Annotated in this window: 54 protein-coding genes, 2 tRNA genes, 1 pseudogene and 1 riboswitch (2 of these 58 running past the window's edge); of the genes and pseudogenes, 23 read left to right on the top strand and 34 right to left on the bottom strand. The window is 50.0% G+C overall.

What is annotated here, in order from left to right; all coding sequences use genetic code 11:
* From coaBC to ACZ5TN_RS03305, 5 genes are all read right to left on the bottom strand, one after another.
* On the bottom strand, positions 1-166 hold the 5' portion of the coding sequence (gene coaBC, locus ACZ5TN_RS03325; protein ID WP_464917488.1) for a bifunctional phosphopantothenoylcysteine decarboxylase/phosphopantothenate--cysteine ligase CoaBC. It extends 1046 nt beyond the left edge of the window; only the first 166 of its 1212 coding nucleotides appear in the window; it begins with the start codon at positions 164-166; its stop codon lies beyond the left edge, outside the window.
* A 57-nt stretch (positions 167-223) separates the two neighbouring features.
* Positions 224-739 (bottom strand): hypothetical protein, encoded by a 516-nt coding sequence (locus ACZ5TN_RS03320; RefSeq protein ID WP_011249471.1) that lies wholly within the window; start codon positions 737-739, stop codon positions 224-226.
* Positions 740-829: 90 nt separating this feature from the next.
* Positions 830-1210 carry a DUF190 domain-containing protein gene (locus ACZ5TN_RS03315; RefSeq protein ID WP_011249470.1) on the bottom strand — a complete coding sequence of 127 codons (381 nt, stop codon included), beginning with the start codon at positions 1208-1210 and terminating at the stop codon, positions 830-832.
* A gap of 4 nt (positions 1211-1214) precedes the next feature.
* Positions 1215-1586, bottom strand: coding sequence for a fluoride efflux transporter CrcB (crcB, locus tag ACZ5TN_RS03310; protein WP_464917148.1), 372 nt, complete (start codon positions 1584-1586; stop codon positions 1215-1217).
* A gap of 66 nt (positions 1587-1652) precedes the next feature.
* Positions 1653-2519, bottom strand: coding sequence for a prenyltransferase/squalene oxidase repeat-containing protein (locus ACZ5TN_RS03305; protein ID WP_464917147.1), 867 nt, complete (start codon positions 2517-2519; stop codon positions 1653-1655).
* Between the two features lie 17 nt (positions 2520-2536).
* Positions 2537-2612, bottom strand: a riboswitch (Fluoride riboswitch).
* Positions 2613-2693: 81 nt separating this feature from the next.
* Here ACZ5TN_RS03305 and ACZ5TN_RS03300 point away from each other — a divergent pair.
* Positions 2694-3401, top strand: coding sequence for an archaemetzincin (locus ACZ5TN_RS03300; RefSeq protein ID WP_011249467.1), 708 nt, complete (start codon positions 2694-2696; stop codon positions 3399-3401).
* A gap of 37 nt (positions 3402-3438) precedes the next feature.
* Positions 3439-4875, top strand: coding sequence for a pyruvate kinase (gene pyk / locus ACZ5TN_RS03295; RefSeq protein WP_464917146.1), 1437 nt, complete (start codon positions 3439-3441; stop codon positions 4873-4875).
* A gap of 10 nt (positions 4876-4885) precedes the next feature.
* Here pyk and ACZ5TN_RS03290 read toward each other — a convergent pair whose 3' ends face one another.
* The gene (locus ACZ5TN_RS03290) at positions 4886-5686 is read right to left on the bottom strand and encodes a DNA integrity scanning protein DisA nucleotide-binding domain protein (RefSeq protein WP_011249465.1); all 801 of its coding nucleotides are present in this window, start codon (positions 5684-5686) and stop codon (positions 4886-4888) included.
* A 91-nt stretch (positions 5687-5777) separates the two neighbouring features.
* Between ACZ5TN_RS03290 and ACZ5TN_RS03285 the strand changes: the two genes are divergently transcribed.
* From ACZ5TN_RS03285 to cyaB, 3 genes are read left to right on the top strand one after another with little or no spacing between them, the layout of a single operon-like run.
* Positions 5778-6335 carry a UbiX family flavin prenyltransferase gene (locus ACZ5TN_RS03285; RefSeq protein ID WP_011249464.1) on the top strand — a complete coding sequence of 186 codons (558 nt, stop codon included), beginning with the start codon at positions 5778-5780 and terminating at the stop codon, positions 6333-6335.
* Positions 6313-6795: an Lrp/AsnC family transcriptional regulator gene (locus tag ACZ5TN_RS03280; protein WP_464917145.1), complete on the top strand. Its 483-nt coding sequence runs from the start codon at positions 6313-6315 to the stop codon at positions 6793-6795. The genes ACZ5TN_RS03285 and ACZ5TN_RS03280 overlap by 23 nt, the downstream gene beginning before the upstream one ends.
* The gene (cyaB, locus tag ACZ5TN_RS03275) at positions 6795-7319 is read left to right on the top strand and encodes a class IV adenylate cyclase (protein WP_464917144.1); all 525 of its coding nucleotides are present in this window, start codon (positions 6795-6797) and stop codon (positions 7317-7319) included. The genes ACZ5TN_RS03280 and cyaB overlap by 1 nt, the downstream gene beginning before the upstream one ends.
* Before the next feature lie 39 nt (positions 7320-7358).
* On the opposite strand, the gene ACZ5TN_RS03270 is transcribed toward cyaB, so the two are convergent.
* Positions 7359-8552: a redox-regulated ATPase YchF gene (locus ACZ5TN_RS03270; RefSeq protein ID WP_464917487.1), complete on the bottom strand. Its 1194-nt coding sequence runs from the start codon at positions 8550-8552 to the stop codon at positions 7359-7361.
* Positions 8553-8670: 118 nt separating this feature from the next.
* Here ACZ5TN_RS03270 and corA point away from each other — a divergent pair, with 118 nt between their 5' ends.
* Entirely contained in the window at positions 8671-9648 is a 978-nt protein-coding gene (gene corA / locus ACZ5TN_RS03265; RefSeq protein WP_464917143.1) for a magnesium/cobalt transporter CorA, read from the top strand.
* Here corA and cuyB read toward each other — a convergent pair.
* Both cuyB and ACZ5TN_RS03255 read right to left on the bottom strand, forming a co-directional pair.
* Complete coding sequence (cuyB, locus tag ACZ5TN_RS03260; RefSeq protein WP_464917142.1) at positions 9645-10343, bottom strand: cysteate racemase; 699 nt, start codon at positions 10341-10343, stop codon at positions 9645-9647. The two genes, corA and cuyB, sit on opposite strands and share 4 nt — an antisense overlap.
* 12 nt (positions 10344-10355) lie before the next feature.
* Positions 10356-10700 (bottom strand): cupin domain-containing protein, encoded by a 345-nt coding sequence (locus ACZ5TN_RS03255; protein ID WP_054839647.1) that lies wholly within the window; start codon positions 10698-10700, stop codon positions 10356-10358.
* A gap of 146 nt (positions 10701-10846) precedes the next feature.
* Here ACZ5TN_RS03255 and ACZ5TN_RS03250 point away from each other — a divergent pair, with 146 nt between their 5' ends.
* The 4 genes from ACZ5TN_RS03250 to ACZ5TN_RS03235 are packed head-to-tail and all read left to right on the top strand — an operon-like array spanning position 10847 to position 14032.
* Positions 10847-12214 (top strand): metallopeptidase TldD-related protein, encoded by a 1368-nt coding sequence (locus ACZ5TN_RS03250; protein ID WP_464917486.1) that lies wholly within the window; start codon positions 10847-10849, stop codon positions 12212-12214.
* Positions 12207-12479: a DUF4258 domain-containing protein gene (locus tag ACZ5TN_RS03245; RefSeq protein ID WP_054839646.1), complete on the top strand. Its 273-nt coding sequence runs from the start codon at positions 12207-12209 to the stop codon at positions 12477-12479. Before ACZ5TN_RS03250 ends, ACZ5TN_RS03245 begins: the two co-directional genes overlap by 8 nt.
* A complete protein-coding gene (locus ACZ5TN_RS03240) occupies positions 12476-12703 on the top strand; it encodes a DUF2283 domain-containing protein (protein WP_011249455.1) in 228 nt (75 codons plus the stop codon). Before ACZ5TN_RS03245 ends, ACZ5TN_RS03240 begins: the two co-directional genes overlap by 4 nt.
* A gap of 3 nt (positions 12704-12706) precedes the next feature.
* Positions 12707-14032 carry a TldD/PmbA family protein gene (locus ACZ5TN_RS03235; RefSeq protein ID WP_464917141.1) on the top strand — a complete coding sequence of 442 codons (1326 nt, stop codon included), beginning with the start codon at positions 12707-12709 and terminating at the stop codon, positions 14030-14032.
* On the opposite strand, the gene ACZ5TN_RS03230 is transcribed toward ACZ5TN_RS03235, so the two are convergent.
* From ACZ5TN_RS03230 to ACZ5TN_RS03220, 3 genes are read right to left on the bottom strand one after another with little or no spacing between them, the layout of a single operon-like run.
* A complete protein-coding gene (locus tag ACZ5TN_RS03230; RefSeq protein ID WP_464917140.1) occupies positions 14033-15298 on the bottom strand; it encodes an ATP-binding protein in 1266 nt (421 codons plus the stop codon). It lies immediately after the preceding gene.
* 56 nt (positions 15299-15354) lie between these two features.
* Positions 15355-16350, bottom strand: a complete 996-nt coding sequence (trm5b, locus tag ACZ5TN_RS03225) for a tRNA (guanine(37)-N1)-methyltransferase Trm5b (protein ID WP_464917139.1) — start codon at positions 16348-16350, stop codon at positions 15355-15357.
* Positions 16351-16384: 34 nt separating this feature from the next.
* Positions 16385-16546, bottom strand: coding sequence for a hypothetical protein (locus ACZ5TN_RS03220; RefSeq protein WP_464917138.1), 162 nt, complete (start codon positions 16544-16546; stop codon positions 16385-16387).
* 291 nt (positions 16547-16837) lie between these two features.
* On the opposite strand from ACZ5TN_RS03220, the pseudogene ACZ5TN_RS03215 reads away from it, so the two are divergent.
* Positions 16838-18135, top strand: a pseudogene (locus tag ACZ5TN_RS03215) (RNA-guided endonuclease InsQ/TnpB family protein).
* A 914-nt stretch (positions 18136-19049) separates the two neighbouring features.
* On the opposite strand, the gene ACZ5TN_RS03210 reads toward ACZ5TN_RS03215, so the two are convergent.
* Positions 19050-19127, bottom strand: a tRNA-Val gene (locus tag ACZ5TN_RS03210).
* A 10-nt stretch (positions 19128-19137) separates the two neighbouring features.
* Positions 19138-19215 (bottom strand) — tRNA-Ala (locus ACZ5TN_RS03205).
* Between the two features lie 115 nt (positions 19216-19330).
* Between ACZ5TN_RS03205 and ACZ5TN_RS03200 the strand changes: the two genes are divergently transcribed.
* Complete coding sequence (locus ACZ5TN_RS03200; protein WP_464917137.1) at positions 19331-20485, top strand: M20 metallopeptidase family protein; 1155 nt, start codon at positions 19331-19333, stop codon at positions 20483-20485.
* Positions 20486-20642: 157 nt separating this feature from the next.
* On the opposite strand, the gene ACZ5TN_RS03195 is transcribed toward ACZ5TN_RS03200, so the two are convergent.
* The 15 genes from ACZ5TN_RS03195 to hxlAB all read right to left on the bottom strand — a co-directional run bounded on the left by ACZ5TN_RS03195 (position 20643) and on the right by hxlAB (position 34639).
* A complete protein-coding gene (locus ACZ5TN_RS03195) occupies positions 20643-22736 on the bottom strand; it encodes a BatD family protein (protein WP_464917136.1) in 2094 nt (697 codons plus the stop codon).
* Between the two features lie 63 nt (positions 22737-22799).
* Positions 22800-24116 (bottom strand): aspartate--tRNA(Asn) ligase, encoded by a 1317-nt coding sequence (gene aspS / locus ACZ5TN_RS03190; RefSeq protein WP_464917135.1) that lies wholly within the window; start codon positions 24114-24116, stop codon positions 22800-22802.
* A gap of 71 nt (positions 24117-24187) precedes the next feature.
* Entirely contained in the window at positions 24188-25372 is a 1185-nt protein-coding gene (locus tag ACZ5TN_RS03185) for an NHL repeat-containing protein (RefSeq protein ID WP_464917134.1), read from the bottom strand.
* 61 nt (positions 25373-25433) lie between these two features.
* The gene (locus ACZ5TN_RS03180; protein ID WP_464917133.1) at positions 25434-26072 is read right to left on the bottom strand and encodes a hypothetical protein; all 639 of its coding nucleotides are present in this window, start codon (positions 26070-26072) and stop codon (positions 25434-25436) included.
* Between the two features lie 20 nt (positions 26073-26092).
* Entirely contained in the window at positions 26093-26698 is a 606-nt protein-coding gene (locus tag ACZ5TN_RS03175; RefSeq protein ID WP_464917132.1) for a hypothetical protein, read from the bottom strand.
* Between the two features lie 198 nt (positions 26699-26896).
* On the bottom strand, positions 26897-27517 hold the full coding sequence (locus ACZ5TN_RS03170) for a hypothetical protein (protein ID WP_011249443.1): 621 nt from the start codon (positions 27515-27517) through the stop codon (positions 26897-26899).
* A gap of 4 nt (positions 27518-27521) precedes the next feature.
* Positions 27522-28172, bottom strand: coding sequence for a hypothetical protein (locus tag ACZ5TN_RS03165; RefSeq protein WP_464917131.1), 651 nt, complete (start codon positions 28170-28172; stop codon positions 27522-27524).
* A gap of 10 nt (positions 28173-28182) precedes the next feature.
* Positions 28183-29598: a hypothetical protein gene (locus ACZ5TN_RS03160; protein ID WP_464917130.1), complete on the bottom strand. Its 1416-nt coding sequence runs from the start codon at positions 29596-29598 to the stop codon at positions 28183-28185.
* Positions 29599-29786: 188 nt separating this feature from the next.
* The gene (locus tag ACZ5TN_RS03155) at positions 29787-30299 is read right to left on the bottom strand and encodes a KH domain-containing protein (protein WP_464917129.1); all 513 of its coding nucleotides are present in this window, start codon (positions 30297-30299) and stop codon (positions 29787-29789) included.
* A 94-nt stretch (positions 30300-30393) separates the two neighbouring features.
* Positions 30394-31014 carry an HD domain-containing protein gene (locus ACZ5TN_RS03150; protein ID WP_464917128.1) on the bottom strand — a complete coding sequence of 207 codons (621 nt, stop codon included), beginning with the start codon at positions 31012-31014 and terminating at the stop codon, positions 30394-30396.
* Positions 31015-31827: a DUF4392 domain-containing protein gene (locus ACZ5TN_RS03145; RefSeq protein WP_464917127.1), complete on the bottom strand. Its 813-nt coding sequence runs from the start codon at positions 31825-31827 to the stop codon at positions 31015-31017. It lies immediately after the preceding gene.
* On the bottom strand, positions 31827-32015 hold the full coding sequence (locus tag ACZ5TN_RS03140) for a hypothetical protein (RefSeq protein ID WP_011249433.1): 189 nt from the start codon (positions 32013-32015) through the stop codon (positions 31827-31829). The genes ACZ5TN_RS03145 and ACZ5TN_RS03140 overlap by 1 nt, the downstream gene beginning before the upstream one ends.
* On the bottom strand, positions 32012-32665 hold the full coding sequence (locus ACZ5TN_RS03135) for an HAD family hydrolase (RefSeq protein WP_464917126.1): 654 nt from the start codon (positions 32663-32665) through the stop codon (positions 32012-32014). The genes ACZ5TN_RS03140 and ACZ5TN_RS03135 overlap by 4 nt, the downstream gene beginning before the upstream one ends.
* Position 32666: 1 nt before the next feature.
* Positions 32667-33410 (bottom strand): hypothetical protein, encoded by a 744-nt coding sequence (locus tag ACZ5TN_RS03130; RefSeq protein ID WP_464917485.1) that lies wholly within the window; start codon positions 33408-33410, stop codon positions 32667-32669.
* An 8-nt stretch (positions 33411-33418) separates the two neighbouring features.
* Positions 33419-34639 carry a bifunctional 3-hexulose-6-phosphate synthase/6-phospho-3-hexuloisomerase gene (hxlAB, locus tag ACZ5TN_RS03125; RefSeq protein ID WP_011249430.1) on the bottom strand — a complete coding sequence of 407 codons (1221 nt, stop codon included), beginning with the start codon at positions 34637-34639 and terminating at the stop codon, positions 33419-33421.
* Positions 34640-34779: 140 nt separating this feature from the next.
* Between hxlAB and ACZ5TN_RS03120 the strand changes: the two genes are divergently transcribed.
* From ACZ5TN_RS03120 to ACZ5TN_RS03110, 3 genes are read left to right on the top strand one after another with little or no spacing between them, the layout of a single operon-like run.
* The gene (locus tag ACZ5TN_RS03120; protein WP_464917484.1) at positions 34780-35514 is read left to right on the top strand and encodes an arginase family protein; all 735 of its coding nucleotides are present in this window, start codon (positions 34780-34782) and stop codon (positions 35512-35514) included.
* On the top strand, positions 35511-35846 hold the full coding sequence (locus ACZ5TN_RS03115) for an Sjogren's syndrome/scleroderma autoantigen 1 family protein (RefSeq protein ID WP_464917125.1): 336 nt from the start codon (positions 35511-35513) through the stop codon (positions 35844-35846). Before ACZ5TN_RS03120 ends, ACZ5TN_RS03115 begins: the two co-directional genes overlap by 4 nt.
* Positions 35843-36055, top strand: coding sequence for a helix-turn-helix domain-containing protein (locus ACZ5TN_RS03110; RefSeq protein WP_011249427.1), 213 nt, complete (start codon positions 35843-35845; stop codon positions 36053-36055). Before ACZ5TN_RS03115 ends, ACZ5TN_RS03110 begins: the two co-directional genes overlap by 4 nt.
* A 129-nt stretch (positions 36056-36184) precedes the next feature.
* Here ACZ5TN_RS03110 and trmBL2 read toward each other — a convergent pair whose 3' ends face one another.
* The 3 genes from trmBL2 to ACZ5TN_RS03095 all read right to left on the bottom strand — a co-directional run bounded on the left by trmBL2 (position 36185) and on the right by ACZ5TN_RS03095 (position 42964).
* Positions 36185-36979 carry an HTH-type transcriptional regulator TrmBL2 gene (trmBL2, locus tag ACZ5TN_RS03105; RefSeq protein ID WP_011249426.1) on the bottom strand — a complete coding sequence of 265 codons (795 nt, stop codon included), beginning with the start codon at positions 36977-36979 and terminating at the stop codon, positions 36185-36187.
* A gap of 310 nt (positions 36980-37289) precedes the next feature.
* Positions 37290-42425 (bottom strand): reverse gyrase, encoded by a 5136-nt coding sequence (rgy, locus tag ACZ5TN_RS03100; protein WP_464917124.1) that lies wholly within the window; start codon positions 42423-42425, stop codon positions 37290-37292.
* Between the two features lie 38 nt (positions 42426-42463).
* Positions 42464-42964, bottom strand: coding sequence for a phosphoheptose isomerase family protein (locus ACZ5TN_RS03095; RefSeq protein WP_464917483.1), 501 nt, complete (start codon positions 42962-42964; stop codon positions 42464-42466).
* 99 nt (positions 42965-43063) lie between these two features.
* Between ACZ5TN_RS03095 and ACZ5TN_RS03090 the strand changes: the two genes are divergently transcribed.
* On the top strand, positions 43064-43297 hold the full coding sequence (locus ACZ5TN_RS03090) for a hypothetical protein (RefSeq protein ID WP_054839722.1): 234 nt from the start codon (positions 43064-43066) through the stop codon (positions 43295-43297).
* 68 nt (positions 43298-43365) lie between these two features.
* Here ACZ5TN_RS03090 and ACZ5TN_RS03085 read toward each other — a convergent pair whose 3' ends face one another.
* Positions 43366-46572, bottom strand: coding sequence for a CGP-CTERM sorting domain-containing protein (locus ACZ5TN_RS03085; protein WP_464917123.1), 3207 nt, complete (start codon positions 46570-46572; stop codon positions 43366-43368).
* 151 nt (positions 46573-46723) lie between these two features.
* Positions 46724-48016, bottom strand: a complete 1293-nt coding sequence (locus ACZ5TN_RS03080; protein WP_464917122.1) for a DUF4139 domain-containing protein — start codon at positions 48014-48016, stop codon at positions 46724-46726.
* Positions 48017-48161: 145 nt separating this feature from the next.
* Between ACZ5TN_RS03080 and ACZ5TN_RS03075 the strand changes: the two genes are divergently transcribed.
* The 7 genes from ACZ5TN_RS03075 to cas3 form a co-directional block, all read left to right on the top strand.
* Positions 48162-48860, top strand: coding sequence for an acetate--CoA ligase family protein (locus ACZ5TN_RS03075; protein WP_464917121.1), 699 nt, complete (start codon positions 48162-48164; stop codon positions 48858-48860).
* A 250-nt stretch (positions 48861-49110) separates the two neighbouring features.
* Positions 49111-49851, top strand: a complete 741-nt coding sequence (gene cas6, locus ACZ5TN_RS03070) for a CRISPR-associated endoribonuclease Cas6 (RefSeq protein ID WP_464917120.1) — start codon at positions 49111-49113, stop codon at positions 49849-49851.
* A complete protein-coding gene (locus ACZ5TN_RS03065) occupies positions 49832-51541 on the top strand; it encodes a hypothetical protein (RefSeq protein ID WP_464917119.1) in 1710 nt (569 codons plus the stop codon). The genes cas6 and ACZ5TN_RS03065 overlap by 20 nt, the downstream gene beginning before the upstream one ends.
* A complete protein-coding gene (locus ACZ5TN_RS03060; protein WP_464917118.1) occupies positions 51501-51809 on the top strand; it encodes a hypothetical protein in 309 nt (102 codons plus the stop codon). The genes ACZ5TN_RS03065 and ACZ5TN_RS03060 overlap by 41 nt, the downstream gene beginning before the upstream one ends.
* Entirely contained in the window at positions 51809-53041 is a 1233-nt protein-coding gene (gene cas7i / locus ACZ5TN_RS03055; protein WP_464917117.1) for a type I-B CRISPR-associated protein Cas7/Cst2/DevR, read from the top strand. Before ACZ5TN_RS03060 ends, cas7i begins: the two co-directional genes overlap by 1 nt.
* On the top strand, positions 53041-53874 hold the full coding sequence (gene cas5b / locus ACZ5TN_RS03050) for a type I-B CRISPR-associated protein Cas5b (RefSeq protein WP_464917116.1): 834 nt from the start codon (positions 53041-53043) through the stop codon (positions 53872-53874). The genes cas7i and cas5b overlap by 1 nt, the downstream gene beginning before the upstream one ends.
* Positions 53874-56079 carry the 5' portion of a CRISPR-associated helicase Cas3' gene (cas3, locus tag ACZ5TN_RS03045; RefSeq protein ID WP_464917115.1) on the top strand. It continues 425 nt past the right edge of the window, so 2206 of the gene's 2631 nt are visible here — the first part of the coding sequence; the start codon lies at positions 53874-53876; the stop codon falls past the right edge of the window. The genes cas5b and cas3 overlap by 1 nt, the downstream gene beginning before the upstream one ends.

The raw sequence follows: 56079 nt of genomic DNA, 5'->3' as shown, positions 1-56079 counted from the left end.
CGTTTTCGCTCATTACCGCGTGAACCTCTGCGCCGTGCCTTATCAGCTCCCTGGCCAGCTTAACGCATTCAACCGCCGCTATGCTTCCTGGAATAGCCAGCACGATCTTCGTCCCAACAAGCTTCCTGCTCTTGGTCGCGTAGATAAGCTTGACGTGATGGAGCATCTGAATCACCGTAGGTAGTTAGAAAAAGGGGTTAAAGACCTTGCCTAAAACAACCAGTTAAGCGGAACTAACTCCGAGCTGTCCCGAGGGCGGGTTGGCTCGTAGGTATATTAAAAGCATCCCGTTTTCCACGGTACTTTTGGCCTTCTCAGTGTCCAGGAGTCTGAGCTTGCCAACCGTCCTTGAGAACACGGCGTCCACGAGCTCCTGGGGGGCATCTGCCAGCGTCCCAACTACTATTCTGTCGGGATAAAACTTGCTGACGTTGTAGTAGAGAAGCACGAACACGGGATAAGTGCCAGAGGAGACCTCAACACTAAACAGAAACGCCTCGTGAATCAGCTTTTCACCGATTTTTTCTTCTACTATGGTAACTTCGAGGGGAATACCAACGACCCTCGCAAGTCTAAGGAGAAACTGCTCAATAACCTCGGCGGAGATTAAAACCCTTATTACCACGGAATTCGTTCTCTTTGAGTAGCGAACCCACTGGAGCTTTGCATCCTCCTCGATGATGAAGTCCATGACATCGTTGAGGAGATCGAGGGGAACCTCGAATTCAAGGGACATCATTTACGGCCACCCCTGATTATATGGAGTCTTATAAGGCCATCGTCTTTAGGAGTTTATTAAGTTTTTGATTAATGTCCAAAAATTAGTACTCTACGTTTCTCTAACGGCGTCTTCCTCGAACTTTTCGATCTCTTCCTTAGTGCCGACCCACACCACTATGACGGGTTCGACCGTTATCATCCCATCCTTTATCATGGGTTTTATCTCGCATATTGCCTTCTCTATCTTATGCCCTCTATCCACAACCTCCACAACCACTGGAAGGTCCGTTGAAAGCCTCATAACGTCGCTTGAGTGGACGCGGCTCTTTTTTCCAAAGCCGTAGATGCCGCGGTAGACAGTAGCCCCTGCCATCCCCATTTCACGAAGCTTTTCCACTATTGCTTTGTACAGGGGCTTCCCCTCCCAGCGGTCGTTCTCGCCGATGTAAATCTTGAGACGGAGCGTGTTCCAGTGCTCAACTTCGACCATGTTTTCACCTCCGGGCCAGCATAAAGCCCGCAAATACTAACGCGATTGTGATTATAACGTTTGCCAAAATGTTGAGGGTCGCTATAAGGTACTCACGCTCGCGCAGGAGCGAGAAGGTCTCATAGGAGAACGTTGAAAAAGTGCTCAACGCCCCACAGAAGCCTGTTCCGAAAAAGGCCCTCCAATCAGGCGGAACATCAAAGCCCCAGAACAGGAGTCCGTAGAGGTATCCGAGGATAAGGCTAGCTATGCTGTTCACCATCAGGGTTCCAACCGGGAAGTCCCCGTAGACGGGGAGCAGGCCCGAGATGTAGAACCTCGCGACTGCTCCAAACGCGCCTCCCAGTGCTATCGCCATCGCTATTCTGAGGTTCATGGTACTTCCTCCCGCACGTTAGTCCTACACACAGGAGCTTTCGAAAGGATGGATTGTTTAAAAGATTTACAGGTACCTCATCATGGCATCTACCACTGCAAGCGCCCTGTATGTGTTCTGGAAGTTTGAAATTCCAAGCTCAAGACTTCTCCTGAAGCCGCCGTTGGAGTTTTGAAGCTGGCGGATAAACCAGATGTGCCTCCTCGGGCAGGTTAGGGTCTCTCCCTGGAGCTCAAGCCCCCTTGTTGCGTAGAACGTCGGCTCAAGATAGGGTGGCAGGCTGTACGGAACCTCCGTAAAGCCGCCCCAATCGCCGCAGAGCTCACAGTTCCGGAAGTGAGGACTTCTGGGTGGGTGGTAACCAAGCGCGTAGAGGGTGTAGAGTGCCTGGTAGGTCATAGTGGTCGTCGGCTGCTTGACGCCGAAGCCGTTTCTCATCCTGAACCTCATCACGAAGGCCCGTATCTTCCCCCTTTCCTTTTCGCTTATTGGCTGTCCAATTGCCTTGAAAGCCTTAACGACCCAGTATGTTGCCTCAAGGGGCGTCGCAGTTCCGAACTCCTCACTGCCGCCAAGACCAACGGCAAACTTATCTTTGAGGGGGTTGTACTTGGTATAGACGATGTCCACGTGCTCCCTCGCGATGTCCTTCGCTCCAAGTATCGCAAGGCCTTCGAGGGCCATTGCTATGGCTACAACGGCCGTCTGGGGCTGAATCGCTTTTTCAAGGAATTCGATGGTCTTCTCCTTCTCAGGGACTCCGAGGCCGAGCAGGTCGTATATCTTGACTGCATAGTAGGTGTCGTTCACGTTGGTGTCGTTCAGGACGCTGACGAAGCAGTAGCCGCCGTCTTCGTGCCTTCTCTTCTCGACGTACTCAAGTGCTTTGTGCACATCAACAAAGCGTGCAAACTCATCAAGCTTCGAGCCCATTCTACCGCCTCCTGTGGAGTAGAACAGGCGTCATCAGCCCTTTCGGGCGGTTCGGGCTCGAAGCCCCGGGCGGACGCCATCGCCCGCGCTGAATTATATGAAGTCGTTTAAAAATTTCACGGTTCGCCCCTAAAAACTTTATAAGGCTCCTCCCAAAATCCCCTGGGCAGTAAAATGGAGTACATAGGCTTCACATACGTCTCGAACTTCGTATCCGAAAGGGTTGAGGAAGCTCTCTTCGAGGCATACAACGACGTAAACAGGCTCTTAGAGGAGTGGAGGCTTCCTATTCGCCTCGTGTATTTAGACAAGCTTATTCTGGAGCCCGGGTACTTAATAACCCTTGAAACACCAGAAGGAAAGGTCAGGCTGTTCCCGCTAGACGTCCTGGTGGATTTTATGGACTACCGGCTTAAGGTAGAACTTGAAAAGAACGACGGGCTCAACATGAATAAGATATTCGGGATAACGAGCTTTCCCCTAGCTTCCAGGGATAAGTACTTTGGATTCTATGAAAAATTTCTGGGATTCCAAACAGAGAGGCTTGGCAGGAGAGTAATGCTCCTCTCCATGCGCCCATTTGAGTCCGATTCCATGAGGATGGCCCTGAAGATACTTGATAATCCCCTGGCCGATGATGACCTAAGGAGCTTAGCGGAGAGAGTCCTCTCTAGAGAGCTTCCTGCGTTCAAGACGCGGCTTATCAAGGGCATGCTCCACGAGATTGGGCACTCTTTCGGGCTGGAACACTGTCCCAACGACTGTGTAATGAACCCACCACAGACGCTTGAGGAGTGGGACTCAAGGTTTCTGGGCTACTGCGACTCTTGCCGCAGGAAGCTTGAACGGAACCTTTTAGCAGATACCAAGGGGAAAGATTAATTTAAGATGTTGCCATAATCTCTTCTTAGGTGGTATCATGCGGCTCCCAGGACAGAAAACCAAGATAATAGCCACCCTAGGTCCTGCGTCTCTCAACGAAAAGACCATAACGGCAATGGTTCGAGCGGGGATGAGTGTTGCAAGGATAAACTTCGCCCACGGTGATCTGAAACAGCACGAGAAGTCGATAAAACTCGTGAGAAAGGTCTCTGAGAGGCTCAACAGGCCCGTTGCAATTCTCGGAGACCTGCCCGGAGTGAAGATCCGCGTTGGTGAGATTGAGGGCGGCTCAGTGACGCTGAGACGCTGGCAGACGGTAACCCTTACCACGAGGGACGTAATCGGCAACGAGGCCGTTATACCCGTTGAGTTCAAGGACTTTCCAAGGCTCGTCTCGAAGGGGGACGTCATCTATCTCAGCGACGGTTTCATAGCGCTAAGGGTTGAAGACGTCAGGGACCAGGATGTCATCTGTAAGGTGCTCGTCGGAGGAACTCTCTTCTCCCGCAAAGGAATCAACATTCCCAAGGCTCGCCTGGCTATCGAAGCAATAACCGAGAAGGATTTAGAATTCCTGGAGTTCTCTCTGGAGCACGGAGTTGACGCCGTCGGCATAAGCTTCGTCGGTTCCGCCTACGACGTTCTAAAGGCAAGGCGATTCGTCGAGGAAAGGAACGGCAAGCTGTTCCTGATAGCCAAAATAGAAAGGCCCGACGCGGTGAGAAACTTCGACGAGATTCTCAGGGCGGCGGACGGGGTCATGGTAGCCAGGGGAGACCTCGGAGTGGAGATGCCCATAGAAAAGCTCCCGATTCTCCAGAAAAAGCTTATCCAAAAGGCAAACTGTGCGGGAAAGCCCGTGATAACAGCGACTCAGATGCTAGAGAGCATGACCCACGAGAAGCTCCCAACGAGGGCCGAAGTCACCGACGTTGCAAACGCAATCTTAGACGGAACCGACGCCGTGATGCTCTCCGAGGAGACGGCGGTCGGAAAGTACCCGGTTGAGACCGTCAAAATGATGGCCAGGATAGCGAAGACTACGGAGGCATACAGGGACTCCAAATGGGCTGAGAGAACCGTTGAATGGAAGATGAGCGAGCTGAGAGGTACTAGACAGGCTAAGGGTACCATAAAGGACGCAATAACGAGGAGCATAATAGAGGCCCTGAACTCCATAGACATTAAATACATCCTCACCCCAACAAGAACGGGCCAGACCGCGAGGCTAATAGCCCGTTTTAAGCCAAAGCAGTGGGTACTGGCATTTGTAACTGATGAATGGGTCAAAAACACTCTGATGTTCTCCTACGGCGTTTATCCGTTCCTCGTTGAGGACACCAGCGAAGAGGAGATACTGCGCGTGATAACCGGGCTCGGACTGGTAGATGAGGGCGATACGGTACTTCTGACGAAGGGAACGCCCATAGGAAAGACCGCAGGAACGAACACCATCCGCATCTTCAACGTTTGATCTCTTTTTGTCAATATTTCAGTCTCGGGTTGTATTCGAGGAGCATCAGCCCGTTCTTGAATATCCTTATAGTGCCGCTCTCCGAGAGGCTTATTGCCATCGCGCTGGTTATCTTTGTTATTCCAGCGGCCGCTATGTGCCTGCTTCCTAGCCCGGGGGGAAGCATCAGGTCTATAACCCTCGGCTCTACCTCCAGATACCTTCCAGCGGCCACTATCCTGCCGTCCTCCCTGATGAGAAAAGCTCCGTCCAGCTGGGCGAACTCCTTTATTATTTCCTTGCTCTCCTTGTCCAGCACGTTTATCCTGTGCCCCTTGAACGGGTTTGGAATGAGCTGTCTTGAATGTTTGAGAACCCTCCTCGTGTCCCCTATGACGAATATTGTTCCAACAGGATTTCCCTCTCTCCCCTCTATGCTCAGCTCTATCGCAATCTCCAGCATCCTTTGAAGGACGTTCTGGTTCTGGGCGAAGAAGCTCTTCATGGCAACGATTGACCTCTTTATTGTACGAACGCCGATCAGGTTCTCCGTTACGTAGACAAATGAGTCGCCCTCTGACAGGATTCCATGCTCAAGCAGAAAAGCCGAAATGAGGTTGAGAAGGTTGTTGAGGTCGAGGTTCTGGGGAATTGATATCCTCTTGACATTATCTTTTTCAACATCAAACGTAGAGCCAACTATAACAACGGTAATGCCAACGTCAGGGATTTCCTCTTCAGGAAGCTCCTCCATAATGACCAATGCCTTTGCCCCAATTTTCTCCGCTACCTTTGTTGCCTCCTCTAAAAGCACTCTTATGACTTCGCTCATCTCCCTCAACCGAGGATAGTAACCTGAAATAGTATAAAAATCTGCCGGAAAAGTTTAAAACAAGCGTCCCTAGCGAACGTTAGGTGATTGGATGAAGGTTATCGTTGCAATAACTGGAGCGAGTGGGGCCGTTTATGGTGTGAAGCTGGTAGAAGTTTTGAAAGAGCTTGGGCATGAGGTTGTTGTTCTTGCTTCAAGGACAGGAATAGCAGTCACATATCACGAGCTTGGAATCAAGTTAAAGCCCGACTATGACGAAAAAGACCTATTCGCCCCGGTCGCGTCAGGTTCTCATCCTTTCGATGCCATGGTTGTCGCCCCCTGCTCAATGAAGACGCTCTCGGCGATAGCCAACGGCTATGCCGACAACTTAATAACGAGGGCAGCCGATGTAGCCCTCAAGGAAAAACGAAAACTGATTCTGCTCGTCAGAGAGACTCCACTCAACATGATCCATATTGAAAACATGATGAAGGCCGCCAGGGCGGGGGCTGTGATTATGCCCGCATCCCCTGGATTTTATACAAGACCTAAAACTGTGGATGATATGATAAACTTTATAATTGGCAGAATCTTAGATATTCTTGGAATACCTCATGAATTATACAAACGTTGGGGGACGATCCATGGTACAGCTGGACGACCTTGATAGGGCTATACTCAAGCTGTTAAAACAAGATGCCCGACTCACAATATCCGAGCTAGCCGAGAGGTTAAATAGACCGGAATCCACGATCCACTTTAGAATCAAAAAGCTTATTGAAAAAGGTGTAATCGATAGATACACAATAATCCTTGGAGAGCCGCTGAAGCCAAAATCCGTAGTTGCAGTGTACATTGAGACGGAGATTCCCGTGATAGAGGACTTCCTTGAGAAGTACATCACCCACATCACAAAAACACTCTCAATGCTCCCGAACGTTCTGGCAGTTGCAAGGAGCGGCAGAAACGGAATTATAGCGCTCATCGGCGGGGAAACAGAGGAGCAGATAGAGAAGTTCGTCGACGATACGATAAGAACCCTTCCGAGCCTCAGAAAGGTAGAAGTATTTCCGTTCACCAACATCGTAAAGGGTGAAGACGTCATAGGCTTCCTGGTGGACGTCTGATGGAGATTGAAATAAAGTTCAGAGTGGGGTTTGAAGACATCAGGAGAAAAATTGAAGGGCTTGGGGCATCCTTCATCAGGGAAGAAGTCCAGGAAGACCTTTATTTTTCCCTCCCGCTCCCCAATCTACTTAGAGTTCGAAGGATCACGAACCTTGGGAAGGCTTTTCTGACGTATAAGTCCATACAGGATCCTGGCAGAAACGAGGAGTTCGACGAGCTTGAGGTCGAGGTCTCCGACTTCGAGACTACAGTTGAAATACTCAAAAGACTAGGGTTTGAGGAAGACGTTTGGATAAGGAAGAGGAGGCTCGTTTACAGGCTCGACGATGTGACGTTCGAGCTGAGCGATGTTGAAGGATTGGGCGCTTTTCTCGATATCGAAGTCATGAGTGATGACGTTGAATACGCCAAAAGAAGGATATGGAAGATTGCCGAAAAGCTCGGACTCAGTGAGAAGGACGTTGAACCCAGGCTCTACCAGGAGCTCCTGAAGGAAAAGATTCAGACGAGCTCCAGCCGATAAAAGCTGATGAAAAAGGGGAAACTAACCCAAAACGGCAGCTCACTTCGCCGTTGCCACTATCTTTATGATATCGTTGAACTGGAGCTCGTAATCATCACCAACGCGCCTCTTTGTTCTCGCGTTGACGGCATAGAGGAAGGTCTTTCCAAGGTCAGTATGCACCTTGTAGGCCAGGTCTTTTGGCGTTGAGCCCTTTGGGAGCAGATAAACGTGAGGTAAGACGTTCCCAAACTGGTCTGTGAGCTTGTTTTCGTCCTGGACAGGATAGACGGGGATCAGCTTGAGGAGCTCAAAGGTCGCCCTGTTTATTACCTCCTGCACACCCGTCGAACCGAAGCGCTGGAGAACCTTCTCCCTTATTAGCTCAAGGGCCTTCTCCTGTTTTGGACTCAGTTTTTTGAGAACCTTGAAGTCCGAGCTTCCAGGGACATAGTCTATAAAGCCCGCCTTGGCAGCTTTCCTCAGCGTTAGCTCGGCCGCCGCCGAGGTCGGGATTACTATGTAGCCCCTCTTTTCACCCTCTTTCTTCAGCCTCTCTAGCTGCTCATCGCTCGCGGCATCCGCCTTGTTGGCTGCTATGATTATCGGCTTGTTCACCTTTCTGAGCTCGCGGACGAAGTTGAACAGGTCTTCATCAGTCCACTTCGTTGGGTCATCGCTGAGGCCGAGCCTGTGAATGGCTTCCCACACGTCCTCCTCGCTCACGCCGATTCCGGAGAGGTGGTCGGCTATCGCCCCCTCAAGCTTCATGTGCTGGAGCTTTATCCTCTTGGCAAACTTCTCCCAGCCTTTCTTGAGTATCCCGAGTATCCAGTAGTCTATCTCCCTCTCAAGGAACTCGATGTCCTCAACGGGGTCGTGGTAGTCCGTTGGCTGGCCCTCTGCGTCGGTCTTTCCAGTTGCGTCAACGACGTGGATCAGCGCTGAGGCCATCCTGAGATCGTCAAGAAACTTGTTTCCAAGGCCGCGCCCCTCGTGCGCCCCGGGAACGAGACCCGCAACGTCTATCATCTTTATCGGGATCAGCGCCTTTCCGTCCCTGTACTCATAGTTCTGGGGGTTTGGCGTGCATCCGAGTTCCTTGCACGGGTGCTCTGCTATCGCATAGGTAACCCCAACGTTAGCGTCTATCGTCGTGAACGGATAGTTAGCGATGTCCACATCAACGAGAGTTGCCGCCGAGAAGAATGTGGACTTTCCAACGTTTGGCTTTCCAACGAGGCCTATCTCCATGTTCTCCACCACCAGCCCAAATTCGCCACTGGCTTTTAAGTCCTTTCGGCCGAAAACTATAATTTCTTCTTTTACTATTCTCTACCAATTGTCCGTGCCGTTGAATGGGGGAAGAGAAATGAAAAGACAGGAAGAGTCTAAGATTACTGCGATAGCTTATTCAAAAGACAAATTCGTTAGCAGGAAACTCTCAAATATCGAAGAGGCCCTTGGATTCCAAGATTATCGGGTTGTCTGGATCAACGTTGACGGTCTTTCTTTGGGGGAGCAGCTAAGGGACGTTTTTAAAATCCACGAGAGGCCCATAAGGGCTCTTCAAAGACAGACCTCCCGTGTCAGAGTCTTCGTGTTTCCAGAATATCTGTTTCTCATCGTCCACCAGGTTTACGAGAGCGAGGGAGGCTTAAAAAGGGAGAGAGTCGGCATCATCCTGAAAGACAACTTCCTGATAACAATTCAGGAGATACCCGGGGACGTTTTTGACTCCATAAGGGAAGGTATCCGCGAGGGAGAGGGCCTTTTCAGAGAACAGGGGGCAGACTACCTTCTCTTTGCTCTCCTTGAGGCAATAGTGGAGAACTACGTCCCGATAATTGAGGCCATAAGCTCCAAAATTGAAGGGCTTGAAAACGAGATACTTTCGAGAGGCGACACAAGAACCCTTAGAAAGATACACCGCATACGGCAGGACATCCTCTTCATGCGGAGAACAGTTTTTCCGCTCCTTGAGGCGTTCAGACGGCTCGAAATTGAGGGGTCAAGGTTTTTCAGTGAGGGTACACGGCCTTTTCTTGACGAGCTCCACGACCATGTCCGTGAGGTTCTGGAAATCCTAGAGGGCCAGCGTGAGCTCGCCAACAGCCTGATAGACCTCTACTACTCCACGATCTCGATGAGAACTAACGACATAATTAGAATCCTGACGGTTGTTTCGACGATATTCATTCCGCTGACTTTCATTACGGGCCTCTACGGCATGAACTTTAGGTATATGCCCGAACTCCAGTGGCGCTACGGTTATCCTGCAGTCCTAACAACGATGCTCGTGATAGCAGTTGGCATGCTCCTCTACTTTAGAAGAAAGGGGTGGCTCTAGAAGTCTTCGAGACCAAGTGCCAGCTTTACAGCCCTCTCGGCTATTACGTCCATCGGGTCTATCAGGGGGACGTTCAAGTCTTCCGACTTCAGGACGACACTTACCTCCGTGCAACCGGCTATTATTCCCTCACTCCTCCTCTCAAGTTTCTTCGCAACCTTTAAGAGAAGCTCCCTGCCGAGTTCGAGGTTTCCGGCCTTAACGCCTTCATAGATCGCTTTCATGACGAGCCCCTGATCCTTTTTGTTTGGCACTGCTATGTGGATGCCCCTCTTAAGGAGCGCCCTGTGGTAGACCATTCCCTTTATCGTTCCGTCGGTGGCAAGGAGGCCAACCTTCCTGAGGCCCATTGATTCAATCTTCTTTGCAGTTTCTTCTATCATGCTTACTAGGGGGATGTTTATCGCCCTCTGAATTGTCTCGGCGAAGAAGTGGGCGGTATTGCAGGGCATTATTATGAAGTCCGCGCCCCAGCTTTCGAGTTTCTTTGCGCTGGCTATAAGTTCGGGCCTCGGATCTGGGCCGTTTCCAAGGATAAAGGCCGTTCTATCAGGTATCTTGGGGTTGTTGTAGATTATTATTCTCGGGTGATCCTGATCTCTCCTGGCTGGCGTCCTCTCGACTATTCGCCTGAAGAGGTCTGCCGTTGCCAGCGGGCCCATCCCACCGAGGATTCCGATTACCCTCTCGGGCATGCTCTCACCCGCTCATTCATCGAGCCAGACGGAGTCGTCACCGTAGTAGTTCAGCTTAACGACGAAGAGCCTGAAGGGTTCATCTTTTTCGTTGACTACCCAGTGAACGGTCTTCGGCTTTACAAGGAAGATGTCTCCAGGTTTCGCCTGGTATTCTGTATCACCTATGCCTAACCTCGCCTCGCCGCTTATGATGTAAAAGAGCTCGTACTGGCGCTCATGGTAGTGCTTCCTGACGGTCTGCTTTGGCTTGACCTCTACTATCTGGGCGTAGCTCCCCTCAGGTAGCTCACCCTCGAAGAGTGGGAGCTTTCTATAAGTGCCTCTGTCTATGAGGTGCTTGATTTCGGCCTTCATATTATCTCCACCCCTCCCGTGGTATAATTATCTCCAGTATTGAAAAAATCTTCGCTTTCGAATTTCATCGAAATGTTCAATCTACCTCAAAAGACTTTTATATCTCGTTGAGAACCCATACTGGACAAACATCAACGGTGATGGCCATGGAAGAGCTTGAGAGGGCCCTTAAGTGGGCGGAGAACAACCTGAATGCGGAGTACATAGAGCTCCGCTATGAAGACCTGAGAAAGACAACGCTCGGCCTCAAGGACGGCGTTTTTACCAGCTTCACTGGAAAGCTTCACAGGGGCGTCGCCATAAGGGTTCTGGCTGACGGAGCGTGGGGTTTTGCTTCAACCAGTGACCTCACCAACCTCGAGAAGAAGATTGAGGAAGCTTACAAGCTTGCCAAGGCCGCTGCGCAGACCAAGAGGGAGAAGATCGAGCTGGCCGAGATAAAGCCCGTCGAGGACTTCGTGAAGAGCAAGATGAAGACCAAGCCGAGGGAAGTTGACATCGAGGAAAAGGTTAACCACCTCCGCGAGCTGGAGAAGATCCTCAAGGAGGACGAGGCCGTAAAGAGCGTCCAGATACGCTACGAGGACGGTGGCGGTAAAAAGCTCCTGCTGACCAATGAAGGGACGAGGATAGAGTGGGACTACAACTACCTCTACCAGGGAGCCTACGTCACAGGAAAGGCCGACGGAAAGCTCGCGATGGCGAGGGACAGCATCGGCGCGGTTGACTACGGCTGGGAGCTGATGACTGAGAGGGAGCCGAACGAGAAGGTCGCCGAGAGGCTCAAGAGAAAGATGTGGAGCCAGCTCAAGGGAGTTGCTCCAAAGCGCGGTGAGTGGCCCATCGTGGCCGGACCGATAGTCGTCGGCATCATCGCCCACGAGGCCCTTGGACATTTAGCTGAGGCTGACCTGACGATAAACTCGCCCTTCAAGGACTTAATCGGCAAGCAGATAGCCCCAGAGTTCGTCACGATGAGCGAGAGGATTGTTGAGGGCGGCTTTGGAAACGACAAGTACGACGACGAGGGCGTTCCCGTCAATGACATCCACATCATTGAGAACGGAATCCTCAAGGAGATAATGCTGAACAGGGAATACGCGGCTAAGTGGGGCATGGAGCCTAACGGACACGCTAGGGCGGAGAGCTACCGCTACCCACCGATAATCAGAATGAGAAACACCATCTTCGAGCCCGGCGACCACTCCTTCGAGGAGCTCATAGAGGACATCAAGTTCGGTTACTACGTCGTCGACTTCCGCGGTGGACAGGCCCAGCTCAACTCGGCCTTCCAGGTTGGAATCCAGGAGGGCTACGTCATCAGGAACGGTGAGATAGCCGAGCCGATAAGGGACACCTCGATTACGGGAGTCGCCATCGAGGCCCTCAAGAAGATTTCAGCGGTCGGCAAGGACTTCGGCCTTGAAGTAGGGTTCTGCGGCAAGGGACAGACGGCCTTCGTAAGCTCGGGCGGCCCGCACATGCGCTTTGACGGAGGAATAATCATTGGTTGAAGTCCGCTTTACTGGGCACGCCGTAGAAGCGCTCAGGAAAAGGGAAATAGCTGAGGAAGACGTTATCTCAGCACTCCAGAACCCTGACATAAGGGCAGTGGACATGCTGACGGGCCATTTCATAGCAGTGAAGAAAAATGGCCGCTGGCTGGTCGTTGTTTATGATGCGGCGCACGAGGGCATTGAAGTGGTAACAGTTTACGAGGTCTCAAGAAAGACTCAAATAGAGAGACGCATCAAAAAAGGTAGGTGGGTGGAAGTATGAAGGTCAGGTACGACCCGCGCGGGGACATACTTTACATTGAGGTATCCAGCGGAAAGGCCGCTGAGACTGTAGAAATTGACGACGACCTTTTGGTGGATTACGACGAGAAAGGAAACATCGTCGGCATCGAAATATGGCGTGCCCGGGAAGTTCTCCTCGGGGAGATGTTTAGGAAGATAAAGGAGCTTGGTCTTGATCTTAAGACCGCAGAGGTGGAGGGTTGAAGTATGGAGAACCTCATACGCTTCGGCGAGAAGTTTTTTGACGAGCTTGAGATAGCCGTTTACCGCTCAAGGGATATCGAGGCCTCGGTGGAGCTCAACGAGATTTCGATGGCGGCAACGACGAGCGGTGCACTGACGATAATCCGCGGAATAAAGGACAAGCGCCTTGGGTTGGCTATCGTGGACAGCGACGATCCCGAGAAAGTTAAGGAGGCAATAGAGCAGGCCGCCAAGATGGCGAAGCTGAACTCACCCGACGAGAGGTGGGTTTCCCTCCCAGAACCGGGCAAGTACAAGGAAAAACCGAAGCCGAACTACGAGCTCAAAGAAGCCTCCTCGGACATCTTCGTTGAGAACCTTATGAGGGGAATAAAGCTCACCCTCGAGAAGGATAGGAACGCGGTAGTTGCAGGTGGCTCTTCTGGAGTTGAGTGGAGAGAGAACTACATCCTGAACTCCCACGGTCTCGACGTCTTTCAGGAAGGTGGAGCGGCGTACATGTACCTTGAGATTGTTGGAAGGAAGGGAAGCGTAGTTACACCAGGAATCTTCGACTTCGACGCGCGCAGAGACCTCGACCTCGACGTTGAGGGGATCGTGGAGAGAGCCGTCCAGAAGGTCCAGTGGGCTTACAACGTCGTCCCAAGCAAGAATGAGGAAGTTCCGCTAATATTCGGCCCGTGGGCGATTGCTGGGCTCTTTAGCTACACCCTCCTCCCGGCCTTCAGCGGCGAGCGCCTTGTTAAGGAGACCACGCCGCTCGCTGGGAAGGTTGGTGAGAGGATAGCGAGTGAAGTCATAACGCTCTACGACGACCCGTTCCATCCGCTCTCCCTCAGGCCAACAATAGCCGACGATGAAGGCGTCCCGACTAGGAAGAACGTCCTCATTGAAAACGGAATCTTCAAGGGCTTTGTCTGGGACAACTACTGGGCGAAGATTTACGGCACCGAGAGCACAGGAAACGGGAAGAGGGATATAAGGAGCGGCGGAATAAACATAGGCTTCCACAGCGTTGTCATCGAGAACGGAAAGCGCTCCCTTGAGGACATCATAGGGGAGATAGACAGGGGCTACCTCGTGGACGGCCTCCAGGGTGCGCATTCGAGCAACCCGGACAACGGAAACTTCGCGGTAACGGCCAATCCAGCGTTCCTCATCGAGGACGGCGAAGTGAAGGGCTCAGCGGTCTTCCTCATAGCGGGCAACGTCTACGAGCTTCTCCAGCAGGCAAGCGAGGTCTCCAAGGAGCAGACTGTAATGCCCTTCATGAACACGATGATAACGCCGCACATAAAGTTCGAGAACGTGAAGATAGCGGGCAAGTGATCACCACAGTGCCCACTCTTCGAGCGGGACAACTCTGATGCTTTTTTCTCCAATTTTTATGCCCTCTGCCGGGTACCTCTCCCAAGTGACCAGCGTCATCTTTTCAATTCCCGTTTCATCCGCGGCGTTCATCAATGGGGAGAGCTCACGCTTCTCGTTTCCGGGGTGGAGCTCCCACGAGACCTGAATAAGCTCCTCCCCGGGGAGTATGAAGTCCACCTCCCTGCCCTCCTGGGTAACGTAATAGAACAGGTCCCTGTTCGGCTCAAGGCCGCGCTTTAGGAGCTCCGTGAAAACGAGGTTCTCCAGCAACCTGCTCCAGTCTCTCACGCCCAGCACCGCGAGTAGCCCGTTATCCACGAAATACGGCTTGAAGCCAAGGAGCTCCCTCTTCTTCTCCGACTTCACGTACGCCCTGAGCGGAAACACCACGAGGGCGTCGTTCAGGTATTCGAGGTAGTTAGCAAGGGTGGGCTTTCCAACCGCTATTCCCAGGCTTTTCATGGTGGAATGAAGCTTGGTTATCGTTGCATGGCTCGAAGAGGCCAGAAGCTTGAAGAGGAAGCGGAGCGCCTTGAGGTTGTCTACCCTCCACCTCTCGACCACGTCCCGGTAGATGGTGACCTCCAGTATTTCCCTTAAAATTTCCCGCCTCAGCTCCGGCTGGAGGACGGTCTCAGGATACGAGCCCCATTCGAGGCACTCCCGCAGAACCCCTCGAATTTTCCCCCTTGTCTCCAGGCTTGGAAGCTCCCCTTTTAGCCCCTTGACCATGAGAACCTCTGGAAGGGAGAAGGGGTAAAGGTTTAGGGTCACTGCCCTTCCCCTGAGGACAGTTGCCACTTCTTTAGAAAGGAGCTTTGAGGAGGAGCCCGTCACCACTACCCTGTGTCCCCTGTCGAGGAGGTAGCGGACGAACTTCTCCCAGCCCTCGACCACCTGCACCTCATCGAGCAAGAGGGTGAGCTTTGTTCCTTTGGGGTGGTTCAGAAGGGAGTAGTAAACCCTGAGCATCTCCATGAGGTCACTGGAAGTTACCCCAATTAACCTCGGGTCTTCAAAGTTCACGTAAAGACTTTTCTTCCTCTCGCTGTCAATCGCATCCCACAGCTGAAAGAGGAAGTATGTTTTTCCCGCCCTCCTCGGTCCGACAACCGCCAGGGCTCGGCTTTTTGGAAAAATAACCTTCACGTTGCGCTCTACGTACTTCACCCGGAGTTCAAGGTTATCGCCTATGACCTCTTCCCAGACCCTCTGTTCAATCATGTTTTATGGATAAAACATTATCCTTATAAACATTGTTTTCCACACAAAACAAGCCTTCATTTCCAAACCCTGAAGTCTATCGCTATGTTGAACTGCCTCGGCGCGTAGGGACGGACTCTCCTCTCATCTAGAAACTCAACATTAAAGCCCAGTTCCCTCGCGACGGCCTTTATCTTCTGCTCGTGCTCGGAGAACAGGTCTTCCTCCGGACCAAAGCCGTAGTAGTGAACTATTCCACCGGATTTGACGCTCATCATGGCCTCCTTCAAAAACCTGTCCGCGAACTTGGGGAGGTTCATGATCACTCGGTCAGCCTTAATCTGACCAGCTACCTTCCGCACATCGCCAAGGATGGGAACGACGTTGGGGGTTTTGTTGAGCTTCCTGTTCTCCTCGAGGTACCTTACCGCCCAGGGGTTTATGTCGCAGGCGAAGACCAGCTTTGCCTTTTTGGCGAGGAGTATCGAGTATGGCCCAACGCCCGCGAACATGTCGAAGACGATTTCCCCCGGCTGGGTTCTCTCAAAGACCCTCATTCTCTCTGTGGCGAGCCGAGGGGTGTAGTAAACCCTCGCGATGTCGAGCTTCAGCCTTATTCCGTTCTCACGGTGGAGAGTTTCAGTCCTCTTTTCACCAGCGAGGTGTATAAGCTCTCTTATGCGGTATTCCCCAGAAACCTTGCTACCCTTCGCAAATACCCCTTTTATGTGGCGGTGGACTTTGAGAATAGCCTTTCCAATGGCCTTTCCATAGTCCATGAGCTCTTCGGGAAGCTCGATTATCGCAATGTCACCTATGATGTCAAAGGAGCTTGGCAGGAGTGGTTTAATCTCATCTGGGACTTCAACGACCTCACGGTAGCTGTGGGGTCGCCTTTCAGTTTTTTCGAACTCCGCTTCAACTAACTCGAATCCCTCCACGGGCATTTCAACGGGAAAGAGCACGAAATTTCCCTCTCGTTTCGGGGAGTACCCTTTAGCTAAGACTCCAAGCTCGATGAGCTTTCTTCTGATTTTTTCTGCTTCACGTTTTGGAACTTTAACGGCGAGCATCGGAGGGAGATTGGGAGGGAAGTTAAAAGATTTTTTATGAATCGCCTGTATTTTGATTCTTAAATACTCTGTAAAACGGAGCTGATATTAAACCAAGGGCCAGTATTGATAAAATTATACCCCCTATTTTAATGGGGCCTAGTGTTATTATTATACTTAATGAGAGAGGACCTAGTATTATTATCATTGATGTCACCAGCAGCAGTCCTGATATGCTTTTTATTCCCCTTAAGACTACGTTGCGGGCATGCTCGTACGAGTTCCGTACACTGTGGAGAACAATAAACAGCCCAACGAAAAAGCCCACTGTAGTTAGAATAACGGACCAATAGGATATAATCCAGTTAATATCCTTGTTACACCACAGCATTACTTTTTTCTTTTGAAAGCCTCGCCCTTCAGGGTGGGAATGCAGTAATCGAAAGACCAGCCTGAGAGCAGGAAAGCAAAACTATTTTAAAGCCTAAAAAACATACCATGCTTTGAAATGAAGCGTTCAGTAACCATTAAGCTACAACCTTCAAAAGTCCAAGAGAAAATCCTCAAAGAGTTAGCTCTAATCAGTTCAAAAGTTTGGAACAGAGTAGACTACCTTCGCAGGCAAGAATTCTTTGACGGCAAACCAATAGACTTTAACAAAACCGAGAAAATAGTTTATGAAGAGTTTAAGGCTGAGATAGGCTCGGCAACAGTCCAGCAAATAGCGAGAAAGAACGCCGAAAGCTGGCGTTCATTCTTCTCACTCATCAGGAACAAACGGAACGGAGAACTACCAAAATGGTTCAAACCCAAACCTCCAAACTACATCAAGGAGAGAGGCTTAATCGTTCTAAGGAACGACCAATACAGAATTGAAGGGAACAAGTTAATCCTAAAAGGCCTTGGGAAGTTTAAACGCTTAGAAGTCCAGTTCGAGGGGAGAATTCACTTGAAGGGCAAGCAAGGGCGGTTAGAAATAACTTACAACCCAATAAGGCGGAAGTGGTATGCTCATATTTCATACACGGTGGAAGAGAAACTAATCAATGGTGAGTGGGTTGAACTCCCAAGGCAACCCTTGGGCAACCTCTCCGCTGGAATTGACTTGGGAGTGAACAACTTAATGGCCGTTTATGTGGAGAATGGTGAAAGCTTCTTAGTCAATGGAAGACCGCTCAAGAGTATAGCCTTCTACTGGATGAAGAGGATTGCGGAGTGTCAGTCCAAACTTAACAAAAGCGGTGCTAAAAGTAGCAAGAAACTCGCAAGAATGCACCAGAAGGCCAAGCTTCAGGCGAAGCACTACATTAACACGGCGGTGAGACAAACCGTTGAGAAGCTTTATCACCGCGGAGTTTCCAGAATTGTGGTCGGTTATCCGAAGGGAATAGCGAGGAACTCGAACAAGGGTAGAAAGCAAAATTACCTTCTCTCTCACGTTTGGCGGTTTAACACAGTGATAAAACGGCTCAAGGAAGTCGCCGAAGAGTATGGTATTCAGGTTTTGGTGGTTGATGAGGCTTTCACTTCGAGGACTTGTCCCGTTTGCGGGAAGCCTCACGAAGGGGCCAGGTTTGTTCGTGGGTTGTTTAAGTGTCCCGCAGCGGGGCTTATTTTCAACGCCGACTTAGTTGGAGCGTTTAACATTTTGAAGAAGGCTGTCAAAACCATAACCCCGAACTTGGGCGGTTTGTATGCCCAAGGGAGGGGTAATGGGGGCAAGACGTCCCTGGGGGGCTGAAAAGCCCACCTTTATTGGACTTTGATGAGACCCCTCAAACCTCTCCGTCATTGGCAAGGGGTTGAATCGTTGGAACCCTCGCCGTTCACGGCGGGGAGGAGGTCAGAATAACGCTAAAAAATAAACTGCTTACTAGCAACCCCGTCTCAGAGAACACTATTTTGATACCATCGTCTAGTGACATTAAGAAGTCTCTCCAATCCAAGCACTCACCCCCTGGGCTCTCATGACTTCAATTATGGAGCGCAGAGATATATTTTATTAAACCTTTTGTGGCCTGCATGATAAAATAGTCGGGGATAGGGGGCTTAATAGTCCAAAAAGACATTCTGCTGGTGTCTCAAAAGGCAAGTTCAAAAGGAACCGCGAGCCTTGATCAAACTCAATGGAACTATCGTTCCGTGCGTTGAAGCTCCGCTTCAACGTCGTGCAGGAAGCTTTTGGGAAAAGTTTCACTAAAAGTTTGAATGTCTTCGTGAGATTTGCTGAGAATTGGGATTCTCATGGCAACTTTGCAGATGGATAATGGTTTTCTCTTCTTTTTAACGCCTTTTTAATGACGTCCGTAGGGCGTCGGGGTGTTAGAAACTCCTTCCCAGTTGGCATGTCTGAAGAATTCACTCACTTTTAGCTCTTATATTGTGAAAATCCTTGTAGTGGAGCAATTCTAAGAAGAACCACGAGCCTTGATCAAACTTCGCGCAGGAAGCTTTTAGAAAAAGCTTCACCAAAAGTGCTCCCTTTCTTTTGACTTTCCTGTCAAAGAGTGTATTCTCTACCAGAAAGCAACTTCACGCGGGTTTACTCTCAAAATCTCCTGTTGATTGCGATTTCACATTTCTTTTTAGCGCTCTTCGGGCACTATACGGTGAGAAAATCCTGCTAAATCAGCAGATTGGTAAGTAAAACCCCTCAAAAGTTAGCTCGTTAGAAACGCATACTACTCTTCCGCCAGCGCTTGCGCAAGCAAGGGCTGCAATGGTGGGCCCGCGGGGATTCGAACCCCGGACCTCCACCTTGTCAGGGTGGCGTCATAACCAGTCTAGACCACGGGCCCAACCCAAGGATGGTGGACCGGCCGGGATTTGAACCCGGGGCCTCCGCCTTGCCAAGGCGGCGCTCATACCAGGCTGAGCTACCGGCCCACTTCCATCGACGCCGTAATCACCTATCTGGGTGGGTTTATAAATTTTACGGTTTTCTTCAGATGCAAATCGAAAAGCTAATATTCCTCTCATTCCGACATCTCCTGGTGATATCATGAACTTCGATCCCGTTTCTGAGGCCAAGAAGATTGAAGACCTGATAATATCCTGGCGCAGGGACTTCCACATGCATCCAGAGCTGGGCTATGAGGAAGAAAGGACGTCCAGGATAGTAGAGGAGCACCTGCGCGAGTGGGGGTACTCAATAAAGCGCGTTGGGACTGGAATAATAGCGGACATTGGCGAAGGCGAAAAAACGATAGCCCTCAGGGCGGACATGGACGCCCTGCCCATCCAGGAGGAGAACGAGGTTCCCTACAAGTCAAAAGTTCCAGGAAAGATGCACGCCTGTGGTCACGACGCCCACACCGCTATGCTACTCGGAGCGGCGAAGATAATAGCAAAACACAGAGATGAGCTTAATGGAAGAGTTAGGCTGATCTTCCAGCCAGCTGAAGAAGGTGGAAACGGCGCGGTCAAAATGATTGAAGGCGGCGCCTTGGAGGGAGTGGACGCTATCTTCGGCTTCCACGTTTGGATGGATCTCCCCAGCGGTATCATTGGTATCAGAGACGGGCCTTTTCTTGCCGGGGCTGGCATATTCAACGGAAAGATTATTGGCAAGGGAGGCCATGGGGCTTCTCCGCACGAGACAGTTGATCCAATCCCTATAGCTGCCGAGGCTGTTCTTGCATTTCAGACGATAGTCAGCAGGAACATAGAGCCTATTGAAACCGGTGTTGTCAGCGTCACCTCAGTCCACGGCGGGACGGCCTTCAACGTCATCCCTGAGGAGGTTGAGTTCAAGGGGACCTTCCGCTTTTTCAAGCCCGAAGTTGGGGAACTAATCCAGATGAGGATGAGAGAAATCCTCGATGGTATAACAAAGGCTCATAGAGCAAGGTATGAGCTCAGCATAGAGGAGCTGACACCCCCAACTATAAACACCAAAGAGATGGCTGATTTTGCCAGAAAAGTTGCCGAGAAGTATGGCCTGAAGTACGGTGAGGTTAGACCAACAATGGGCGCAGAGGACTTTGCCTTCTATCTTCAGAAAGTTCCCGGGGCTTTCCTTGCCCTCGGAATCCGAAACGAGGAGAAGGGAATCATTTATCCTCACCACCACCCGAAGTTCGACGTGGATGAGGATGTCCTCTACATTGGAACGGCAATGGAAGTTGCCCTGGCCTTCGAGTTTTTGAGCGAGTGATCGTCGAGCTTCTTTTTTGCTTTTGGTTTTATTTTGATCGTTACTTTTTTTCTTTGAAAGCCTCGCCGTTTACGGCGGGAAGGAGATCAACAGGGGTTAAATGCCCTTCAGAAGAATGAACTTGGCATGAAGTAAGAAAAGAAACAATGGAAAAAGCTCAGATAACTTTTTTCTCCTCAGATTTGGAGATATCCTCCTCGGTCTCTTCTTCCTTCTTTGGAAGTCCTCCTGGGCGTCTCTGTTTCTTCTTCATCAGCTTCTCCTTGAGTCTGTTGGCCTCGCTCCAGTAATTGACTGCTAGAGCGCCTGCCACGAGCGCAACGAGCAGGAACACTATTGCCGCAGGTTTCCACGGGTTGCCTTTCTTCTCTTCAGGTGGTAGGTATGCCTTGGAAACGTTGAGAATCTGCTCCGCTAGTGGGGTTGCGTTGTTCATGCTGGCGAGTGTCTTGTTTATGTATTCTGGAAGCTCCTCAGGGGTCGGCCATAGTTTGATCTTAACCTCTTTTGTAATGATCGTCGGTGGGATGCTGTCAATCAGCACTACGTTGCCGATTTCAAGCCTGTGTTCCCGACCAAGCGGGTCCTGGTAAACGAGTTCTGCTCCAATCGGGAAGGTGCCGTTTTCCGTAACAGTGACGGAAGCCTGTATGAGCTTTGATGAACCTGCCTTAAGGTCGCCGACTGGAATAACGGCTTCACCGCTGATGCCCTCGGGGAATACTAACTGGAGCGTCGCGTTCTTTATGAACTCGTAGTTGGGGTCTCCCTCAGAGGCGCTTACGTTGAACTTCAGGAGAACCTTTTTGCCTGCCTCTGTGTGAACGTAGTTGCCCTCATGAGTACCGTTCGAGGCAACCGCAGAGACCTTTATCTCAGGTAGTCCGTACACGATGATGCCGCTGAGGGGCTGGGAGTATATGGTCTTCTGCTTGCCAGTTTCAAGGCTCTGATCGTCGTAGTAGGTTACCATTACCCTTCCAATATCGAACTTTCCGACCTTTGTGGGCTGGAGAACGTATATTAAAGCGGGCATCTTTGTGAATGCGGGGAAGCTCTTAAACGTCCAGCTCTTGACTGAGCTAACGAGTTTGAAGCCGTTCGGAACGGGGGCTGCAACGTTAACGTCGTAGGCATCGCCTTTGCCTTTGTTCTCGACCGTTACTATGATAACCATGTCCTGTCCAACCATGACGGTCTTTGGAACGGTGTCTATCGAGGCCACTATGGTTGCCGGCCTAAGAATCGGCGTCGCCTTTGCGTCCTCCGGGCCGTAGACCGTTAGGGACACCCTTCCATACTGCGGTTCAGATTTTGATATTAAAACTTTCAGGGGAGTGTTGGGGATGTCCTTAATGGCACCTATGCTGATTATGTATGTGTCTAGTGCTTTGCCGTCTTTGTAGACCTTTATACTGGCTTTCGTTGAAATGGCCGAAACGAGCTGTAGCTCGTACTTGGTCTTGTTCTGGGTGATGGTCAGCTTTTCGTTCGTGTAAAGAAGGCCATCGTACAGGGATATGAGGGTTTGGGTCGTTGATGTTCCCGAGCCCGAGCTTGAGCTCGAGCCCCCCGCGCGACTCACTGATATCTTTGTAGCGGGAACTGCCGGCATGTAGACGTTGAACTTCGCTGATTTTCCAGGTGTAATGTCAAGGAGCTCAACATAGACGAAGTCGTAGTACTTGAAGTCCGTGTTCGGGAATGCGTAGGCAACTCCCCCACTTTCACCTTCCTTGAGGGTGATGCTCTTAGATGGATTGTTCGGGAGGTAAATCGTGAAAGTTACCTCTGTGGAAGTGACTTTATAGACTTTTATTGTACCCACTGGGAGGGTGTAGCTCTTTCCTGCGGAAAGTATCAACGGGTCGCCGTTTACCTTTTTGAGTGGGGACTTTATGTCAAGGTACAGGAGCGGCTTTTTGTCTTTGGTCCATACAGCCGCTCCAAATACTAGCTTGGGGTTCTTGCTGTTGGGATAGTACGCGTTAGAGCCCTCGGGAACTATTATAGTTGAAGGTGCCCCTGTCGGCCCCTGAATCGTCAGAGAAACCTGGCTATAATCAACGCTGATGTCCGAGAACTTGATAGTGTACTCACCAAGGGTTACAGAATCTCCTAGATTAAGCTGAACGGACGGCCCAACGGTTGCATAATTAGTTTCTTCAGCGCGGACAATGCCCTTATTAGACGTAATTCCACCTGAAACCATTAAAACAATCCCCAAAATTAAAGCCAGGAGTTTCCTCATTTTCCAACCTCCGCAGGTTTATGTTGCTGGCTATCAGTTTAAATGGTGAAAAGTATAAAGGCCTTACGGTGTCAGCCTCCTCCTGTCCCTCGGGAACAGGATGACCTCCCTGATGTTCGGAAGGTCGAGCATCTGTTTTATCAGCCTCTCAGCGCCGAGTCCAAAGCCACCGTGGGGCGGCATGCCGTAGCGGAAGGCCTTGAGGTAGAACTCGAAGCTTTCCGGATTGAGGCCCTTCTCCTTTATCTGCTCGACCAGAACGTCGTGCCTGTGCTCCCTCTGGCCGCCAGAGCTTATCTCCACGCCGCGGTACTCGAGGTCGAAGGCCCTGCATATCTCTGGCTTATTATCATACTTCATTATGTAGAACGGCTTTGCTTCGCTGGGGTACTGGTAGAGGAAGTAAAGCGGAGCGTTCTCGTTCTCCATCATGTACTTTCCGAGAAGCCTTTCCCCCTCTGTGTCTATGTCCTCTCCCCAGGGAATCTCCTTTCCAAGGTCCCCGAGGATTTCGAGGGCCTTATCGTAGCTCACGCGCGGGAAGGGAAGTTTGGGTTCCTCAAGTTCAAAGTTGAGTATCTCGAGCTCCTTGGCGTTGTGCTCGCGGACGTAGTTTATTGCGTGGGCAACGAGCCTCTCGAGGAGCTCCATGACTTCTTCTTCGTTCTCTATGAAGGCCATCTCGCTGTCAATACTCCACGCCTCGTTTAAGTGGCGCGTGGTGTTGTGCTCCTCGGCCCTGAATATCGGAGCTATCTCGTAGACCCTGTCGAGACCGCTGGCCATCATTATCTGCTTGTAGAGCTGGGGGCTCTGAGCGAGGAAAGCGTCCTCCTCGAAGTACTTCATGGGGAAGAGCTCCGTCCCACCCTCGGTGGCGGTAGCGATTATCTTGGGAGTGTGAATCTCAATGAAGCCGTTCTCGTGGAAGAAGTCCCTCACAGCTTTGAAGACGCTTGAGCGTATCTTGAAGATGGCCATGACCTCGGGCCTTCTTAAGTCCATGAAGCGGTTGTCAAGCCTGGTGTCGAGCTCAGCCTTGACCTTACCTGTCGGGTCGAGCGGAAGAGGCGTTTCGGCCCTGTTCAGCACAACGATCTTCTCGGGCAGAATCTCGAAACCCAGCTTGGCCTTTGGAGTGAAGTTAACTACTCCCTCAACTGCAACCACATCCTCGCTCCTGAGCTTTGGAATGAGCTTGAAGAGTTCCGGGTCGACCTTCTTCTTAGGAGCGGTTATCTGGACGATTCCATCCCTGTCCCGTATCCAGAGAAACTTTATGCCGCCGAGGTCTTTGACTTCCCAGACCCAGCCAGCGACTTTAACCTTCTGGCCGTTCAACTCCTCCGTAATTTCGCTTGAGTAGTGCGTCCTGTACATGGCAACCCCCCAGAAAGAGTCGCGGGCACCTTTTAAAGGTATTCGTGAGGGAATATGGAAACGCAGACATTTCAACGACGAACGTAACTGCTTTCTGCGAACTCCTCGAAGCTGCTGAATACATCTGGCTTGAACTCCACGGGTTTTAGCCTCACTTCGGTGAACCTTCCGACGGGAGTGGCCTTAAAGCAGGCCTCGCCGTTAGCGTACGCCCTGAAAACCGTGCACTCGCTTTCTTTCACCTCAGGATTCCAGTCAAGGACAGCAGGAGGTTCCCCTTCGGGCTGAATTGATGCGATGAACGCTTCTCCGATTCCCCAGAGAGCTCCACCTCCCACGAGAACGTGTTCATCCGCCAAAACTGTTCTCAGTCCACCGTCCATTTTCAGCTTTAGCCTTTCTCCCCACAAGGGTTCTCCTGTGGAGCCAATTCCGGCCAGCTCAAAATCTTCCATGGCGACAACCAGATCACCGCTGGGGCTTACCGCAATGTCGACGGCTTCCATCCCAGGAAATCTCAGCCCCCACTCAGGTTCCCCCTCGCCGTCCAGGCGGATGGCCCAGGCATCGTGGCGGGACTTTATTGGAACGTAGGTTTTCCCGACCACCACGGGGTCACCCTCAGGAGTCAGCGCGATTTTAACGGCCTTTTCCAGGCTCTCCGTTCCGTACGTCTTCCCCAGAAGAACATCACCCTCGTTATCGAGCCAGAGGAGCCACGCGTTCGATGGGCCTTCACTGAAGCTGTATGTGTAGCCCGCAACCACTATCCTCCCTTCTCTGTCGATAGCTACGGACTCTGCCCCGTCCCACAGCTTGCCGCCGTAGGTTCCCCACCAGACAAAGTTTCCATCTCCGTCGAGCCTTAGGACCAGGGCGTCGCTGACCCCCGCGCCGAAGCTTCTTGTTTCGCCGACAACTACAGTTCCACCGTCTCTTGTCGTCGTGAGGGCATTGAAGCTATCAAGCACACCTCCGTTAAACCTCCTGCCCCACAGGAAGTTTCCATTACCATCGAATTTGAGGATCACCCCCAGCATCATGGAGCGGGGTTCCCTCGTTACCCCCACCAATACCACTTCCCCGTTACCAGTAACTTCAGCATCGGTTATGGTCACCTTCGGGATGATTCTAAACCACTTGAGGCTTCCATCTCTCCCGAGCCTTGCCACGAAGCCCCCACTGAGGATTACCCTGCGTGGGCCATATTCTGCCAAGAAATGCAGCTCCTTTTCCGCCACCCCCGCAGCAATCATGTCTCCGCCCCGTGTGAGGGAGATAGATGCCACTCCGCCCTTCCAGTAGGTTTTCGCCCACTTAATCATCCTCCCCCACCAACCTTGCGTTCAGTTCAAGGTACAGCTTCCACAGGTACTCGGGGTCGTCAAGCTCGGGACAGACATCCTCAATAATGGGTGCTACCTCCGTTAGGAACCTCCTAGAGAGCACTAAAACGTCCTCCGCGAACTCCAAAAAGGGAACCTCGAATGTCCCCCTGTGTGTTTTCCTGGCATCCTCGCAGTCGCTCCATCCGAGAAGCTCGTTGAGGTAGTGAATCCTCAGCCTTTCCCCGACGAGCTCAAAAAACACGGTGGTAACCCCTTGGTCCACAAAGAGGCTCGTCTGGTAGAGCTTTGTGCTGTCCCCTATTTTAAAGCCCAACTTTCTTGCCTCCCTTCTGGGATACGCCATCTCCCCCTGCTCGTCGAAGTCGGGGTCGAGAAAGGAGATGCAGAGGTCAAGAAGGTCCTGGAACATGCCGTGGAGGTTTGTATCCATCATCACGGGAGTGCATCCCGAGGATTTGAATATTCCGCCGATGATCAGCCTTCTGTCAATTCTCATCAGGGTCGGGATAGGAGATGGAAAGCACGTGGGGGCGTTGGGGTCCACGTCAATTTCTATGTGCTTCCCAACGAGCCTCATGGGCTTTAAACTTCCGAGCCACCAGCTCACAGAATCACCCCCAGAGCTCCTCAGCGGAATCCTGACTCTCTATACAACCTTTCAACCTCGCGATAGAGCCCCCTGAGGGAATCGTAGTCGTCAGGTTCTTCCCCATGCTCCAGCCTGATTTTCTCAACAATCGAAGCGTACTTTTCCAAGTACTCCCTGCTGATTTTCAGAACATCCTCAACGAACTCTCTAAGCGGGAGTTCAACGACACCCTTGTGCTTGCCCTTGTATTCTGGGCAATCTGTATTAGCCAGTAAATCTTCATGATAATACACTCTCAACGTATCCCCAACTAATTCGAAAAAAGCATTGGCCGAATAAGTTAAAAGATCAGTTCCATAAATAGGAGTAAAATCTCCAACGTTAAATCCGAGTTCTCTGGCATACTTTCTTACGTTACCTCCCAAATTTCCGTTCTCTCTAAATAGTGGATCAAGCAATGACAAACAGCAGAATAGAAGCTCCTGGATAACCCCATGTGGATTTCCATAGGTTCCCATTAAATTATTTCTTAAGGTTTTCCAGCACATTCCAGCTATTATACACCCATCAAAAAGTATAATAATATGAAAAGGAAGCATCGGTTCAGTTTCGTTGAACCTGCCTAAGTCAATTTCAATGAGCACGTGTTTCCCTTTGAGGACTATCTTTTGCAAGTTTTCATTCATTGATCACCAACCTCCCACTCCAACTTTCATACTGATAAATAGCCTTACCCCGCGTTGGATATGCTGTTTTAAGGACATACTGATCCCCTTCCCGGCTGAACTCCAGTGTAATTTTTCTATCCCATCAACATGCATTCCAAGCTAGTGACAATGTATTCATATCCTCCTGCCTGTAATTTCCTCCTTGATTTCCAGATACCATCTCCAGAGGATATCATGGTCATACGGTTCCTCCTCATACTCTCTCATAATCCGTTCTATGACACCTGCATAGTTTTTGAGGTATCCCTCCGAAATCTCGAGCACATCATTAACAAATTCCAAGAAAGGCAATTCAATTGTACCCCTGCCCATTCCCTTGAATTCCGGGCAATCTGTTTCGTAGAGAAGCTGGTTATAGTAATGTATTTTCACTACATCATTCTTTCTTTCAAGAAAAATGAAGACTGAGTCCGCTACCGATGTTGCAGAGTAAATCGAAGAGTCCTCCCCAACCTGAAATCCGTACTCTCTAACAGTGTCCGGCTTAACACCAACGAGCCGTCTTGGCTTCGCCACCATAAAGAACCTCACACTGTCCAGTAAATCCTGCACAACTCCATATGGGTCCCCTGGCGACCCAACCAGCTTCCCTGAACTCCATTTTTTCCAGCACATGCCCACGATGACATGGTCATCCAGTAACATGATGAGGGGAAAGGGATATGCTCCCCCATAGAATTTCCCTAAGTCAGCCTCTATGTAGATGTGCTTGCCAGATAATTTGAGCGTGTTCATGGGATCACGCCCAATGTTCTTTTTTGCTTAAGCTAGAGCTCCCGCAACTGGGTTTCTCGTACATTTTCTTAACCTCCTGATAAAAGTTCAAAAGGTATTCATAGTCATCACCGGGATTGTGTTCATTCTCGATCAAAATCCTATCAATAATCGAAGCGTACTTTTCCAAGTACTCTCTGCTGATTTCCAGAACGTCCTCAATGAACTCTCTAAGCGGGAGTTCAACGACACCCTTGTGCTTGCCCCTGTATTCTGGACAATCAGTGAATTCAAGGAGTCCATTGTGATAGTAAATCCTTGCGGTCTTCCCTGTAGAGCAAGCGTAGTAAATACTGTTCCTCTCAACACCCTGATACACCACAACCTCATCCCCTTTTAATCTGAATCCCGCCTCTTCCACATTCTTTCTCTCAAACCTGGTTAGTGCCCGAACATGCGGATGCTCTGGCTGTAAAAAGTAATAACAAGCAGTCAACAAGTTCTCAAAAACTCTGTAGACATCACTTTCATCTCCTTCGAGTTTTCCCTTCCAGCAGGCCCCCACGAGTAAATGGTCACCTATCGTAAAAATCGAAAAGAAAGGATCTGGAGAGGGAATGTACCTATCTAGGTCTATTTTTATCGTTAAGTGTTTTCCTTGTATGGTGACCCACATTCGTATCACCTCACTGCCAGCCACCTCTCCCAGGGATAAACGTCTCAACAGCCCAACCATCAACAGGATACGCCGTCTTCAGGACGAATTCACCCTTCTCGAACCTGAACTCCAGCTGAACAACATCAATACCATCAACATGCATTCCAAGCTTCTTAAGATCCACTGGAATCCCAAAGTTCCTGTTGGGCACCCCATTCTTAAAGAATTTCTCAGATATGTACTCTGGATCCTTGCTCACCCTCTCCACAACTTCCTTCAGGAACTCCATCAGCTCCTCCTCGTCCCTGAAAACCCTGGGAAGCTGCTTCTCCTGACCGCTCACGATGATCTTCTGGCCCATCAGCCAGAAGGATGTTTTTCCCACGTTTTCCATGTCGTATCCCCACACGTGCCTGAGGAGCATGTGAATGAGCCCCTCCTTTTCGTTCCCTTTCTCTATGGCCACGTCGTACGTCCGTACTTTTCCGAGGACATGTTTTCCTTCCACTCCACTTGCTATTCTTTCTAATGCCCTCTCCGACCGTTCAATTCCTTCCTTTATCTCCTTTATCGTCGCGCCGTGCTTGACTGTCTCCTCGACGGCCTCCTTTGAAACTCCCGCCCTGACGAGGTCGTCGAGGGCCTTCGCGGCATCGTCGCCGTGCTTTACTATGTCGTCGAATATGTGGGCGAACCTCTCCTTGGCCCTGACGACTCCATCACCAACCTCCTCAACGATGTCGAGGCGCTTCAGCGTGCTGTAGAGCTTTCCAGGAACCTCAACGAGTTCATCTCCGTGCCTGAGTACGCCGACCAGCTCATCGCCCTCCATAGCCAGGCTGAAAACGAACACCGAACCAGCGGCGACGGTGCACTTTATTGAGTCCTCCCCGTAGTCGGAACACGCATTATAGGTATCGTAGGCGTCCCAGAGCGCAAATCCAACCGAAACTATTGCCCCGATGATGACTGGAATTGGAACGAACTGCGGTCTTATCTTCCCGTCTCCCCATGAATAAGTGGTCGTATAGCCCGTCGAGAAGACCCTCGGTACAGATTGAGGCCTCAACTTCACCCACGAGCTCAGGAAGATCCCGTTTCCAGAGGTGATGCGCAGTTTGACGTAAACTGGCTCTCTGACGTTGAGGAAAACCGCCACCTTCTTGCCCCAGGGCTTCAGCCGGCCGAGGCTGACGCGCTCTGTGATGGTTCTCCCATCCCTGCTGATGAACACGGTGCCGTAGCCGGAGAGGCAGTTGGGCGGGACGTCCCATGTTACGACCGCGATATTGCCGGTCTGCTCAACGCCGTCGAGGCGGATTGGGTAGGCCCCTGAGCTTGCTCCAAAGATGGAAAGCCCTGACCACGGCAGGGAAACGGCGGAGACTCCGGGCAGCGTCAGCAAGAGCAGGAGAACCAGCGCTCCAACCATCCGGCGGCTCATCCGCTCACCCCCAGATGGCTTCAACTATGGACGAATAATCCAGCTTTAAAGGAATTTCGTAAACTTAAAGTTGGAAACAAAAGTAGAAGCCGCTATGGGATGCGGGATAATGCCACCAGAATCGTCTCACATCGAGGGATGAAACTCAGAGATAAAGTGCCAAAAACAGGGGAGAACAGAAAAGAGCATCAAACAAAGGATATCCTAACGTCTTTGCCGGTTATCTGGCTGAGAATGCTCTCAAGAACTTCTGGCTTCTCAGGGAGCTTTTTCCTGTCCCTTCCAAAGACGAGGATCTTGTAGTCCCTCTCTCCTCCGGCCTTGTAGACCACGTTAACGCCAAAGACTCCAGCAGGATAGAACAAGTCAGAGGCCAGCTTCTTCAGCTCGTTCGGGTTTTCCGCTTTCATGCCCTCGATAACCCTAACGCGCTTTCCAAGCTCCCTTATCAGGGCTTTGATGTTCTTTCCACCTTTACCGATGACCACGGGCACGTCTCCTTCCCCAACGACGATGACAACGAGGTCCCCAGCTTCGACGGCCTTCTTGAACTCGATATCAGCGTCACCGAGAAGCTTGTAGAGAAGCCTCGCGACCTTAACGTCAAGCTCGGAGATTATACCATCCTGGAGTTTTTTCTCATCTGCGGGACAGAGAATACCATCCGTCTTCAAGCACACCTCACAGATCGGCGCCTTCACGTTCTCACCCCCAGAATGACCCTGAGCAGACTACCCCATAATTCAGGAAGGCATTTAAAAAGGTTATTATGGAGAAAAGCTCTCTTCCAAAAGGTCAGATTTCACCCTCTATCTCACGCCTGAGCCGCTCAATAAACTCCTCGGTAAAGCGGTGTCTCTCTTCGGCCATCTTTCTCGCGGTTTCTGTGTACATCAGGTCTTTCAGCTTCAGTATCTTCTCCTCAAAGTGCTTTATTGAGGCGTCTATATCCCTCCCATGCTCCCCCGAGTACATAAAGACCCTCGCTATCCCCACGGCCCCTATTGCGTCGAGCTTATCGGCATCGCTCAGGATCTTTGCCTCAAGTGTAGCTGGTTCAGGCCCACGTGAGAAGCGGTGGGCCTCTATCGCGTGGGCAACGGCTTCAACCTTGTCTTCGGGATAACCGAGGCTTCTCAGGTACCTCCTCGCTATCCTTGCCCCCTCAAGGGCATGGTCCTCGACTTTCCCTGAATCCTCCAGCGGGCGGGCAATATCGTGGAGAAGCGCCGCCAGGGCGAGGACTTCTAAATCAGCCCCTTCTTCTTTCCCGATATGCATGCAGAGGTTGAAGACCCTCTCAACGTGGCTGAAGCCGTGCGTGCCCTCCCTGTCGAAGAAGCTTTTGGCGAACTCCCTGACGGTCTCTATCAGCTCCCTTGACTTCGGGTCAGATATGAACTCCTCAAGCTTCATTCAACCACCTAGGGCATCATTAATTAGTGCCTTTAAAAGCTCAACTACTTTCCTGTGAACCTCAAGGCCTATCCCGTCCACGCTCTCGCTGGGTTTCTTTCTAACTCCATCTATCAATCCGGCGCTTGTTAGGGCTTTTACTGCCCTCTCTTCATCCCAGTCTGCAAGGAGATTTGTGCCGGCTAAGATCGAGGCATGTGCCACCAGCCCGTAGGAACCCCAGTTCGACACTCCAGCCGTTATAAGGTGATCAACCTCAACAACGCTGGCTATCTTTTCTCCAAGGGGAATGTACAGCTCAATTAGATCCCTGACGTTGCCCATCCCGGCTTCGTTTCCGCCGTCACCAACCGCTATTGTTGGGATTCCATATTCTCTCGCCTCAATTACCAGCCCGTCAAAGGCCTCCCTCGTTATCTCCATGCCGCTCATGGAGTAATACCTGCCGTCAGCTGCCCTTCCGGGAGTCTCAATGGCGACGACCAGCGAGTATTCCGAGACATCACCGTCCCTTGCAAAAGTGACGCCAAACGGCCTCAATGCTCCCATTACCTCCGGATAACTGAGGACTTCCGCCCTTCCCCCGAGCTTTTCTACGGCTTTTGCGACTGCCAAGGCCCCGGGTGGGCCGTCAGTTTCGGGAGTCATAGAAGGCGGAATCGGAAAGCCGGTTACTATAAGAGTTCTCTCAAGGTTGTTGAGAAACGTCTCAGCGGCGTCCTCCAAAAAATGGAAGTTTCTGGTGCGGTAGTCAAGATACAGCCTTCCTATTCCCCTGCTTCCAACGTCGGTGTTTACAAGGTGGGCGATCATCAGTCTTCGCTCTCCTCCAGCTCGTAGGCCACGATCTTGACTTTTCTGCCTTTGATGGCTTCCTTTAACTTCCACCAGAGCTCAGTCGGGTTTTCGCGCCTGTGGGTCAGCTCGTGGCCGTTCTCAAGCTTTACCTTCTTCTCTTCGTATTCAACAAACGTTCCCTCCCCTTCGAACACCTTCTTCATTCTACCACCTCCAGTATCCCCCTAAGCTCGTGGAGCGTCCTGATTTCATAGTCCGCTAAGTGATGCCCGGGTTCGCCCTCACGGTTTATCCATATTGAGAGCATGCCAACGTGCTTCGCCCCATAAACGTCCTGGCTCAGGGAATCCCCAACGAAAGCGGCCTCTTTTGGTTCAACTCCGAGTTTTTCAAGGGCGTAGAGAAATATCTTCGGCTCGGGTTTTATCGCCTTAACATCCTCCCTGGTCACGATGACATCGAAGTACCCTTCGAGCCCCGTCAGCTTGAGCTTAAGGCGCTGGTATTCGGGCCCGCTCGTGACAACTCCCAGAAGGTATCCAGATCCTTTAAGCCACTCAAGGGTCGGAATGGTGTCCGGATAAACGTGGAGCTTGTGTGGGTACCTCCTCAGAAGGTCTTCATACCGCATATTGAGGCCAAAAAGCTCAAAGAAAAAGTTCCAGTCGTGCCAGTCGTAGGTGTCTCGCCTTGAGAATATCTCGGACAGAAACACGTTCCTGGCCTCTTCCTTGGTAGTTCCCAGCTTTTTTGCCAGCTTTTCGTACACCTGAGGGAGAAAGAGCTGAATAAGGGGCATTTCAGTTAGCAGTGTGCCATCGATGTCAAAGAGAACGGCCTTTATCCTGCCCATATCACCACCTCTTCACGAGCAGGGCGAGGACTTCCGAACCTTTAACGTTTTTGTCGGTGATCACACCCCAGATTATGTCCTTCTCAGAGAGTATCCCCTGGAACTTGGAGAGTATTCTGTGAGCACCGCTCAGCGGGAAGTCTTCACCGACGAGTATTCCAACAAGCCCGCGCTCCCAGATGCCCCAGTGCCAGCTGAAGTCAACCTCGCGGAGAAGGCGCATTATGCCGACGTTTCCTCCCCGTATCATGCTGAACAGGTCCGCGTAGTCTATGTTCACGAGCATCTCACTTTCAAGGTAACGGTAGAGCTTTGAGAACATATCAGAAATGTTCTTTGAAGCTTCCTCAAAAGCCTTTCCAAGGGGCACGTCCTCCTTTAAGAAGTCCCAGAGGGAGTCGTAGAACACCGTCTCGAACTTATCCGCCCATTCGGGTTTCCGGTTGATCAGCTCAACTTCAGGCGTGAGTACATAAGCGAGCCTTATAGAATCCGAGGGGAGTGCTTCAAGGATTATCTCCATAATTTCCCTGTTTGTCTTTGTGTCATCAAAGACGAGCCACACAAAGCTGTTTTCGGGAACGTTAGAGAAGAAGTTCACAATCCTTTCCCGGTATTCCTTAGGCCGCAGAATGTACCTGGCTGGATTCAAGGATACCTTTACCACGGAGTCCGTTTCAATTCCATTGACTATCCTTGAACCATTGCTACCAATTCCAGCAAAAATATGGGTAAAGGAGAACATCGCGACCCTCACTCAAGGGTCGCGTGCTTCCTCTTCATATCCTTTTCGGTCTTCTGGAACGTGGCCATGAGGAGTGCTATAATGCCGTCAAGGAAGACCATAGTGGAGTCCTCGAAAAGAGTTCCCATCGGGGCTATCCATTTGTACTGGGTGAGCATCTGCCTGGCTATGTAGTCAGTGGGGACGTCTGCCTTAGTCCTTCCCGGGATTTCAACGACAACGTCAGCGAGTTTTCCGAGTGTCGAGTCCGCGTACGAGGTTATGCCGACGACCTTTCCGCCCTGCTCCTTTGCTATCTGAGCGGCATCCACTATGCTCTTTGTTTCACCCGAACCACTTATGGCTATGAGTAAATCCCCTGCCTCGAATGCTGGCGTGATCGTCTCACCGACGACGTAGACGTTGAAGTCGAGGTGCATGAGCCTCATCGCGAAGGCCTTGCCGACGAGCCCGCTCCTTCCGGCGCCGTAGATGAATATCTTGTTGGCCCCTATCATGGCATCCACGAGGCCTCTAACCTGTTCGAGCTTGAGGTTTTCAGCGACGCTCCTTATGTGGTCCGTTATGTCGAACATAGCCTTTCTTATCGTCATCATGTACTCGCCCCAGAAGAGGTCTATTATCCTTCTGGTGACTTCTTCAGGGTCTTTGGCCTTGGTTATGGCGCTTCCCACGATGATTATCGTGGCGCCGAGCTCTATGACCTTAGGTATCGTATCGAGATTCAGGCCCCCAGCGACTGCAACCGGAACTTTGACGGCCTTTACTACCTTCTCAAGGTCCTCAAGTGGGTTCTTGCCCTGGGCCTGCTCGTCAATTCCAGTGTGGACGAGGATGTAGTGGACGCCCATCTTCTCAAGCTCTTTTGCCCTCTTAACCTTGTCCTTGACGCCGATCAGGTCAACCATAACCCTTATTCCATACCTCCTTGCGACCTCAACTGCATCCTTGATGGTCTTGTCGTCGGCAACGCCCAGGATAGAAACGACGTCAGCGCCGTGCCTCGCGGCCATCTCGACCTCGAGAGCGCCAGTGTCCATGGTCTTGAGGTCTGCGACTATCTTCCTGTCAGGGAAGCGCCTCTTCATGAGCTCTACTGCCCTCATTCCTTCTTTCTTGATGAGGGGAGTGCCGACTTCAAGCCAGTGGGCCCCGCCGCGGGCGGCCTTCTCAGCTATAGAAATGGCCTGCTCAATATCGGTAAGGTCAAGAGCGACCTGGAGTATCATGACACGACCTCCGGAGATTTTTCAGTTGAAGGTTTTGGGTCGAGTTTTTAAAGGTTTGGCCGTGAAGATTGACATAAAAATGCCTATTATTCCTCCCAACGCTTTTAAAAAAAGTTCCCAATGTTGTGCTGGTGGAAGGAATGGTAACTTTCATACCCTTTGGAGAGAAGCCCAACCGCGATGGAGTTCTCTACACCCTCCAGCTCCTAAAAAGGAACAAGCTCATTGATGACTACGTCATCGTCGAGGCCAGCAGGATTGACCTTCTATCAGAGCGAATTCCCCAGGACAGGGCCTATGTGGTCGGTGAACACCTCGCAACCTACGGGATAATCGACAGGCTGAGGCCCAAATCCCTGATCAGCGTTGACGCCCACACAGATTTGATGCACGACTACCTTGATCACGGCTCGTGGCTGGCCTATGCCCTTGAGAACAGGCTCGTTGAGAGGGCCGCCGTGATGGCACCCGTCCTTATGATACCGACAACCGACAGAACCCAGCTCTGGACGAGGCGAGTCAAGATATATCCAGCCCTGTTGAGGAGCAGAAAACGGGGTGGAAAGTGGAGGGCATATAAGAACTTCCAGACGAACTCCCTCGATGAAATAATAGCTGATGCAAAGAAGTACCTCGGCGACGAGATATATCTCACAGTTGATATGGACGTTCTTAGGCCGGAGTACAAAATAGCCCGATTCCAGCACGGTGAGCTGACTCTCGATGAGCTAATCGAGATACTTGAGGCGATAAAGCGGGAGTTCAACGTTGTTGCGTTTGACATAGCTGAAATCTCGGACAGAATAAGGCACTCCCGCCTTGGAAAGCGGGCGCTCTTTGAGGTCTTCCAGCTCCTGACGGAGGGATTGGAGTGAAGGGGCCAACTGAAGAAGAAATCAGGAACGTGATAATGCCACTGATGCTTTCCGGCGCTAAGATGCTTGATAGACACTGTCCGAAGTGCGGTTCGCCCCTCTTTGAGAAGGACGGTAGGGTTTTCTGTCCAGTATGTGAGTACAGGGATAGGAAAAGGAAGGCCGAAATGAAGGAGGAGGTTAAAGACGTCGAGGAGAGGCTGAGGGAGAAGCTGACCCAGCTTGCGAACTCCCTTCCAGAGGACATTGAAGAACTTGAGAAACATTTAAGGGTGATGGAGAAGATAATCGACCTGTTGGAGAGGTATAAACGACTGGAGGGATCTGAATGAAGAACCAGAGGGTTTTGAAGGCCCTTGAAAGCGGCCCGAAGACCGTTGATGAGATAGCCAAGGAGACTGGAATCAGCCCGATGGAGGTAAGGCGCTACCTCCTAAGGTTCGCCGAGCAGGGCAAGGTGGAGAGCTTCCAGAGGGAAGGAAAAATCTTCTGGAAAATCCGGGAAAAGAGAGAGGAGGAAGAGGAGTTCAAGTACGTTTGACTAACCTCTATTTTCTCCCACTTTTGACTTCTCGGCCCAGTATGGGATTGAACGCCTATGATAGGTAGCACAATGTTTCTCTGAACAACCGAAGAAAAGAACAGTAAAAGCAAGAACAGAGAGAAGGGATCAGACCTTCTCGGCCTTCTCCCAGTACTCGTTGAACTTTGCCTCGAAGAGGTCCCTGACCCTGAAGTCCTTGATCCAGACCTGGGTCTCGTAGTTGAAGTACCTTGCAGCCATGTCCTCAAGGGCGAAGAAGACCTCGTCGTCGCAGATGAGCATCGGGAGCTCGAACTTGTCAAGGGCCCTGAGCTCGAGCTTGCCCTTCTTGGCGTACTCCATGATCTTTGAGCCCTCGAGCCTCTTGAGGAGGGACTTGCTCACGATGATCTTGGCCTTGGCGCCGTTGTCGATGGCCTTAATGAGGTCGTTCTCGAGGTTTATGGCGATGTAACCGTCGTCGGCGAGGAGGATCTTCTCCTTGACTTCCTCGAACATCTCCTTGGTCTTGAGGGTGGCGTTCCTTATGCCCCTGACAACCCAGACCCTCTCAACGCCGTACTTCGGAATCTCGGTCTCGATGAGCGGCTTCATGAGCTCGATAAGCTCCTCCTTGGCCTTCTTCTTGGCCTCGAGCTCCTCCTTAACGCGCTCCTGCCACTCCTCGATGAACTTCTCGAGGATGTTCTCCGGGTGGACCGGCCTGTACTTGTTGACCTTGCCCGGCTGGCTGATGGCGAATCCCTTCTTCTCAAGGCTCCTGAGGACGTCGTAAGTTCTTGGAGCCGGAACCTCTGAGACGCTGGCCAGCTCGGCCGGTGTAAGAACGCCAAATCCAACGAGGGCCACGTACGCCCTTGCCTCGTAGAGGTTCAACTCAAAGTGCTCCTGAAGGAGCTCCACCATCCTGTCCTTGACCATCTTTACCACCACCTAATTTTCTATTTCTAAATTGGGTCCCAACCAATATAAATCTTTTCCTCCCAGGGGAAGTTCATGGCATGTGTCGGACATAGTTGGATTGGATAACTTACTTAGATTATACTCTGGTTGTATGGGGATACAACCAGGTTACCACAGCTGGGGTTTTAAAGTTTTTGGAAATCAGAACCTCAAGAGAGAACAAGATAACATAATGGATTATTTACGGTAAACATACCCTAAGGCTCAAGCATTCAAAAAGACAGAATGGGACAGCATAAAAAGATAGTGGCAAGCGATTAAAACACCATCAACCCGAAACGTATCTTTGAATTTCCGAATAAAGCTCCCCGAGAACCTTTATGTAATCCTCAATCCCTTCTTCTATGCGGTCCATTATTTCCTCAAGTTCCCTCGTTCTCTCCTCGCTCACAAGGTCCCTGTACTTGCTGACGAGGTAGTGGTAGACTTTGATGCCTTTTTCCGTTGGAAGGAGCTTCTTTCTTCCCTTTGTTTCCACGACGTAACCTCTTCTCATGAGCGTTTCAACGATCTTGGCGTACGTTGACGGTCTTCCTATCTTCCTCTCCTTCATCAGGGCTATTATGTCTCCCTGAGTGTAGAGGGAAACCTTTGGAGCCTTCCACTTCTTTGCCTCAACCACCTTGAGCTTCATTCCCTTCTCAAGCTTTGGAAGCTCCCTGAGCGGCGGCGAGCGCAGTCTTGTCCAGCCGTCCTCGATTATCTCAACGTAGCCTTCAAGCTCGGCCTTTCCGACGCCAGCGTTGATTACGGCCTTCTCGTAGAGTATCTTCGCTGGGGTCATCTGGCTCGTCATGAAGCGCCTGAATATCATGTCGTAGAGCCTGTAGTGATTCCTTGTAAGGTTCCTCGGGAGCTGGATTATTCCATCGCGGATGAGCTGCATCAACCTGCCGGTGTCTATCGGTCTAGTGGGTCTTATGGCCTCGTGTGCTCCCTCCTCTCCCCACGGCCTGGGTTTGAAGTACTTTTCGCCGAGTTCCTGGGTTATGTATTCCTTCGCGACCTCTATTCCGGTGTTGCTGACGTGTGTACTGTCAGTTCTGTGGTAGGTACAGTTGTGGGAGACGGCACCGTTGGAGAGGAAGTTCTCAGTGGTCGTCGTGAAGTCATAGAGCTTTCCGGTGTAAAGTTCTTCTTCAACCCCCTTCACTTTAACCCAGGTAACCCCCGCCTCGACGAGGGACTTGAGGAACTCCTTCTCTGGGCTTTCCTCTGCGTACTCAAGCACCTTTGAGAGTTTGTCCCGTGGAATCTCTCCCTCCGGACGTTTGAGCCAGTTCCAAACGTCGATTCCAGTTTCCTTCAGGATCCTGTTCTTGGTGCCGTTTTTGAACTTCAGCTTTCCGAAGACGGGAGCGACCGGGAGCAGGTCACCCTCAAAGGCCCTCCGCGATGCCCTGTAAACGGAATACGCCTCGTCAAACTGCGCCCTTCTAATTCTAAGGTACGGGTATATTTTCTCCCTGAACTTTTCGAGGCTCCTGTTGCTTATTATCAAGTCCCAAACCCCAGTGCGCTCGTCCCGTCTGAGGTAGTTCATGATGCCGATCTGGTAGAGGTAAACGCTGAGCATTCTGAGGACGTCGCCCCTCTTTGAAGTCAGGATCCCCCTGAAGTTCGGCCCTTTCCTGTCGTTGAGGATGGAGAAAGTTCCATCCGTGTCAAAATAGCCTGCGATCATTGCGTTGATGTACTCCTCACGGAGTCCAAACACGAGCGGGTGGAGCTTTCCTTTTCTCGCTCCAAGTCTCCTGAAGACCTCGGCGATGATTGAGTTCGAGAAGCCAACCTGGTTCGTCGTTTCAAAGACACGGAGGAACGGGAAAACATCTTCGAGTACGGATTTAACGTCCTTCAGGGGAGTCTGGGAAATCAAGACCTTGCTGTCCCTTAGGGTTCCATCGCCAAGGACGAGGCCGAAGACGTACCAGAACCTCTCGTCAAGTTTGAAGTTGGGTATGGGCTTTGAGCCTGCCCTTTGGCGGTAGAGGGACTTCACGTGGGCCTCGTAGTCATCAAGCCCCCATTCCTGGAGAAGGTAGAGGGGAAGGACACGCCTGCGGAGATACTTGTACTTGGTGCTCGTTGAGATCCTCTCCCTGACGATTGGAGCTACCTTCTCGTTGAAATACTCCTCGTCCAGCTCGACCATCACGTCGGTTATTCCGAGCTTTATCATGAGTTTGAGGAGCGTGTATTCATCTCTTCCACGGTGGCCGGTGTTGTAGGCGAAGGCAACGTAGTCTCCTTCCCTGACGTTCTTGGCGGAGACCCAGCCGAGCTTGCCCTCTCTCATCACGAGGAGACCATGGTCGGGAGTTGCCTTAATTTCGTGTCCGTTTTTGAGCTTGATGACCTTAAGAGGCCCGTTCCAGTCAATCTCCCAGAACTTGAGGGCTTTTGCTTCTTTTGGCTTAAGGCCGTTCACTGAGAGCAGATTCCCCTCGGACTTCTCCACCGCATCCTTTATCTCCATGATCCTTCCGTCGGCAAGGCTAACGAGAGTATCGGGTGTGACGCAGAGACCTGCCTCGAAGAGATCCTGTGCGAGCCTCATCGTTTCGGGAGCCGAAAGCTTCAGGAAGGTCGAAGCATCTTTCAGCATCGCGTCCGTAGTATATGGTGGAGCTGGGTTGAGTTCCCTCTCCTCGAGCTGGACTTCCTCGACGGTGACGTATTCAGGCGGCTCTACGTCTTTGCCGTCTTTTCCGAGTTCAATAGTTACCTGTAAGCCGTTCTCAAGGGTCAGGCCGAGGAAGTAAACTTCGCTCTCCGTGAACTCCTTATAGCGCTCGATTATCCAGCCGAGAACCGGTGTCTGAACCCTTCCTGCTGACAGGTTGTAGCTCTCAAAGACCCTCTGGAGCTCCTGGCTCAGCTCGAAGCCTATCCATCTGTCCTCGATTCTCCTAACGATCTGCGCGTTGACGCGGTTCTCGTTGACATCTCTCGCCTCCTGGATGGCCTTCATTATGGCCGGCCTCGTTACCTCGTGGAACTCTATGCGTTTTATGTTGGGCGTGTACGGGGCGAGGACGTTCCTGATGTCCCAGGCTATCTTCTCACCCTCGGTATCGGGGTCGGTCGCTATGAGGATTTCATCAACTTCCTGTGCTATCTCGCGCATAGCAATGACGTTCTCAAGAGCATCCCTAACATTAGTAGAGCCACAGCGCGGGCACACCCCCTTCTTCTCCCAGTCCACGAACTGGTGACCGCAGTCGCGGCATCTCTTGAGGGTGTCGTAAACGGGTATGAACTTCAGCATGTCACCCTCGTTCTGGATTAGAACGCCGTGATAGCCCTCGTTCGTGACGAGGTCGAACATATGACCTCCGCTGGCCAGAATCGTCAGCATCCTGTCTCCAACGCTTATCTCGTAGGCGACCAGGTCCCCTATCCTCGTCTTGCTCGGCTGACCGAAGAAGTTCGCTATGGTCCGGGCCTTGTTCGGGCTCTCGACTATCATGAGGGCAGACCTGACGAGGTCTTTGACTTTGGCGCTTATCTTGCCCTCCATGACGAGCCTGACCTTCTCCCTATCCTCGTCTATCTGTCTGAGAATCTCATCGAGGTCAAGCTCCTCGAAGGGAACCATCTTGAACTCCTGGAAGCGCCAGCGCATCTGCCTGACGAGGCCGTTGAAGACCTTCTCGTTGTCCACTATGAGAACGCTCAGACCCTTCGTGATTCCGCCCGCGAAGAGCCTGCTCGTCCTTCCCGTTGCCTGGATGTAGGTTCTGACGTCGGGTATCTCAATGTACCACTTGCCCTCTTCCTTGGTCAGGCTTATGAACGGATCCTCGGCGAGCTTTCTGAGAACCTCCTCGTCCCTGAGAACCCTCCTCAAGAACTCGACCAGCTCGCGGAAAACACTTAGGACGTGGTTGTGGAACTCGTTTTCTATCGGAAGGCCTTCAGCAAGGGCCTCTTCAATCTTTAGGAGCTCGAACTGCGGGATGTTCCTTATGAGCCTCCTCAAGCGGGCGTGGAGCTTTTCAGCTGTCCTCCTGTCTTCCTCGCTGAGGAAGTCCATCACCTCGCTGAGAAGACCCAGGGCGCGGTATATGGTCGGCCTCTCAAGGTCTATGCTGAACCTGAACTTCGGAACGCCTGTAAAGACGGCGTAGCGTATGAGATGAGGTAAGTCAATACCCCTGACGAGGGAGCCGTAGTAGGTGGCCGAGCCTATAAGATAGTCTGCCTCGCCGTTCTCGAACTTCTCAAGGGCCTTCTTGTTCTTGGACGAGACGAGCTCTATCTTAAAGCCCCTCTCGCGGAGGTAGTTGGCAAGCTCTTCAGCGTAGCCAAGGCCCTGGTCAACTGGGACGAATATCAGGCCGCCCTTTCCGAGCCTTGAGAGGAGCTCCTCAACGTGCTCCTTGATGTCCTTAGTGGGCTTGAGGTAGCTGTCAACGACGTTCCTAAGGGCGCTCCTTCCGCTTCCGACTTCAAAGCCCAGAAGCTCGCGGTAGAGCTTTATCCTGTCGCCCCTCGCAGAACCCGTGGCAGATGCGATTATCATTATTCCAATCTTGTTCTTCCGCTTGAACTTTTCTATCTCCCTCTGGAGCTTTTCTATCTCCCTGTTCAGTTCCTTAAGTTTGTCATTCTTGTCTTCCGAGTTCCCGTTCAGGTACTTTGACATCTGCTTCTTCAGCCTAATAATCCCCCAGGCCTTCTGGATTATCTCATCCGTAAAGCCGAGGAGGTAAAGGGAGCGGTCTATGTTCTTGCTCGCCTTCAAGAAAGCATCAACGTCATCAACGAATATGAAGTCGAAGTGCCTGCCCTTCAGAACCTCTTCATAGTTCCTGGCCAGCCACTGGGCGCTGGTTACAAGGATATCGTAGTCCTCGTTCTTGATTCTCTCGAGCATTTCCTCCTTTTCCTTCTTCCTGAGGTTCCCGTGGTAGTAGGCGAGCCTGACGTCGGCGTTTGTGTTCTCCATTATACCCTCTATCTTCCTGACGGTCTGGATGACGAGAGGAGTTGTTGGGACTACTATGTAGCTCTTCTTGCCCTTTAGAGCGTGCCAGACGGCCATAAAGGCCCCAAAGGTGCTCTTGCCCATTCCCGTCGGCGCTATGATGGAGAAGCTCCTCCCCTTGAGAAGCCTCTTTACCCAAGTCCTCTGGGCGCTCCAGAACGTAAAGCCTGTGGCTTTCTTGAAGAACTCCTCTATCTCCCTCGTCTGGTTCTCAAGCTGGTATATTTTCTCCCACTCCTTAAGAGTCCCCCTGAGTTTAAGCGCATTCCTTACCGCAGAAACGAGCTGGAAGTAGGAGTCAGCGTGAACGGGTTCGTCAAGGCATTCTTCACACGGGTTCCTCATTACAAGCCTTTCGTCCGATATTCTCCCCCAGCAGTTCGGGCACATCTCCCTGTATACGGCTTTCATGGCCCCACCCTCTAAGTCTTTCTCTGGAAAAGGAGAATTTATAAGGCTTTTCTGGTTCTGCCTTTCAGGGCTTCAAGTTCTTTCTCGATCTTTTCAGTCAGGGGGTAATCAGGGAACACCCGCGCGAACTCCTCAAAGGCCTCTTCCAAAACATGGAGGTATTCCTCCCGCCCGGAAAGCTCAATGAGTTTCATAGTCCTGAAGAAAAGCCTCGCCGTTTCGCTTCCACTCTCGTCGCGCTTCAGGGCTGATATCAGTTCCTTCACCGAAACTTCGACGGCTAGAGTCGGCACTTCAATTAGAAATTCCCAGACAACGGCCTCAGGGTTAACCTCGGCCAGTTTGGAGTTCTCTGAAAAGTATGCACCGTTTTCGTACGCCCTCCTAACGGCTTCAACGTGTTCGCAGTTGCCGCCCTTGGAACATGTGCAGAGGCCTTCACAGGTGGAAAGGTCAATCTCAACGTAGTACGGGTACAGGCCCAGCACCTTGCCGTGGATCTTTTTCCCGCTCTTTAGAACCCACAGGACGCTTCCCATCTTTACCACTGTGGCTGGTTATTGGAGAGGGCGTTTAAAATGGTTTCGGAGGGAAGGTTTATAGGCTCTGATGACTTATTATTCCTGGTGGTGAACATGGTGGACGTTTTTGAACTCGCCCGGCGCTATCACGACGAACTTGGGATAAAGGAACCGAGTCTCGCCACAATGGCGGCTGAGATGTTCGAAGATCTCGGCCTCCAGATGGCGGACTTCCTCAAGCAGAACGGCTATTCTATCGTGAGCACCAAGTTTATAGACTATGACAAGAGCCTTGTAATGGAAATAACGAAAGGAGATAAGAGCTTTGAGATAATACTGAGGAAGAGCTAACCTCTATTTACTTAACCCCTATGCCTTTAGTTAAGAGGATCGAGAAAAAAGGCAATAAGAGAAAAAATTCAAAATCGCTTTTTTCTGAGGATTAGAGGAACTAGCGCTAGAGCAATGAACATTGCGGGCCCACATATTCCTCCACTGCCGGAACTGCCACCTTTGACAGCGTTGGATGATTCCAGATGAATCTCCTCGCTGATCTTTACACCGAATAGATCTACTGATCCCTTGTAACTCTTTAGCAAGCCTGTTCTCGTATCATATTCCCATGTTTCTATCATATTCTTAACTTTTCCGTCCTCTGGCAATTTTTTGGGGTCTGCGTAAATGTTGTTATCTCCTGGTTCCACATCCCACGGAATGGTTAGGGTATCACCTTCTTTGATTTTTCCTTCATCGCCCCATAACTTCTTGTATTTGTCCAGATCTCCTTTGACGTCTTCAAACCTAATGGTGAACCCCTGATCATCCACATTTATGACGACGACTTTGTACTCTATTGATCCCGAGATCTTCTCGTTGTCTCCTGATGCTTCAAACTTGAGTTTGTACTTTGCCCAGTCTCCAACTTTAAGTGGATACTCGGTGGTAGCGCTTTCAGGAGAACTCTCAGAGGTTCTTTGAGTGGTTGTTGTCTCTTCTGTTTTCTGTTCTAGAGTTTTATTATTCGATTGTGTTGTGGTTGTTTGTTCTGTGGTCTTCTGCTTTGCAATTTCAACTTTCTTTGAGAGTTGCTTATATATTTTCATTGCTTCGACGTACGCGGATACGTAGTCTCCTTGAGACTTCGAAGCCTCAATGATTTTTTGTCTATCCTTAAGGTCGCCTATAGCTACTCCGTACTTGATGGCCTCTGACATCAACGATGTTATGTTCTGCTCTATCTCATCGAGGGACTCTTTGGCCATTGAATTTGCTTCATTAAATGCATCGTTAAGGTACTTTAATGCATTGGTTAAGTCACCGGATATCATTGAATTCTTACCTGACTCAAAGTTAACATCCAATGAGATATCGCTCAGACCAACTGATCTGGCGAGAGAGACTTTGTAATACAGATCTGCAACTTTGTTGGCGAGCCTTGTTATAGCTTCGGTCTGTATTCCTGCTACTTCTTTAGAAATCTTTGAAATCGTACGTGTGTCTGAAGGATCAACACCTTGAAGAGATTCCTCCGCTGAGCTGAGCGTTGTCATGAGATCGCTGACATCAACACCAAGGGAGGAGACATTCTGAAGGAATTCGCGAGTGCTTTCAATGAGGTCTTTGAGGTCTTCCAGAGATACTCCAACGAATATTGGCTTTACGTAGTGCAGATTACGGGCACCGCCAGTACCACCGGTGAATCCAAAGTATGCGGTCTGTCCCAGTTCGGATATCAGGTCTATGTTCTTAGTGTATTCATAAGTGTTATCAATTTTGATGCCAAGTGTCTCTGTATCGGGGTCCCAATAGAACAACATATCATGTTCTTTTTCGTCTGCGAAGCAAACACCGCTTGTAATCTCTTGGAAGTTGCCGTTTAGATAGAGATCAACGCTTCTTCCGATTTCCCATATTCTAAATCCTACTGCTGGCCAAATACCACTAATACCAACACCACTGCCGGTTCCGCCAACAACATTAGTACCAGCGTTCTGGAATCCAACCCAAATGCCATCTCCCCCTCCACAGCGACCTGAATAGAACTTTGCCCTAGCTTGGAAGGTCATCGTTAGATCTACTGGGATCAGATACCACGTTGCTCCCGCTTTGTATCCCTGATCTGGAGTTAACACGATGGCGTTAATGGTTGGATCCACATATGCGTTGCCCACAACATGCCAGTTATCAAAGGAGTTTGCACTTATCAAAGCCGTTGTGGGCATCTGAATAGAGTTCCACTGGATTATGGCCCCTTCTCTTGGATATACAAGGTACGTCTTTCCTTTCATGTCCCCTGTTACGTTAATTGCGGCGTTTCCAAATATGAATGTAAAGCCATCCCTGTTCGTGAATGTCACAAGGAACGAGCCTTCTGCAAGGGGTGTTATCCTGAGACCTCCTGGATCGCCTTCATAAACGTAGGAGTTCCCCTCTTTCTTGATGTTGTAGTTCAGATAACTGGTTGGGTTACCTGTCCAGTACATAACAACTTCACTTAATTCCCAGGGGAATCCTGCGAGGGGGGTCTTTATAGTCCTGCCAATTGAACTTGGAGTTAGTGTGACAGGGTATTCTCCTGCATGGAGAATAGCCCCAGCTCTTTCTGCATATTTTACGGGTGTTATTGCTAGGTTAGTTGCGTTCAGGTATTTTATCTTCAGGATAACCGAGTAGTCAGTCCCGTTCCAGAGGCCAAGAAGGTATTCTCTATTTGTGGTGTCTATCATGAGAACATCGATCCCGTTTCCTATGGTGTAATTGGTGCCAAGGATAGTAATGCTTAGGTGCTTTATGGGAAGTATGGGAAGTGCCATGGTTGCACGATTAAGGTAGTCCCAGCCTCGATTCTGTCCAACATACACTCTGGCTAGTTCGAGAATTTCCCCGGGAATATCAAATGGAACCTCTTCTGAAAGCTGAGGATCTACTTCTTCAACTAGAGCCACCAAAACTGCCGTTCTGTATGGAGCACCATAGATGTCGGGGATTGTAGATAGATTCCTATTAGGTATCCCGCCAGCAAAATCATTCATCCTGCGGGCGATCACTTGCATAACTTGGGGGTTTGATATTTTCTGAATCCATTTCATGACATCAGATTTGCCGAGGGTTGAGTACTTCGAGTTTATCTCTTCAAACCTACCATTGGCCACGGCCTTTAGATCAACTCCGTTGTATTCCGGGAGCAGAGTTCTTAGAATCTCGATTGCAAGGATCTCACTGAACAGATCTGTTGAATAGTCCGAGTCGTATGTCTGGATGTTCATGTGCCAGAGAGGACTTCTGTCATCTCCGGGCCAGTTTGTGGCAATACTGTCTAGATAGCTCTTCACGGTGCCATAAGCGATTAGGTAATATCCTTTACCACCTTTAACGCCAGAATACTCTTCTTTGAAGAAGTCTGCACCGACTCGTATCTCGTCTCTTGAAATCCTGACCTCTGACCCGGGAACTATCTTAAGTTGTGGGTTCCACCCGTTGTAATCTCCCCCGAAGAATGTTTTCACAGTACTCTTTATTGTAGTAAAGTAACCTTGGATGCTGTTGCCTGCGGATGCTTTATATGGCACAATTGCCAAGAACAACATCATCACTAACAGAACGCTAGCACGTTTTCTTGTGGTCATTGTAGCCACCTCCGGAGTTTGTCGGCACTCTATAAATCTAGGTATCAATTTAAAGTTTATGATCTGTCATATTGAAAATCATTAAGTTGTAAATAATGTTTAAGTGCTAGGGATTAAGAATGCCTAAATCTAAAAACAGAGAGAAAAAATCTCATTTATAACTGTACTCAAAGACTACTTCCTTCTTTTCTCCCGGGTTCACGGTGAGGCTGAACTCCACGTAGCTGGCTGTTTCATCAATGGGTTCAACGCTCGAGCTTAGGAGATTCCCGCTCTTGTGGTGTCTAATAATAACGGTTTTCGTATCGTTTCCAAAGTTCTCGACCTCTATCTTTATCTTGTAATACGTCCTGTGATCACTCCGCTGGACGTCCAGCACGGTCGTCCTTCCCTTCAGGTCGTAGTCCCTGCCGATGCCTATTCTCACAACGTCACCCTTTGGCGTGTGCTCTATGCTCCTCTCACCGATCAGTAGGGCTTTTCCTTCGCTTTCGCGATAGACTTCCACGATGCCCGCCGGGAGGACTTTGTCCGTTTTGAAGGAGATCGACTCGTAAACCGGCCGCTCTCCGTCGGCTGCCCAGCTCTCGTAGAGGTACTCCCTCTGGAACGGGACTTCCATTGATACGTAGGGATAGACCACCGTGCTCGACGGGTTTATATTAACCGTTCCAAGTTTATAGACGTAGAACGCTTCGAGCTTCTGAGGTTCGCCGACAGTGACCTGGGATGTCTTTTCGGAAAGGGGGTAAACTTCTCTCGGCCCTGGTAGGGTCTGGTAGAGCTGAACATCGCCCGCAACGAGGAGAACGTCCGCGCTTTCAAGCTCAACCGCAGTCGGGTTGGTTATGACGACGTATCCCTGGAGTTTCGCTCTCTCTCCTATGTAAAGCTTGTACCTGCTCTTCCAGTTCATCCCCTCAACGCGGTAGATTAAGGTGACGTTGTACTCGCCCGTTTTTTCTGCCCGAAGAGTGGCGTAAACGCTCGACTCGTCAAGGGTTGAGGCCTTAAAGTAAACGACCTTTGCAGGGTCGATCAGGTAGTAGTCCTCACCCTCGACCACCAGCTTTCCGTCCTTGATGCCGTAGAACTTTCCCTGGATTGTTTCCCCAGTGTCCAGCTTTACCTCAACGTGCCTTCCAACGTTGGCGCTGTAGGCATCTTCGTTTGTTCCCCTGCTGAATATTCCGAGGACTTCAACCCCCTCAGGGGGCATAATCGTGACTTCCGCAACGTTGAGCCCTTCCAGCTCCTTTAAGGGAACGTTGTTTAGGCCCTCGTTCAGCTCAAGGGTTAGAGTTTTCTCAACGACTCCTACACTCACAGAGTTGTAAAGGGCAACGGCCGTTCCTCCTTCGACCGCCTGCTCACCCTGAAACGAGAAGACTGCCAGCAGAAGAATCACAACGGCGCCAGCGGCAAGAACCCACTTTTTCTCCATAATTTTCACCTCAATAGGAATCGTCTTCAAACTATTTATACCCCCACCATCGGTTCAATCCAGGCCGAACCCAAAGGTTTGCAAATGGAAACCCTTTTAACCGTCCGCTCTGATTGAGGAATGTCAAGCTGATGAGGTGATTGGTATGGACAGGATCGCAAAGGCTAGGGAGATAATTGAGAAGGCCAAGGCCGAAAACAGGCCGCTCGTTGAGCCGGAGGCTAAGGAAATTCTCAGGCTCTACGGTGTCCCTGTTCCGGACTTCAAGGTCGCCACCAACGAGGAGGAGGCCGTTCAGTTCGCTCGCGAAATCGGCTACCCAGTAGTTATGAAGATCGTTTCTCCGCAGATCATCCACAAGAGCGACGCCGGCGGTGTCAAGGTCAACATCAAGAACGACGAGGAGGCCAGGCAGGCCTTCAGGACCATCATGGAGAACGCGAGGAACTACAAGCCCGATGCAGACCTCTGGGGCGTCATCATCTACAGGATGCTCCCGCTCGGCAAGGAGGTCATCGTCGGTATGATCCGCGACCCGCAGTTCGGCCCGGCCATTATGTTTGGTCTCGGTGGAATCTTCGTCGAGATACTCAAGGACGTCAGCTTCCGCGTTGCCCCGATAAGCAAGGACGAGGCCCTTGAGATGATAAAGGAGATCAAGGCCTACCCGATCCTCGCCGGAGCGCGTGGTGAGAAGCCCGTCGACATCGAGGCCCTCGCTGACATCATCGTCAAGGTCGGCGAGCTCGCCCTCGAGCTTCCGGAGATCAGAGAGCTCGACATCAACCCGATCTTCGCCTACGAGGACGGCGCCGTTGCCGTCGACGCGAGGATGCTTCTCTGAGGGCTTTTGGCCTTTTCTACTTCCCATCTTATTGTGCTGTTTCCGCGGAAGATTCTTTTCTGCGCTATCTTATATTTTACGACGATGCTACGGTCATGACAAATAGTACATCCAAATTCCAGGATTACCGACAATAACTCAGCCGACATTAAACATAATGCTCATTACGTTTTCTACTTCATACCAGAGAAAAGCTTATAAGGTTCAAGAATGTACCTCCTGTGCCATTAAAGCTTCCCGAGGGGTAGCAATGGTCAGGTTCCTAATAAGACTTCATCCTGAGAATGAGCCGTTCCGCATACCATTCAGCCACCAGCACTACTTACAAGGGCTGATATACCGCCGCATTCAGCGCGTTAATCCCGACCTGAGCCTGAGATTACACAACCCTAAAGTTCCAAAACTATTTACATACTCTCTCTTCATGGCGGAGAGGAGAGAGCTTGCCGAGGATAAGAGTTCTCTGCTCGGCCGCGGAAAGGGCTTCTTCTACTTCTCTACCGCCGTTCCGGAAATCGCGGAGGCATTCATAGGAGGGCTCCTTCAAAACCCTGAGGTCGAGCTGTGGCGGGAGAAGTTCACGGTGGAAGAGGTCAAGGCCTTGGCCGAGCCCGAGAGGCTGAGCGGGAAGAAGTTCGTGACGCTCTCGCCGATAGCCGTGACTACAAAGAGAGTCCAGTTCGGAAAGCCGAGGAGCTACGATCTATCGCCCAGAGAGCCCGAGTTCTACGAACTTGTCAGGGAAAACCTGCGGGAGAAGTACGTCCTCATCTATGGGTCGAAACCGCCTGAAGACTTTGAGATAAAGGTTCTCAACGCCAAGCCGAAGCGCTTCGAGGTCAAGCCGGGAATCTTCCAGATAGCGTGGCACCTCGTGTTCAGGGCTTATGGGGACGAAGGACTCCTTAGAGCTGGATATTTAGCGGGCTTCGGCGAGAAGAACTCGATAGGGTTCGGGATGGTGAAGGTTGATGGGCGGAGAAGAACTTAGGTTCACAGGCAACTGGTTCATTGATGCTGGAATTTTAGGCTTTGTCAATTTGATGGAGGAAGTCTATGGATGGGACTTAGAAGAGCTTCAGAGGAGAATCAGGGAAGAACCGGAGAAGGTTTATTATGGGTATTTTCCGTTGGCTTATCTGTTTTATCACTCCAAGTACCACCAGTATGTTAAGGAAGTCCAAAACCTGAACTCTAAAATATCCGACATTAAAAAGAAACTTCGTGATATAGAGAACTCCATTAAGAGCCTAAACAAAGAGCTCTCAAGCAGTTCTGGAAGAGAAGAGAAAAAACTGAGAATGAAAATTGAAAAAAGCGAAAAAAAGGCAGAAGCGTTAAGAACTGAAATGAAAGAACTTTTCGACAAAATAAAAGAGCAGCGACAGCTCCTCGAAAATGAACGAAAAAAGCTCCAAAAGGCCTCGGACAACATTGTTGAAGAAATACTCAATGACGAGAAGAACAATTTTGAAAATATCAAAGAACGCTTGGTCCAAGTAATTGGTAGCTACGAGCTCCAGATACCTAAGGATCATAGGAACTTCTTCCTTTATAATCCCAAAAAGGATCCAGTACTTGCTTTCCAGTACCTATACTGGCTTCTCAAAATGGATTATGAAAAGCTGAGTGAGATCAAGGGCAGAAAGCCTCCAACGTACGAGAAGATTCCAGATTCCACAATAAACCCCTTCCTTTACTCCCCCGTGGAGTTCCCAAACCTGAGTTACACGAAGCCTCTTACTGTTGAGCAGATAACGGAGATACTTCCTGCGAAAATGCCAGCATATACCGTTTTTCTGTCCTTTTTCAACGCTTTCCAATGGATTCCAGGGAGCTACATAATGATTTACACACCAGAACTCCAGAGCTGTTATGCAATAAACAAAAGGTTGAAAGTCCGTATTCAGAGTTCCAAGGGTAACGCGAAGCTCTTCAAACTCACATGGTCGGCAATACTGGAGGAAATCGTTGAAACCAAGGCAAAGTTTTCCCTTGAGAATTTATACCTTATCGAATTTGAAAACATCGAGAACCAGAAGCTTAAGAACGTTGAATACATTGGCATTCCAAAACTCCACGCTTCTGTTATTATCGACGATGACATAAGAGAGGCCCTGAACACATTGTTATCAGTTGGCGACTCAAACATCTGGCTTCTGGAACAGTTCCTAAAGCAGAAACCGCTGTTCCCTGTGGTAGTAGGGCACATCTGGAACAGTCTAAAGAAAAAGAGCTATGCAAATTGGAAGGCAAGCTTGTACTCCCTCGCAATAGATGCAAAGCTCAAAGCCAGTAGTACAGAGATTGCCGTATTTGGGCCAGCATTCTTCGAACGGCCACAACGGGCTGTTGTGGAAGTAAAAGACTATTACAGAGACATGACACAAGTTGTCTGGACTATTAAGAAAATATCCAAGGACATAATAAATGGAAAGAATTTAGTTTATCCCCTCCTCTCAGCGATCAGGAGACATAATAGAAACGCCTTCGTTAATGCACTCCTCAAGTCACTCCTACAAACCAAAGGCAAAGACAAAGTTGCAACTATCAACAACTACATCTTCAGGCACATTCTTAGCAACGATGAATCCTGGGAGGATTTTGCTCTAGCCCTTGTTGTCGGCCTTGTTGGAGGCGGTGAAGATGTTAGTTCAGGACAAGATATTGTGGAAGATTAAAAGTTTGAGTAGAGAAGTTCTTGGAAAGGCGGGCTCCGATAACTACCGTCAGAAGCTTGTATTTGACTTACTGAACGCTGTTAAGGCAAACGACCCGGACAGATTCTTATGGATCCTCTTAAGGGCTCTTAACGCCCATTCCAAGGACAATCCAAAGGCCAAGGAACTTGCCTCTGTGCTTATGGAAGTTTTTCCTTCTTCCGAGGCCGAGTTTGAGAAGGTTGCCTACTCTATTGTACTTGGGACAATGGCTGGAGGTGAAGACTGATGGGAAGGTTTTTGGTTATGGATGTTGTCTTTTATGGGAGTTCCCTTAACTACGACCAGGGGAGCGGGAACTACCAGGAACTCAAGAAGATAACCCGCTGGGACGGGAGGCAGTACACGCTTGTGAGCAGGTATGCTCTAAGATACAGCCTGCTTGAAACCGGAAGGAAGCTTGGACTATGGGAAGTGGCAGATGGTTCAAAATTCGTTGATAGTGGGACAGGCGATAAAACCGTGATCCAGCCTGCTGTGGATCTTCTCTTAAGTGGAGAGATCCTGCTCTACCCTGAATTTGACCTATTTGGGTATTTAGTAACTTCACTCACTCCCCAAGCCTCAAGGACATCCCCCACAAAATTAAGCCACGCAATATCTATGACGCCCTTTACCTATGACACACAATTTGCAGGAAATATCGGGTTGGCCAAGAGGCGTCTTCCAGTGAAGGGCAAAATGGACATAAACTTGTTCACTATTGAAGAACATGAAACATACTATCTCTACAGTCTTGTCGTGGACGTAGACGAAATCGGTAAGAATGAGGTATATCTTAGTGCTAAAGACGATAAATGGAGTGTAACAGTAGAAGAACAAGAAGACAGCTACACAATTATCATCTCAGGAGACAAAGCAAAGAAAAATAACGTGGCTGGCAAGTACCAGATTCCAAAGAAGAGAGAATACTCTTTGAAAGATTCAGCTGGCAGATCTCTCAATACAGTAATAGAAACGAAGATTGAACCTATTATCGATTCCAATAATAAGCCAATAGTTTACAAAATAACTCACAACCTCAAGTCCAAGGACTCAGATGTTGACCTGAAGAAAGAACGACTCAAGCAACTTATACGAGCGATACTTAACCTTCAAAGAGAAATCAAAGGAAGGCCCGCCATCATAACTCCCGCCAGTCTTGTGATTTTAGGGATCTATAAGAACACGCCATATAAAACATTCAAAGACAAGATACAGCTCGTTGACGAATACACTGAAGAAGAATACGACGAGATAGAACGCGAGACAAAAGACGGCAAGGAGATAATACGAGTAAAACACAGAATTTCGAAGAGTAGAAAGCCAGTATTTACTATTTCTGGACTCCAAGGCGTAGAGATAAAAGAACTCAGCGAATCAGAGGTTCTTGGACTTGCAGATAAGCTCTTTGGTACGGAGGACAAACTCGAAGAGGTGAAAGTGTTCAAGGACCCGAGCGTAGAAGTAAGACTCAAGTGATGCATATGACGGAGAAAACATTGTTCATAGAGCTATTCCAGCCCTTCGCCCAGTACCGCAATCCATTTACCTTTTACTATGGCCAGACTTATCCGTTGCCACCAAAGTCAACGATAATCGGGATGCTCCAGAATGCGCTTGACGACTGGTATGGACACGAAAGGGGTATTGATACATGGTGGAACCTTAAAGTCAGTGTTCACGGGGGCTTTGAGAGTATTTTTTGGAACTACCAGCAACTAATAAAGGCAACAAAAACAGGAGTATCACTTGTCCGCTTTAGGGGAAAACCTACACTATGGAATCAAAACCTCCCTCTTTATGGCTTCCCGGTAACTTCCCAGAGGAGCCCCGTCTTGCAACAGGAACTCTTCAACGGCTGGGTTTATATATTTCTAAAGGGGAATGAGAGCTTACTAAATGACATCAAAGACGCACTTGAACAGCCAAGGAAGGTACTCTCTCTTGGCAGGAGTGAGGATGTAGTCTTCATAAGGAGAGTGGAATTCGTTGAAGGAAAGAAAAAAACAGCGAAGGAAGTGGCGATTAGGTATCCAACTTACGTTGCCACCTCCATTGAAATGCTTAGAAGAAAGGAGTATCCAACGTACGCCATTCCAATAAAGGTCATCTTCAAGAACGAGGAAACACCAGTTAAGCACAAAGCAGAGATAAACACGAATACATTCAGGGATGTTGAATTCAAATCCGTTATCTACGCTGGTGCTTGGACGTTTCTGAAGTTTAAAGAGAGAGTAAGGCTTGAGGAGTATTCAATCGAAGGGATGGTATTCAAAGTTGTTACGGATGAGAAGGCAAGCGGGTGGTTGTGATGTCTCAGGTTACAATAGATAATTTTCTCGAGAGGCGGAGTGAGAAGCAGGGAGAAAACACTGCCATTAGGTTGATCCATCTTTTCAGGGCAAAAAGTGGGGGTAAAGACGCCCTCTTGATTAAGCATGTGAACATTGCATTGAAAAGGTGCCTCGAGCTGTACAGATTCATTGAACACCTTGAAAGTGAGATAACTTATGAACCTCTGAGGGATTCTGAAAAAAGGAAAAGACTCTTCAAAGGGCTTGCAAAGGCGATAATCCTCCATGACCTGGGTAAAATAACCTTAGACTTCCAAAGGAGGCTCTACGGGAAAGAATTTCCAGAGGAACTTGGGGAATTCCTAAAGGGGAGTGAGAACATAAAAGCTCGGCATGAGATTCTCTCAATTCTCTGGAGTGCTGGACTTCTCGGGAACACGGACGAGGAGGCAAAAATAAGGGCCGCGGTCCTTCTCCACCACTATAATGAATTCTTCTCCGATGATAAGGAGTTCTCTCACATAGTGGAACTTTACCCCGAAGACGTTGAAAAGTATCTCGACTTTTTGACAGAGAATCATAAAGATCTTGCGGACTTTTTGCAGGACTATCTCACGACCATAAAGCAGCAATTCAACGAAGACTTCATCCAAGAGGCAGTTGATGAAATAAAACCCGATTTCTCCCGTATAGAGGCACTAAAAGAGAAAGTGAAGAGATGGGACGATGACCTTTCGGAGAGCGTTCCAATATACGACCCTGAGGAGCTTGACGTTAACTTTCTCGTTTTCCTAGGAATGTTAAGGAGATGCGACTATTCTGCGAGTGGGGACTTCCCTGTTGAGACCGTACTCGATGTTTCAAGGGTCTTTGAAGACGTTGAAGAAAGGATCAGGACAAGAATTGAGGAAAAGCTGGAGAAGACTGGACTTACTCCTGGAAGACTCTGGCAGAAAGAGCTACTTACTAGAAAGGATTCAGACTACCTCGTTGTTGTTGCACCCACCGGATCAGGGAAGACCGAACTTGGCGTTCTCTGGGCAAGGAGAAGAGGGAAGCTAATTTACACACTTCCGCTCAGAGTTGCTCTCAACGACCTCTACAGAAGGCTTTCAAAGGATTACTTTGACGATGAAGCTGTAGGCCTGCTTCACTCAACTGCGTTCATGGAATACGTAGAAGGTGCTGGGAACGACATTGAGGTCGAGAAAAAGGTAAATTCCGCAGGGCTTCTGGCAATGCCCGTGATGCTCTCGACGCCCGATCAGGTGTTTCTGACTTCGCTGAATTACTACGGCTCTGACAAAATAATCTCAGTGTATACTGAATCAGCCATAGTCGTGGATGAAATTCAAGCCTACACTCCAGAGATGGCAGCGGTCTTTTTGAAGACACTTCAACTTATAAAGGAGGCCGGAGGAAAAGTGCTCGTAATTACAGCAACTCTGCCACCCCACATGGGGTATTTTCTTGAAAAAGACAGCTTTGAAATCGTGGATGTTCTTGAAGAGGCAAGAAGACATAACCTCAACGTCAAGAATCTCTATCTGAAAAGGCATTACGTAAAACTAGCTGAGGGGAGCCTTTTCAGTTACTCCAATGAGGGAATTAGCTTTGATGGTCTTCAGGAGGTCCTTTCAGCTATCAAAGATTTTGAAAAACACAAGTTTAAAAGTGTCCTGATAGTGCTTAACAACGTCAAAAAGGCCGTTGAGACTTACAAGGAGCTTTCTGAAAAACTAGAAGGGTGGAGTGTTCACCTTCTCCACTCCCGCCTCCCAGAGAAGAGGAAGTCGGAAGTAATTCTCGAACTCAAATCGAAACTTAATAATGAAGAGAGAGTCATCCTAGTGGCAACTCAAGTCGTTGAAGCGTCGGTGGATCTGGACTTTGATGCTATGATAACCGAAATCTCGCCGATAGACAGCCAAGTGCAGAGATGGGGAAGGGTTTACAGAAATAGGAACACTGACTATGCCATAAATTCACCCAATATTATCGTATTTTCGGGCATTGATGAAGGGACAAGGAAAGTTTATGGCCAAGGAATCGGAAAAAAAGTCCTGCAAAAAACTGCGGAGATTATCAAATCGCTAGAAGGAAAAATCCTTGACTATGAGGCCGAGAGAAACGCAATAAACGCGGTTTACGATGGAGAAATCCTTGATGAATACAAAAAGCAGATTGAAGCTCTCATTGGGAGGCTCAGCTACTTCACACTCG

The organism is Thermococcus sp. JCM 11816 (genome assembly GCF_055396515.1).
This window is presented reverse-complemented; position numbering and strand designations above follow the sequence as displayed.

Bases quoted from the DNA above. Each gene is read 5' to 3' on its own strand.
- ACZ5TN_RS03320 (WP_011249471.1), bottom strand. From the start codon at position 739: ATGATGTCCCTTGAATTCGAGGTTCCCCTCGATCTCCTCAACGATGTC.
- ACZ5TN_RS03315 (WP_011249470.1), bottom strand. From the start codon at position 1,210: ATGGTCGAAGTTGAGCACTGGAACACGCTCCGTCTCAAGATTTACATC.
- crcB (WP_464917148.1), bottom strand. From the start codon at position 1,586: ATGAACCTCAGAATAGCGATGGCGATAGCACTGGGAGGCGCGTTTGGA.
- ACZ5TN_RS03305 (WP_464917147.1), bottom strand. From the start codon at position 2,519: ATGGGCTCGAAGCTTGATGAGTTTGCACGCTTTGTTGATGTGCACAAA.
- ACZ5TN_RS03300 (WP_011249467.1), top strand. From the start codon at position 2,694: ATGGAGTACATAGGCTTCACATACGTCTCGAACTTCGTATCCGAAAGG.
- pyk (WP_464917146.1), top strand. From the start codon at position 3,439: ATGCGGCTCCCAGGACAGAAAACCAAGATAATAGCCACCCTAGGTCCT.
- ACZ5TN_RS03290 (WP_011249465.1), bottom strand. From the start codon at position 5,686: ATGAGCGAAGTCATAAGAGTGCTTTTAGAGGAGGCAACAAAGGTAGCG.
- ACZ5TN_RS03285 (WP_011249464.1), top strand. From the start codon at position 5,778: ATGAAGGTTATCGTTGCAATAACTGGAGCGAGTGGGGCCGTTTATGGT.
- ACZ5TN_RS03280 (WP_464917145.1), top strand. From the start codon at position 6,313: ATGGTACAGCTGGACGACCTTGATAGGGCTATACTCAAGCTGTTAAAA.
- cyaB (WP_464917144.1), top strand. From the start codon at position 6,795: ATGGAGATTGAAATAAAGTTCAGAGTGGGGTTTGAAGACATCAGGAGA.
- ACZ5TN_RS03270 (WP_464917487.1), bottom strand. From the start codon at position 8,552: ATGGAGATAGGCCTCGTTGGAAAGCCAAACGTTGGAAAGTCCACATTC.
- corA (WP_464917143.1), top strand. From the start codon at position 8,671: ATGAAAAGACAGGAAGAGTCTAAGATTACTGCGATAGCTTATTCAAAA.
- cuyB (WP_464917142.1), bottom strand. From the start codon at position 10,343: ATGCCCGAGAGGGTAATCGGAATCCTCGGTGGGATGGGCCCGCTGGCA.
- ACZ5TN_RS03255 (WP_054839647.1), bottom strand. From the start codon at position 10,700: ATGAAGGCCGAAATCAAGCACCTCATAGACAGAGGCACTTATAGAAAG.
- ACZ5TN_RS03250 (WP_464917486.1), top strand. From the start codon at position 10,847: ATGGAAGAGCTTGAGAGGGCCCTTAAGTGGGCGGAGAACAACCTGAAT.
- ACZ5TN_RS03240 (WP_011249455.1), top strand. From the start codon at position 12,476: ATGAAGGTCAGGTACGACCCGCGCGGGGACATACTTTACATTGAGGTA.
- ACZ5TN_RS03235 (WP_464917141.1), top strand. From the start codon at position 12,707: ATGGAGAACCTCATACGCTTCGGCGAGAAGTTTTTTGACGAGCTTGAG.
- ACZ5TN_RS03230 (WP_464917140.1), bottom strand. From the start codon at position 15,298: ATGATTGAACAGAGGGTCTGGGAAGAGGTCATAGGCGATAACCTTGAA.
- trm5b (WP_464917139.1), bottom strand. From the start codon at position 16,350: ATGCTCGCCGTTAAAGTTCCAAAACGTGAAGCAGAAAAAATCAGAAGA.
- ACZ5TN_RS03200 (WP_464917137.1), top strand. From the start codon at position 19,331: ATGAACTTCGATCCCGTTTCTGAGGCCAAGAAGATTGAAGACCTGATA.
- ACZ5TN_RS03195 (WP_464917136.1), bottom strand. From the start codon at position 22,736: ATGAGGAAACTCCTGGCTTTAATTTTGGGGATTGTTTTAATGGTTTCA.
- aspS (WP_464917135.1), bottom strand. From the start codon at position 24,116: ATGTACAGGACGCACTACTCAAGCGAAATTACGGAGGAGTTGAACGGC.
- ACZ5TN_RS03185 (WP_464917134.1), bottom strand. From the start codon at position 25,372: ATGATTGCTGCGGGGGTGGCGGAAAAGGAGCTGCATTTCTTGGCAGAA.
- ACZ5TN_RS03170 (WP_011249443.1), bottom strand. From the start codon at position 27,517: ATGAACACGCTCAAATTATCTGGCAAGCACATCTACATAGAGGCTGAC.
- ACZ5TN_RS03165 (WP_464917131.1), bottom strand. From the start codon at position 28,172: ATGTGGGTCACCATACAAGGAAAACACTTAACGATAAAAATAGACCTA.
- ACZ5TN_RS03160 (WP_464917130.1), bottom strand. From the start codon at position 29,598: ATGAGCCGCCGGATGGTTGGAGCGCTGGTTCTCCTGCTCTTGCTGACG.
- ACZ5TN_RS03150 (WP_464917128.1), bottom strand. From the start codon at position 31,014: ATGAAGCTTGAGGAGTTCATATCTGACCCGAAGTCAAGGGAGCTGATA.
- ACZ5TN_RS03145 (WP_464917127.1), bottom strand. From the start codon at position 31,827: ATGATCGCCCACCTTGTAAACACCGACGTTGGAAGCAGGGGAATAGGA.
- ACZ5TN_RS03140 (WP_011249433.1), bottom strand. From the start codon at position 32,015: ATGAAGAAGGTGTTCGAAGGGGAGGGAACGTTTGTTGAATACGAAGAG.
- ACZ5TN_RS03135 (WP_464917126.1), bottom strand. From the start codon at position 32,665: ATGGGCAGGATAAAGGCCGTTCTCTTTGACATCGATGGCACACTGCTA.
- ACZ5TN_RS03130 (WP_464917485.1), bottom strand. From the start codon at position 33,410: ATGTTCTCCTTTACCCATATTTTTGCTGGAATTGGTAGCAATGGTTCA.
- hxlAB (WP_011249430.1), bottom strand. From the start codon at position 34,639: ATGATACTCCAGGTCGCTCTTGACCTTACCGATATTGAGCAGGCCATT.
- ACZ5TN_RS03120 (WP_464917484.1), top strand. From the start codon at position 34,780: ATGGTAACTTTCATACCCTTTGGAGAGAAGCCCAACCGCGATGGAGTT.
- ACZ5TN_RS03110 (WP_011249427.1), top strand. From the start codon at position 35,843: ATGAAGAACCAGAGGGTTTTGAAGGCCCTTGAAAGCGGCCCGAAGACC.
- trmBL2 (WP_011249426.1), bottom strand. From the start codon at position 36,979: ATGGTCAAGGACAGGATGGTGGAGCTCCTTCAGGAGCACTTTGAGTTG.
- rgy (WP_464917124.1), bottom strand. From the start codon at position 42,425: ATGAAAGCCGTATACAGGGAGATGTGCCCGAACTGCTGGGGGAGAATA.
- ACZ5TN_RS03095 (WP_464917483.1), bottom strand. From the start codon at position 42,964: ATGGGAAGCGTCCTGTGGGTTCTAAAGAGCGGGAAAAAGATCCACGGC.
- ACZ5TN_RS03085 (WP_464917123.1), bottom strand. From the start codon at position 46,572: ATGACCACAAGAAAACGTGCTAGCGTTCTGTTAGTGATGATGTTGTTC.
- ACZ5TN_RS03080 (WP_464917122.1), bottom strand. From the start codon at position 48,016: ATGGAGAAAAAGTGGGTTCTTGCCGCTGGCGCCGTTGTGATTCTTCTG.
- ACZ5TN_RS03075 (WP_464917121.1), top strand. From the start codon at position 48,162: ATGGACAGGATCGCAAAGGCTAGGGAGATAATTGAGAAGGCCAAGGCC.
- cas6 (WP_464917120.1), top strand. From the start codon at position 49,111: ATGGTCAGGTTCCTAATAAGACTTCATCCTGAGAATGAGCCGTTCCGC.
- ACZ5TN_RS03065 (WP_464917119.1), top strand. From the start codon at position 49,832: ATGGGCGGAGAAGAACTTAGGTTCACAGGCAACTGGTTCATTGATGCT.
- cas7i (WP_464917117.1), top strand. From the start codon at position 51,809: ATGGGAAGGTTTTTGGTTATGGATGTTGTCTTTTATGGGAGTTCCCTT.
- cas5b (WP_464917116.1), top strand. From the start codon at position 53,041: ATGCATATGACGGAGAAAACATTGTTCATAGAGCTATTCCAGCCCTTC.